At 38.8% G+C, this 57,671-nt stretch carries 57 protein-coding genes; 42 read left to right on the plus strand and 15 right to left on the minus strand.

The window, feature by feature from the left end; translation table 11 throughout:
* Positions 1–385 precede the first annotated feature (385 nt).
* Complete coding sequence (locus BM107_RS23145) at positions 386–1,873, minus strand: alpha-amylase (RefSeq protein WP_090987821.1); 1,488 nt, start codon at positions 1,871–1,873, stop codon at positions 386–388.
* 1,153 nt (positions 1,874–3,026) lie between these two features.
* Here BM107_RS23145 and BM107_RS23150 point away from each other — a divergent pair.
* Together BM107_RS23150 and BM107_RS23155 are read left to right on the plus strand one after the other, a co-directional pair.
* A complete protein-coding gene (locus BM107_RS23150) occupies positions 3,027–3,548 on the plus strand; it encodes an acyl-CoA thioesterase (protein ID WP_090987823.1) in 522 nt (173 codons plus the stop codon).
* Between the two features lie 70 nt (positions 3,549–3,618).
* On the plus strand, positions 3,619–4,809 hold the full coding sequence (locus BM107_RS23155) for a cation:proton antiporter (RefSeq protein ID WP_090987825.1): 1,191 nt from the start codon (positions 3,619–3,621) through the stop codon (positions 4,807–4,809).
* Here the strand turns inward: BM107_RS23155 and BM107_RS23160 are convergent.
* The gene (locus BM107_RS23160; protein WP_090987827.1) at positions 4,799–5,383 is read right to left on the minus strand and encodes a hypothetical protein; all 585 of its coding nucleotides are present in this window, start codon (positions 5,381–5,383) and stop codon (positions 4,799–4,801) included. The genes BM107_RS23155 and BM107_RS23160 overlap by 11 nt on opposite strands.
* Before the next feature lie 217 nt (positions 5,384–5,600).
* Positions 5,601–6,005 carry an EVE domain-containing protein gene (locus BM107_RS23165; protein WP_090987830.1) on the minus strand — a complete coding sequence of 135 codons (405 nt, stop codon included), beginning with the start codon at positions 6,003–6,005 and terminating at the stop codon, positions 5,601–5,603.
* 445 nt (positions 6,006–6,450) lie between these two features.
* Between BM107_RS23165 and BM107_RS23170 the strand changes: the two genes are divergently transcribed.
* The 7 genes from BM107_RS23170 to BM107_RS23205 all read left to right on the plus strand — a co-directional run bounded on the left by BM107_RS23170 (position 6,451) and on the right by BM107_RS23205 (position 11,356).
* Positions 6,451–7,164, plus strand: coding sequence for a hypothetical protein (locus BM107_RS23170; RefSeq protein WP_090987832.1), 714 nt, complete (start codon positions 6,451–6,453; stop codon positions 7,162–7,164).
* A 279-nt stretch (positions 7,165–7,443) separates the two neighbouring features.
* Positions 7,444–7,623 carry a hypothetical protein gene (locus BM107_RS23175; RefSeq protein WP_090987834.1) on the plus strand — a complete coding sequence of 60 codons (180 nt, stop codon included), beginning with the start codon at positions 7,444–7,446 and terminating at the stop codon, positions 7,621–7,623.
* Positions 7,610–8,719, plus strand: coding sequence for an LPO_1073/Vpar_1526 family protein (locus tag BM107_RS23180; protein ID WP_208864450.1), 1,110 nt, complete (start codon positions 7,610–7,612; stop codon positions 8,717–8,719). Before BM107_RS23175 ends, BM107_RS23180 begins: the two co-directional genes overlap by 14 nt.
* A gap of 105 nt (positions 8,720–8,824) precedes the next feature.
* A complete protein-coding gene (locus BM107_RS23185; protein ID WP_090987839.1) occupies positions 8,825–9,322 on the plus strand; it encodes a hypothetical protein in 498 nt (165 codons plus the stop codon).
* Positions 9,323–9,977: 655 nt separating this feature from the next.
* A complete protein-coding gene (locus BM107_RS23195) occupies positions 9,978–10,418 on the plus strand; it encodes a hypothetical protein (protein WP_134203928.1) in 441 nt (146 codons plus the stop codon).
* Between the two features lies 1 nt (position 10,419).
* A complete protein-coding gene (locus tag BM107_RS23200; RefSeq protein ID WP_090987845.1) occupies positions 10,420–10,926 on the plus strand; it encodes a helix-turn-helix domain-containing protein in 507 nt (168 codons plus the stop codon).
* Positions 10,895–11,356: a hypothetical protein gene (locus BM107_RS23205; RefSeq protein ID WP_090987847.1), complete on the plus strand. Its 462-nt coding sequence runs from the start codon at positions 10,895–10,897 to the stop codon at positions 11,354–11,356. Before BM107_RS23200 ends, BM107_RS23205 begins: the two co-directional genes overlap by 32 nt.
* A gap of 447 nt (positions 11,357–11,803) precedes the next feature.
* Here the strand turns inward: BM107_RS23205 and BM107_RS23215 are convergent, their stop codons facing one another.
* Together BM107_RS23215 and BM107_RS23220 are read right to left on the minus strand one after the other, a co-directional pair.
* Positions 11,804–12,178, minus strand: a complete 375-nt coding sequence (locus tag BM107_RS23215) for a VapC50 family PIN domain-containing toxin (RefSeq protein ID WP_208864451.1) — start codon at positions 12,176–12,178, stop codon at positions 11,804–11,806.
* A 177-nt stretch (positions 12,179–12,355) separates the two neighbouring features.
* Entirely contained in the window at positions 12,356–12,763 is a 408-nt protein-coding gene (locus tag BM107_RS23220; RefSeq protein WP_244278895.1) for a helix-turn-helix domain-containing protein, read from the minus strand.
* Between the two features lie 737 nt (positions 12,764–13,500).
* Here BM107_RS23220 and BM107_RS23225 point away from each other — a divergent pair.
* Positions 13,501–14,037 carry a hypothetical protein gene (locus tag BM107_RS23225; protein WP_090987849.1) on the plus strand — a complete coding sequence of 179 codons (537 nt, stop codon included), beginning with the start codon at positions 13,501–13,503 and terminating at the stop codon, positions 14,035–14,037.
* A gap of 1,003 nt (positions 14,038–15,040) precedes the next feature.
* On the opposite strand, the gene BM107_RS23235 is transcribed toward BM107_RS23225, so the two are convergent.
* Positions 15,041–15,493: a hypothetical protein gene (locus BM107_RS23235; RefSeq protein WP_090987853.1), complete on the minus strand. Its 453-nt coding sequence runs from the start codon at positions 15,491–15,493 to the stop codon at positions 15,041–15,043.
* Between the two features lie 216 nt (positions 15,494–15,709).
* On the opposite strand from BM107_RS23235, the gene BM107_RS23240 reads away from it, so the two are divergent.
* The 8 genes from BM107_RS23240 (at position 15,710) to BM107_RS23270 (ending at position 21,774) form a co-directional block, all read left to right on the plus strand.
* Positions 15,710–16,177 carry a hypothetical protein gene (locus BM107_RS23240; RefSeq protein WP_090987855.1) on the plus strand — a complete coding sequence of 156 codons (468 nt, stop codon included), beginning with the start codon at positions 15,710–15,712 and terminating at the stop codon, positions 16,175–16,177.
* A complete protein-coding gene (locus BM107_RS23245; protein WP_090987857.1) occupies positions 16,167–16,718 on the plus strand; it encodes a hypothetical protein in 552 nt (183 codons plus the stop codon). Before BM107_RS23240 ends, BM107_RS23245 begins: the two co-directional genes overlap by 11 nt.
* Positions 16,719–17,140: 422 nt before the next feature.
* On the plus strand, positions 17,141–17,638 hold the full coding sequence (locus BM107_RS23250; RefSeq protein ID WP_090987859.1) for a hypothetical protein: 498 nt from the start codon (positions 17,141–17,143) through the stop codon (positions 17,636–17,638).
* 737 nt (positions 17,639–18,375) lie between these two features.
* Positions 18,376–19,200, plus strand: coding sequence for a helix-turn-helix domain-containing protein (locus tag BM107_RS23255; RefSeq protein WP_090987861.1), 825 nt, complete (start codon positions 18,376–18,378; stop codon positions 19,198–19,200).
* A gap of 229 nt (positions 19,201–19,429) precedes the next feature.
* Entirely contained in the window at positions 19,430–20,050 is a 621-nt protein-coding gene (locus tag BM107_RS23260) for an alpha/beta fold hydrolase (protein ID WP_244278896.1), read from the plus strand.
* A gap of 18 nt (positions 20,051–20,068) precedes the next feature.
* Positions 20,069–20,251 carry an alpha/beta fold hydrolase gene (locus tag BM107_RS25400; RefSeq protein WP_244278897.1) on the plus strand — a complete coding sequence of 61 codons (183 nt, stop codon included), beginning with the start codon at positions 20,069–20,071 and terminating at the stop codon, positions 20,249–20,251.
* Positions 20,252–20,362: 111 nt separating this feature from the next.
* A complete protein-coding gene (locus BM107_RS23265; RefSeq protein WP_090987863.1) occupies positions 20,363–21,271 on the plus strand; it encodes an alpha/beta fold hydrolase in 909 nt (302 codons plus the stop codon).
* A 62-nt stretch (positions 21,272–21,333) separates the two neighbouring features.
* Positions 21,334–21,774: a RidA family protein gene (locus tag BM107_RS23270; RefSeq protein WP_090987865.1), complete on the plus strand. Its 441-nt coding sequence runs from the start codon at positions 21,334–21,336 to the stop codon at positions 21,772–21,774.
* A gap of 770 nt (positions 21,775–22,544) precedes the next feature.
* On the opposite strand, the gene BM107_RS25155 is transcribed toward BM107_RS23270, so the two are convergent.
* The 3 genes from BM107_RS25155 to holA form a co-directional block, all read right to left on the minus strand.
* Positions 22,545–24,578 (minus strand): plastocyanin/azurin family copper-binding protein, encoded by a 2,034-nt coding sequence (locus BM107_RS25155; RefSeq protein WP_090987867.1) that lies wholly within the window; start codon positions 24,576–24,578, stop codon positions 22,545–22,547.
* A gap of 7 nt (positions 24,579–24,585) precedes the next feature.
* A complete protein-coding gene (locus tag BM107_RS23280) occupies positions 24,586–25,320 on the minus strand; it encodes a hypothetical protein (RefSeq protein WP_134203930.1) in 735 nt (244 codons plus the stop codon).
* 327 nt (positions 25,321–25,647) lie between these two features.
* Positions 25,648–26,667, minus strand: a complete 1,020-nt coding sequence (gene holA / locus BM107_RS23285) for a DNA polymerase III subunit delta (protein WP_090987872.1) — start codon at positions 26,665–26,667, stop codon at positions 25,648–25,650.
* 183 nt (positions 26,668–26,850) lie between these two features.
* Here holA and BM107_RS23290 point away from each other — a divergent pair, with 183 nt between their 5' ends.
* The 5 genes from BM107_RS23290 (at position 26,851) to BM107_RS23310 (ending at position 33,072) form a co-directional block, all read left to right on the plus strand.
* Positions 26,851–27,204, plus strand: a complete 354-nt coding sequence (locus tag BM107_RS23290) for a hypothetical protein (protein WP_090987875.1) — start codon at positions 26,851–26,853, stop codon at positions 27,202–27,204.
* A gap of 120 nt (positions 27,205–27,324) precedes the next feature.
* Complete coding sequence (locus BM107_RS23295; protein WP_090987877.1) at positions 27,325–27,783, plus strand: type I restriction enzyme HsdR N-terminal domain-containing protein; 459 nt, start codon at positions 27,325–27,327, stop codon at positions 27,781–27,783.
* Positions 27,784–28,497: 714 nt separating this feature from the next.
* Positions 28,498–30,501, plus strand: a complete 2,004-nt coding sequence (locus tag BM107_RS23300; RefSeq protein WP_090987880.1) for an alpha-L-arabinofuranosidase C-terminal domain-containing protein — start codon at positions 28,498–28,500, stop codon at positions 30,499–30,501.
* Positions 30,502–30,517: 16 nt separating this feature from the next.
* The gene (locus BM107_RS23305; RefSeq protein WP_090987882.1) at positions 30,518–32,056 is read left to right on the plus strand and encodes an alpha-N-arabinofuranosidase; all 1,539 of its coding nucleotides are present in this window, start codon (positions 30,518–30,520) and stop codon (positions 32,054–32,056) included.
* Positions 32,057–32,136: 80 nt separating this feature from the next.
* Positions 32,137–33,072: a glycoside hydrolase family 43 protein gene (locus BM107_RS23310; protein WP_090987935.1), complete on the plus strand. Its 936-nt coding sequence runs from the start codon at positions 32,137–32,139 to the stop codon at positions 33,070–33,072.
* A gap of 818 nt (positions 33,073–33,890) precedes the next feature.
* Here BM107_RS23310 and BM107_RS23315 read toward each other — a convergent pair.
* Positions 33,891–36,236 (minus strand): glycoside hydrolase family 127 protein, encoded by a 2,346-nt coding sequence (locus BM107_RS23315; RefSeq protein WP_090987938.1) that lies wholly within the window; start codon positions 36,234–36,236, stop codon positions 33,891–33,893.
* A 468-nt stretch (positions 36,237–36,704) separates the two neighbouring features.
* Between BM107_RS23315 and BM107_RS23320 the strand changes: the two genes are divergently transcribed.
* The 11 genes from BM107_RS23320 to BM107_RS23365 all read left to right on the plus strand — a co-directional run bounded on the left by BM107_RS23320 (position 36,705) and on the right by BM107_RS23365 (position 45,600).
* Positions 36,705–37,559: an alpha/beta fold hydrolase gene (locus BM107_RS23320; RefSeq protein ID WP_090987884.1), complete on the plus strand. Its 855-nt coding sequence runs from the start codon at positions 36,705–36,707 to the stop codon at positions 37,557–37,559.
* 263 nt (positions 37,560–37,822) lie between these two features.
* Positions 37,823–38,302 carry a methylated-DNA--[protein]-cysteine S-methyltransferase gene (locus BM107_RS23325; RefSeq protein ID WP_090987886.1) on the plus strand — a complete coding sequence of 160 codons (480 nt, stop codon included), beginning with the start codon at positions 37,823–37,825 and terminating at the stop codon, positions 38,300–38,302.
* A 15-nt stretch (positions 38,303–38,317) separates the two neighbouring features.
* Positions 38,318–38,710, plus strand: a complete 393-nt coding sequence (locus BM107_RS23330; protein WP_090987888.1) for a cupin domain-containing protein — start codon at positions 38,318–38,320, stop codon at positions 38,708–38,710.
* A 48-nt stretch (positions 38,711–38,758) separates the two neighbouring features.
* Complete coding sequence (locus tag BM107_RS23335) at positions 38,759–39,136, plus strand: S-adenosylmethionine decarboxylase family protein (RefSeq protein ID WP_244278898.1); 378 nt, start codon at positions 38,759–38,761, stop codon at positions 39,134–39,136.
* A complete protein-coding gene (locus BM107_RS23340; RefSeq protein ID WP_090987892.1) occupies positions 39,133–40,449 on the plus strand; it encodes a DUF4178 domain-containing protein in 1,317 nt (438 codons plus the stop codon). The genes BM107_RS23335 and BM107_RS23340 overlap by 4 nt, the downstream gene beginning before the upstream one ends.
* Complete coding sequence (locus BM107_RS24835) at positions 40,450–40,623, plus strand: hypothetical protein (RefSeq protein WP_159435308.1); 174 nt, start codon at positions 40,450–40,452, stop codon at positions 40,621–40,623.
* 6 nt (positions 40,624–40,629) lie between these two features.
* A complete protein-coding gene (locus BM107_RS23345) occupies positions 40,630–40,854 on the plus strand; it encodes a DUF350 domain-containing protein (RefSeq protein ID WP_090987894.1) in 225 nt (74 codons plus the stop codon).
* A 1-nt stretch (position 40,855) separates the two neighbouring features.
* On the plus strand, positions 40,856–42,367 hold the full coding sequence (locus BM107_RS23350; protein ID WP_090987897.1) for a polyamine aminopropyltransferase: 1,512 nt from the start codon (positions 40,856–40,858) through the stop codon (positions 42,365–42,367).
* Complete coding sequence (locus BM107_RS23355) at positions 42,345–44,000, plus strand: NAD(P)-binding protein (RefSeq protein WP_090987898.1); 1,656 nt, start codon at positions 42,345–42,347, stop codon at positions 43,998–44,000. Before BM107_RS23350 ends, BM107_RS23355 begins: the two co-directional genes overlap by 23 nt.
* Complete coding sequence (locus tag BM107_RS23360) at positions 43,987–45,051, plus strand: hypothetical protein (RefSeq protein WP_090987901.1); 1,065 nt, start codon at positions 43,987–43,989, stop codon at positions 45,049–45,051. The genes BM107_RS23355 and BM107_RS23360 overlap by 14 nt, the downstream gene beginning before the upstream one ends.
* Before the next feature lie 48 nt (positions 45,052–45,099).
* The gene (locus tag BM107_RS23365) at positions 45,100–45,600 is read left to right on the plus strand and encodes a lipocalin family protein (RefSeq protein WP_090987903.1); all 501 of its coding nucleotides are present in this window, start codon (positions 45,100–45,102) and stop codon (positions 45,598–45,600) included.
* Between the two features lie 4 nt (positions 45,601–45,604).
* Here the strand turns inward: BM107_RS23365 and BM107_RS23370 are convergent, their stop codons facing one another.
* The 4 genes from BM107_RS23370 to BM107_RS23385 all read right to left on the minus strand — a co-directional run bounded on the left by BM107_RS23370 (position 45,605) and on the right by BM107_RS23385 (position 48,245).
* Positions 45,605–46,003 (minus strand): hypothetical protein, encoded by a 399-nt coding sequence (locus tag BM107_RS23370; RefSeq protein WP_090987905.1) that lies wholly within the window; start codon positions 46,001–46,003, stop codon positions 45,605–45,607.
* 185 nt (positions 46,004–46,188) lie between these two features.
* Positions 46,189–46,524, minus strand: a complete 336-nt coding sequence (gene gldC / locus BM107_RS23375) for a gliding motility protein GldC (RefSeq protein ID WP_090987907.1) — start codon at positions 46,522–46,524, stop codon at positions 46,189–46,191.
* Between the two features lie 99 nt (positions 46,525–46,623).
* Complete coding sequence (locus BM107_RS23380; RefSeq protein ID WP_090987909.1) at positions 46,624–46,899, minus strand: hypothetical protein; 276 nt, start codon at positions 46,897–46,899, stop codon at positions 46,624–46,626.
* Complete coding sequence (locus BM107_RS23385; protein ID WP_090987911.1) at positions 46,899–48,245, minus strand: DEAD/DEAH box helicase; 1,347 nt, start codon at positions 48,243–48,245, stop codon at positions 46,899–46,901. The genes BM107_RS23380 and BM107_RS23385 overlap by 1 nt, the downstream gene beginning before the upstream one ends.
* A gap of 189 nt (positions 48,246–48,434) precedes the next feature.
* On the opposite strand from BM107_RS23385, the gene BM107_RS23390 reads away from it, so the two are divergent.
* Genes BM107_RS23390 through BM107_RS23405 form a run of 4 tightly spaced genes read left to right on the plus strand, consistent with a single transcriptional unit; the run spans position 48,435 to position 51,390 of the window.
* Entirely contained in the window at positions 48,435–49,769 is a 1,335-nt protein-coding gene (locus BM107_RS23390; RefSeq protein ID WP_090987913.1) for a dihydroorotase, read from the plus strand.
* Positions 49,770–49,802: 33 nt separating this feature from the next.
* A complete protein-coding gene (locus BM107_RS23395) occupies positions 49,803–50,003 on the plus strand; it encodes a DUF2683 family protein (protein ID WP_090987915.1) in 201 nt (66 codons plus the stop codon).
* 31 nt (positions 50,004–50,034) lie between these two features.
* Positions 50,035–50,295, plus strand: a complete 261-nt coding sequence (locus BM107_RS23400) for a Txe/YoeB family addiction module toxin (RefSeq protein ID WP_090987917.1) — start codon at positions 50,035–50,037, stop codon at positions 50,293–50,295.
* 3 nt (positions 50,296–50,298) lie between these two features.
* Entirely contained in the window at positions 50,299–51,390 is a 1,092-nt protein-coding gene (locus BM107_RS23405) for a DUF3810 domain-containing protein (protein WP_090987919.1), read from the plus strand.
* A gap of 148 nt (positions 51,391–51,538) precedes the next feature.
* Here the strand turns inward: BM107_RS23405 and miaE are convergent, their stop codons facing one another.
* A complete protein-coding gene (miaE, locus tag BM107_RS23410) occupies positions 51,539–52,120 on the minus strand; it encodes a MiaE family protein (RefSeq protein ID WP_090987922.1) in 582 nt (193 codons plus the stop codon).
* A gap of 94 nt (positions 52,121–52,214) precedes the next feature.
* On the opposite strand from miaE, the gene BM107_RS23415 reads away from it, so the two are divergent.
* From BM107_RS23415 to BM107_RS23430, 4 genes are all read left to right on the plus strand, one after another.
* Positions 52,215–53,441, plus strand: coding sequence for a glycosyltransferase family 4 protein (locus BM107_RS23415; RefSeq protein ID WP_090987924.1), 1,227 nt, complete (start codon positions 52,215–52,217; stop codon positions 53,439–53,441).
* A gap of 301 nt (positions 53,442–53,742) precedes the next feature.
* Complete coding sequence (hscA, locus tag BM107_RS23420; protein ID WP_090987926.1) at positions 53,743–55,599, plus strand: Fe-S protein assembly chaperone HscA; 1,857 nt, start codon at positions 53,743–53,745, stop codon at positions 55,597–55,599.
* 243 nt (positions 55,600–55,842) lie between these two features.
* The gene (locus BM107_RS23425; RefSeq protein WP_090987928.1) at positions 55,843–56,118 is read left to right on the plus strand and encodes a hypothetical protein; all 276 of its coding nucleotides are present in this window, start codon (positions 55,843–55,845) and stop codon (positions 56,116–56,118) included.
* 237 nt (positions 56,119–56,355) lie between these two features.
* Positions 56,356–57,387 (plus strand): Atu2307/SP_0267 family LLM class monooxygenase, encoded by a 1,032-nt coding sequence (locus BM107_RS23430; RefSeq protein ID WP_090987930.1) that lies wholly within the window; start codon positions 56,356–56,358, stop codon positions 57,385–57,387.
* Positions 57,388–57,671: the final 284 nt, after the last annotated feature.

Here is a 57,671-nt window from a genome sequence, read left to right on the forward strand (position 1 = left end):
TTCGCTGCACTACCATTGACGTTATTTTGTAATTACCTATTAATGAGCAGAATGCGGCATCATGCATTTCCGTATAGCTAGGCCATAGCACCGTATCACCGTTCTACTTAAAACCGGCCTAATAAATTTTTCGGACTGCACTGTTCTAGCCATAACACTGGCTTTAAAAGAAAAATTTTCAGCCGGCATTTTTTGTTACTTTTTGATGCCAAAAAGTAAGAGCCCTTCGGCGGCGGTGAGCCGAGGCAAGAATTGTGCGAAGGAAAAAACGTCAATCATATTGATTTTTATATCATAAATTATCCCTCAGGATGACAACACAAATGTTAATGAATTCCCCAATCTTCGACGCCGTGGTCTGTGTCCCCACAGACCACAATATCTTCTATCCTACCTTCAACACCCACACCGAAACACTCCCCGCATTGCAATGAAACTCTGCGCAGCCATTTTCATCAATAATTACTTCCTGCTGGCGATAGCCCAAAGCATCAACAAAGGTTTTACCGGCAAAGTGTTTACCAATTTCCATTTCTTTAAAGCCTTCTTCTCCCGTACTTAGCAATACAGCCAAGCCGCTATTTTCATGTTCTTCATCACCCGCACGGGTCCAGCCTACACAAACGCCATGGTCAAAATAATCACGTTGCTCGCCGTAGGCTAAGGCTGTACGAATTTTACTCATGGTTTCTACCGCAGGAATGGCCACCAGTTCCACATGCACTTCATCCCCCTCTCTGTCCTTATCATCATAAATGCCCCCATAAAGATCAGGGAAGAACAAACACGGAATGCCCTGCATACGCAAGAGGATCATGGCATAGGCCAAAGGCCTGAACCAAAAATCGACATAAGATTCCAGCGCCTGTAAAGGTTGCGAATCATGATTATCGACAAAGGTTACCGCCAGATCAGGTTTTACCTGCACCAGCGTGCCATCGAAAATGGTCCGCATATCAAATGATTCATCCTTACTGGCCAGGAAAAAATTATGGTGTAACAACGAATCGAATATTTGGGTCCGCCCGCCGGTAATTTCAATATAGTTCAATTGTCCCGCTACATCCACCACATTCCAATCCTCAGCCACAATAAAAAACTCGCGATTATATTTTTGATTCAGATGATCAATCCACTCTACAATAAAATCAGGATTAATGTGTTTAACAGCATCTAGCCTAAAACCATCCACTTTCGTGGTCTCTACGATCCACTCCCCCCAATATTTTAATTCTTCAACTACGGCCCGGTTACGGAAATCGATATCGTTGTACATCAGGTAATCATAATTACCAAATTCAGTAGAGGGAACTTCTTCAAAACCTTCGCCTAAATGGTTTTGGATCGAATAAATGGCCGTTTGTTTAATGTCCTCTGCCCAATCTACCCCGCTAAAACATTCATGATTCCATATAAATTGAGAATATTTGCCCTGCCTGCCAGGAAAAGTAAATTTTGTCCAGGCTTCTATTTCGAAAACATCGCTGGTAAACTCATTTCTATCTTCAGGATTTACCGTTTTCACCGCTATTTTCTCCAGTTCATCGCCACCTGCTTTGTGGTTAAATACCACATCGGCCAGGGCGCCAATCCCATGCTCATGTAAGGTTTCAATCGCTTTGATATATTCGTCTTTCGAGCCATATTTAGTATTTACACTTCCTTTCTGATCAAACTCTCCCAGATCAAAAAGATCGTAAACGGAGTAACCCACATCGTAGGTAGCATTGTTCGATTTATAAGCCGGCGGCAACCACAGCGCAGTTATACCAATTTCTTTTAGGTGACCCGCTTCGGCAGCTACTTTAGTCCACAAATTTTGCTCTTCGTTATAATACCAATGGAAAAATTGGATAAGCGTTTGATTTTGCATTAATTAGATTTTTTGTAAAGGATAACAGGATACAAGATGAATTGTTTTTTAATCAACGTGTTGCAATTCTATCTCCCATTAATTTCGCAAATCACCGCAGAGGCAAAACAGTCAATCTGCGAGCGGTCTTCACCCTGAATTTATTGAGGAAACATCATTTCGTCATTGCGAGCTGAAGAAAGGGCATTGCGTTGGAGTGAAGCAATCTTTTTTGATTATAAATTACAGAGCAGTTTATTTCGAATCGCTAATATCACGCTAATCTCGCAAAATCGCCGCAGAATTCTTATACTCCCGCAGATCAAATAGATTTTCGCAGATTGGATTATTGTGTTTCGTCTCTAAAGTGCGCAATTAGTCTACCTTTTTGATTCATATTTTGCGCATTAGTTTCGGCACTATGCTATGCTTGCCTTGAGAAACCACAGCCTGGAGCGAAGAACGCCGTCAATCCCAAGTGGTGGAAAATCAAAAAACAGAAGCACTAAAGAAAAGCTAGCATTGCCAAGCCTTAAACGCAGTGGTTTTGTGTTCATAAACGACAATTAAGACCTCATGAAAAATTAGAACACAAAACGAAGCGCCGCTGTTTTTTGATGTGAGTGGGGCTGCGCGAAACCACCTTGCTGGATTGACAAAGCGCTTTGGGTACTTTGGCGCGTCAAAGTACCATGCCCCCGCGGCATAGAGCGGGAAAAATATTTTACGCAACTATAGTTTTCGGATTCTCGTGTTTTTAATAGCAGAAAAGATGCTGAAATAAATTCAGCATGACGATCGCCTTAGAAATATGTACTAAAATAAATAATGGTTCATGTAAATGTGTTCACACGATAGGCACAGGCGGGGAATCTTAATGCGATGGAACGGCAACTAAATAAGTCCATACTAAAGCATTAAGATGCCCAGTCAAGCTGAGCATGACGACTTCGTCTAGCCGAGGTATTGCTTTTAAAATATGTGCAAAAATTAATTAGCCACGGAAACACAGAAATCACGGAGCAGTAAAGTTTTCCGTGTTTTTCGTGCTTCCGTGGCAAACATAACGCTTAGGCATGCGCAGATAGAGCAAGAATTCACAGAGAAAAGTTAAAAGCGATTTCCATGCGCTAGAATCTATTTCTAATAACATTTTAACTACTTTTGCCTTTAAATGAGTTTAAAAAAGAAATTTGCCAGAGAAAGTTTTACCATCATGAACGAATTGGTATTACCCAATGATACCAATACCTTAAATAACCTGATGGGTGGGCGTTTGCTCCACTGGATGGATATTGCAGCGGCAATTTCGGCTCAAAAACACTGCAACCGCATCGTAGTTACCGCTTCGGTTGATAACGTTTCTTTTAAACAGCCCATTAAACTAGGAGATGTCATTACCATCGAAGCCAAAGTAACCCGGGCTTTTAATACCTCGGTTGAGGTGCGTTTAGATGTATGGGCAGAGAATATTCCGAGCGGTGCACGCCAGAAAAGTAACGAAGCTTATTATACCTTTGTTGCGGTTGATCAGAGCGCCCGTACCATCCCAGTACCCGAACTGATACCGGAAACACCCGAAGAAATCGATTTATTTGATGGTGCCCTGCGCCGCCGGCAGTTACGCCTGGTTTTAGGCGGAAAAATGAGTCCTGATGAGGCCAGCGAACTCAAGGCACTTTTCTTTAAAGCGTAATTTTTTTCAACAATTTCCTTTCAGCTTGGTTTGATTATTTTACATTAGTGTTTACCTTACGCTAAAAAATATGACAACTTACACCATACTTATTATTTTAAGCGGATTAGTTATTTTCTCTTATCTGTTTGATCTAGTGGCCAGTAAAACCAAGGTACCATCGGTTTTACTGCTGTTGTTACTGGGCATTGGCCTGCGTTTCCTGGTCGATTACCTTAAAATACAAACCTTTAATTTCCTCTCTATTTTACCCACGCTCGGTACCGTAGGTTTAATCCTCATTGTTTTTGAGGGTTCGCTGGAACTGAAATACGACCGCGAAAAAAATAAAATCATCAAAAGTGCTTTCTTCTCGGCACTGACCATTCTACTCGCCACAACATCCATCATCACGCTGATTATTTATCAGATTACGCATAAAGATTTATATACCTGTATTTCCAATGCCATTCCTTTTAGCGTCATAAGTTCGGCCATTGCCATACCCTCTGCTGCTGCACTGGGCAAGCAAGACCGCGAATTTGTCATTTATGAATCTTCCTTTTCCGATATCCTCGGCATTATCATTTTCAACTTCGCCATTACCAACCACTCCATTACCACATCGGCCTTTATAGGCTTAGGCTTGAGCACTTTTTTAATTATTTTATTATCGGCCATTGCCTGCGTGGTGCTGCTTTATGTAATGGGGAAACTGGTGCACCACATTAAATTCTTCCTCATTATTTCGATACTCATCCTGGTTTATGCCATCGGGCAATCGTACCATTTATCGTCACTGGTGTTGATTTTGAGTACTGGCTTATTTCTGAACAATGCCGATACCATCCGGAATGCCTGGTTCAGGGGTGTATTTTTGTATAAAAACCTTTCTGCAGATTTATCGCAGCTTTATCAGCTCTCTGCCGAAAGTGCTTTTATTTTGAGAACGTTTTTCTTTGTTATTTTTGGCTTTACCATGAACATTAGCGAGCTGAACGATAAGCCTGTACTCGCCAATGGTTTTTTCATTCTGCTAACCATCTTCGCCGTTCGGTTTTTCTTTTTAAAGGTATTTAAAAATGGCGCCCTTAGCCCGATCGGTTATATTGCGCCACGCGGTTTAATTAGTATTTTACTTTATTTTAACCTGCCTAAATCGCTCAAAATTGCAGAGGTTGGTCCTTCTTTCCTGTTTTTGGTGGTGTTGGGTACCAGCCTGGTGATGACTTTGGGTATTACCTTAAGTAAAAACAAGTCCGAAGAAACTGCTACGGTTTAAATGAAGCCGAAATTGCTTTTATTTTCTGTAGTTCGGTAGTGAGGTTGGTATTTTGCTGATAGTAAACCGAGAAATAATCAAGATCAGTTTTGTGCTGTGCATAATTGGCCGCATCGCCATTGATTTTAAAATTTGCAATACTTGGGTTAATGGCTTGTATAGGTGCAGCGATGATGTTACCGGTAATATTGACTACGGTTGCAACAACATGTCCGCCTACCTCTTCGCCTAATGTCGGGTCTTTTTCGCCCCACTTCCGAACGATAGCGCCATCTGCCCGTTTTTCATAATTATCGGCATTCCAGGGATCATATTTCAAAAACTGAATAATACTGGCTTCCTTTTTCGGAGTTCTGATTTTAATCGTCTTAATCTCGTCCACCGGTAAAGTAACGGGACTACCGTCAACAATCATTACTACACTGGCAGAATCTACTTTATACAGCACCCCCTTTACAACATCAGCTTTCGTTTTTACAATGGCAATGTAGGGCTTAATTCCCTGCGACCTGCTTTCGCTTACGACTAAACAAGCGGCCAGCGTGACGAGCATTGCAACAATTCTAAATTTCATATGGAAGATGTTAATTGTAGATAAAGCTATTCATAAAAACTGAAAATTGCTAACTGTAAACTGCCAATCGAAAACTGTAAACTGCCAACTGGAAACTTTAGAACGTACCATTGGGCGCTTAGCATGAAAACTCTCAACTCCAACCTCCCAACTCCAAACTTTATTGCCCTTTCTTTCAATAGACTCAAGACTTCCGACTAAGGACTGAGGACTAATCCTAAGCGCTCATTTCCAATATCTTATCAAATTCATTAGCTTTAAGCGGCATTACCGATAAACGCCCCTGTCTGATTAACGAAATATCAGCCAAACTGGGTTCAGCTTTAATCTGCTCCAATGAAACCGGGTTCTTCAACGTTTCTACCGGAGCTAAATCTACCACTACCCAATTCGTATCATCAGTGGTGGGGTCCTGGTAAAACTCTTTTACTACTTTAGCAATACCCACTACGTTTTTACCCTCGTTGCTATGGTAAAAAAGCACCAGATCGCCCTCTTTCATGGCTTTTAGGTTATTACGGGCCTGGTAATTACGCACACCATCCCAAAAGGTACGACCATCTTCATTGAATTTTTCCCAACTGTATTTAAAAGGCTCTGATTTGACTAACCAATGGTTCATGCTGCTTTGTATTTATTTCGATTATTTTATCCTCAAAACTAAGAAAAGGGAATGGATTAGGAAATAGGTTGGAGAGATAAGCTAACCATTAACAAGTTCATACTTAATTATGTGTAATTATGGTTTCCCGTATTGCAAGAAGATTTTATTAAAATACCTTTATGTTAATTTTTAAGATATCAATGCTAAATTAAATCTATAGTGACACATACTGAATACATAATTGAATATGCCTTTGCGAAGCAATTAAAACCATTAGTAGGGAATCACAAATAGGAAGAAGTCAACTTGATGATATATAGAATTTTACATACTTTTAAACCTAATTGATAAATACGCTACTCTTATTCGCCAATCTGCCTAATTCTGGGTAACTAAGCGCTACAGCATAGCATTTATATCCTAGTTTCAAGAAAATAAACAAACCAATCATTGAATAACGATTATGAAAAAAACAATTACGTTTTTTATTGTACTAATGTCAGGCGTCAATATTTATGCCCAGGAAAATATTGATTTATTGACATACGAAAACACCCAAGACATTAATTTCTTTAGTTCGATTAAAAATGGGGCGCAAGTAAAAGAGTATGTAACAGTTAGTAAGAATAGTGTAAAGATAGGTGACACTTTAATATTAGGAACGCCTACTTCTCAAGAAGTGAACACCAGGACTTATTCCGGCAGTTATGGGACCAAAGCAAGAGGTGGTGTGGCTCAATCGAGAAGTACGGCTAAAAAAACTTACGAATTCTTACAAATGGGCAGACCTGCTGGGTTTGGGAGTATTATGGCTGCTATGAATGGGGATGCGCAGAGTATGGCAGACAATAGTTTAAAAAATACTTCTGTAGTGGTCAATGAAATAAAAACATATCACAGGGGTAGTAAAAATAAACCTTTGTATGTTGTTATGGTTTTAGGTGAAATAAATGGTAGAGCTTTTGGCATAAATAAGTATTTGAGTGTAATGGATACAGAGTTAGCTATTGAATCTGGTGAAGTTTTATTAAAAAATAGAAAGATGACTAGAGATGAGGCTATTGCGAAACTAAAAGAGGCAAAAGAATTAATGGAAATTGATATGATGAGCAAGGAGGATTTTGAAAAACTAAAAAAAGAACTTGCTCCTATTATTACTGCTAAACCCCAAAACTAACACTTACTATAATGGGATTTTTCAAGAGTTCATTTACTAGCACAAGTTTTACTGTCTAGGCTATCGGACTGGATGACTCGTGCTTAGCAGAGATTTAAATGACGGATTTATTAAGCGCAATTCAGGCCAATGCTTAAGGCAACGGGCGCTAAGACTTAGGCCACAATAATGTTAAATCATCTCTGTTAAATGAAATCACGTTTTTAATTACAAATGTATATTAAAAAATTCGGACAAGGTTGAAGCTAATAACAAAACTTAAATATTAAAAAAATAATTATGGAATGGTTTTTTGACGGAATAGGAACATCAATAATAACATTAATCATTGGGCTTTTAACTGGTGGAACGGTAGGTTACCGTATTGGTATAAAAAAGTCTTATAAAGTGAATCAAAAACAAACGGCAGGAAATAATGCATCGCAAATCCAAGTTGGGAGAGATTATGATGTTAAATAACAAAAATCAAAAAGCTGGAGACAATTCAAATCAATTACAGGCAGAAAGCATAATAGTTAACGTCGGCATTGATGAGAAACGTGCGCGAGAAATTTATCAAGAAATGAATTTGCAGTTGAGAAAGGATTATTCCCAAGAAGCCTTAACAATAGCAAACTCCAGAGTTAAAGAATTTGAAAACAGATTACTTCCTAAGATGGAAGCTGTTGATGGAGCTTTAGAAACGTTTGCAGACCCAAGTTTTCAGTTGTTACTTGTCGAAGCACAAAAGACAGCTGCTTCCACAGAAAGACCTGCTGATTATGATCTTTTAGCAGAACTACTTATACATAGGTTTCAAAAAGGTGAAAATAGGGTGGTAAGAGCTGGAATAAGTCGAGCCGTTGAGATAGTTGACGAAATTTCAGATGAAGCTTTACTAGGTTTAACCGTTTTTCATTCCATATCTAACTTTTTTCCTGCAAGCGGAGATATTCACAAAGGACTAAATGTACTAAATGATTTATATGGTAAAATTTTTTACAACAGTCTCCCGACAGGAAATGAATGGCTTGACCATTTGGATATATTGGATGCTATTCGAGTAAATTCTTTCGGCAATTTAAAAAAAATCAATCAGTATTATCCAGAAATGTTATCGGGCTATATAGATGTTGGCATTGAAAAAAATTCTGATAATTATATAAAAGCTATTGAATTATTAAAGAATGCTCATTTACCTCAAAATATATTGGTAGAGCATTCTTTAAACGGCAATTTTGCTAGAATAAATGTTTCTGAAAAAAACCAAATAGATTCACTCACCTTACAACAACAGATAGTAGTTGATCAAAATACTTTTTTTGTTCCGATAGCATTAACAGAAGAGCAAAAAAATGTAATAAAATCTATTTACAAACTTTACAAAAAAGACGAAACAATTAAGCAGAATAATATAAAGATATTTATGGCGGAATGGGATAAGTGGGAAAACTTGAAAACTTTGAGGGAATGGTGGGACAATATTAATGGCCTTATTCAAATTACTTCAGTTGGAAAAGTGTTAGCACATTCGAATGCTCAAAGATGTGATAAAAATTTACCACCATTAACCTAGTCCATATTTACTATTGGCAAAATAGATAAAATTGACTATATCATATATTAATTAAAAGCCAGTTATTAATGAAAAGCGTTATTAGTTCATTAATTAACAAGAAGTATGAACTTCAACGATATAGACGATCTAAAAAAAGAAGGTTTTATAGGTTTTAAGAGAATTAGTGAACTTTTAGTAAATAATTCATTTATTCCGAAAACCAAAGGTGTGTATCTCGTTTTAAATCCAAACTTCAAAAAAGCTGAATATTTACATATTGGAACAGGAGGACATTTCAAAGGAAAAAACCCGAATATTCTTCTTGATGTACTAACAGCAAATTGGGTTGAAAATTCACTTGTTATATATATTGGAAAGGCAGGAAGTGAAAATAGTAGAGCTACATTATATTCAAGATTAAAGCAATATTTTGGCTTTGGTCAGGGTAAAAATATTGGCCATTATGGAGGAAGGTTTATTTGGCAATTAAAAAATTCATCGAACTTAATTATTTGTTGGAAACCTTTAGTTAACGATGACCCAAGAACTATTGAAAAACAATTAATTAAAGATTTTGAAACAATGTTTTCTGCGCGACCATTCGCAAATCTTACCTATTAACTTTAAGTGTAATAGCCACAACTTAATCTGACAGTTGGTAGTTTTTACTAATTGTCAGATTGAATTTCAGAATATGTTTTTTTCTCTTCTGAGATCGTTAATTATCTATTACTTTCTCTTGTTTATAGCTCTCAAATATATCCTCTTCCTTTAGTAAGCCAATCTTTAATCTTGAAGAATCATTATATTTGCAATTATGTCCTTAAATATCTGCCCTAAATGCGGCATAAAAAGTTTTACATGGGCTATTGAAGATGAACCGTATATTAAAACTAATTGGGGTTGCTACACCTGTAATTATTTGGCTTTGGAAGATGAAAGGCTAATGCGTGATTGTAACGTTTGCAAGCAAAAATCAGAATCACTATTAAAACATATGGATAGAGCATACTGGTGATGCTTTATTTGTAATAAAGAGAACGGACACTAATATCCTGCAACGCTTGAACTGCCGACTGCAACGTTGGAATTGTCGACTGCAACCACACTGTGGATAAGTAGGTTATGCCTATCTTAGAAAAATCAAAAACAAAAAAATATTTTTGAAATATGCACAATGTAAAAATATTATTCTTAATTTGTACTTAACTTAAAAGTGAATACCTTTGTAATTGAAGATTTTTTTGTTTCGGATGAGAACGCATGTAATTTTTACATGGTTCGCTTTGACGAACAAGATACTTCTGAAGTAGATAAGTTTTACGATAATTACAACACCCCAGATAGTGCTCATTATGAAGATATGCAGAATATTCATGCTCTGATTGAGGTTATATCAGAAGATGGAACCGCGCAGATCAGGCGTTCCCGTGATGAGGGACGTGCATTCGCACTTCCTCCGGAAGTGCTTGCTAATGCTGCACGCATACAGGTAACAGGAAATACGCTAAGACTTTACTATCTGGATGTCACACCAGAGATTATTATACTTTTAGGTGGAGGTATTGCCCATAACGAACCGAACGGTCATCCACCGATTCAGTTAAGAGATGCCCAGTTGTTCATCAAAAAAATATGGAGTGCCATTGGCACTGAATTTGAGATAAGTAATAAACGGCTGATTCCATTGAATGGGCCGGAAATAATAATACACTAATATGCAAAGCAACCGATTTCAGCGTGCCTGCCTCACGGCAGATCCTGAATATAAAATCAATGTCAGGAAGAACTTAGCAGTAATCGAACAGATTTATGCGATTCTGGATGAAAAGTGCTGGAGCCAAAAACAACTGGCGACAGCACTTGGAAAAAGCGAATCCGAAATCAGCAAGTGGTTGTCTGGTACGCATAACCTTACCCTACTTACCATTAGCCGGATCGAAGCTATTCTCGGAACGGATATACTTATAACGCCTAAACAGGCACAACAAAGAGTAATACCTGTGAAAACTGATTATATTCGGTCAGGAGTAGATATTGGAAAATATATAAATGCTATCCGCGCACAACATGAACATGTTGCACAGGTTAGCATTGGAAGCAATCAGTTTTTGACAAGTTCCAAACCAACAGACTTCCATGCTAAGTGGGAACAGATAAAAGAACAATTGAACAATAAGTTAGAAATAAAAGATGACCAAGAAGATCAGCCAGCAGCAGCCTAAAACAGCAAAAGTTCTTCCCGATAAAATCCATCTAACTAAGGTTACCATCACTAATGCACAAGTTAATGGCCCAACTAATTCCCAAGAGACTTGGGAAGATGTCGCTATGACCTTAAAATCAAGCACAGCTTTTAATGAAACCACAGGGTGCCGGATTATACTCATCATTGATTTGAACAAAGATCATGCGGATCCTACACAGCAGATCAGAGCAAACTTTACGATCGAATTTCTAATGGAGATCGAAAACTTGGAAGAATTCAAAATTGCCCAGGTTGAAGATGAAATTAAATTGGATTCCAGGCTTGGAGCAACTTTGATGGGAATCGTTTATTCGACGGCAAGAGGAATTATTCTGACCAGAACAGCAGGTACAGTATTACAAGGAATTATTCTTCCCGTACTAGATCCAGCCACACTTTTACCTTAAGCCTTAAAAAACAGCATATATTTACATATTTACATTCAAGTTTCGACATTTTTACGATTACTCCCTAATCGCGAGATTCTTAATTCGTAGGACAGCATGCTTGATGACTTGTGCTTTCAAGATTGATCTCGCATTGCAGGATTCTTCCGGTTCAGCACCATCTCGCGGAAAGCCTCAATTGCCTGCTCCTGATTCAGATCGATAATATCGGTAAGAAAATCATCGGCACTTTTGGCCTTCCCCCCGCTGGCGCACGCGTGCCGCGTGTGAGTTAAGTATTGAGATGATGCACCCGTAGTATCAAATGGGATTATTATTAATAGTTTAAATTTAATTATTCAATAAATTTAAGCTTCTAATCTAACCCAATTTCTAGCGCAAGTCTCAGTGTCCTGGCAAGCAGGCTGAATGACTTGTGCTTTAATTAATAAGGATGGTACGGAGATTTTACAATAGCGCATGCAAATAATTTGCAGTATCGATAAGCCCGTTCTTACGCAGGCTTTCCAGGACTTGATATTCATCCATTGCGGGATTCTTCCGGTTCAGCACCATCTCGCGGAAAGCCTTAATCGCCTGCTCCTGATTTAGATCGATGATATCAGTGAGAAAATCATCCGCACTTTTGGCTTTTAAGCCGAAGGTGTCCAGATATTCCTCTGGAAAATCCTTCAGGTTATTGGTAACGATCACATTTGCGTTCGTTTTAATTGCAGCCGCAAGAACATGACGGTCATCCTCATCCGGTAGCTGAAGCTGCGAAATAAGGCCTTCATAATTACCCACCAAAGCATCCGGGAAAGCCTGGTTTGCCTTTTGCACCCGCTTTCAGCTTCCCTTTCTTCCACGCCATGCCTGAGCATCATTTCTTTCCACTCACAGAAAATATTAGTACCCCACTTGGGCGTATAAAGATCATAATGCGCAAACCAGAAAAGCAAGTCTCTGATCACAACCGGATAGATGACATTGGTATCCAGCACTGCCTTAAACCTTACACTATGAATCATACATTCCAAGTTCCTCATCAGCGCCCATAATGTCGATAATATTATTCTTCTGCTGCACCTTCATTTTTTCCCTGTAAGCCAAAACATCCTCGAATTTAATCCTACGGTGCTTTCCTACCTTGATGAACTCAATAGCCCCCTCTTCCAGTAATTTTACTAAATATGGTCTTGAACACCCCAATATCTCGGCTGCCTTTTGGGTAGTTACCTCTGTTGCCATTGGAACTATAGAAACAGGCTTACCTTCACCCATAGCCTTTAAAATATCGCCAAGAAATACCAAAGCCCTGGCAGGTATCTTAATGCGTTCGCCCGTCTCTTCAATCTCAATCTCCGTCTGTTCAGAATGGATGTTGGAGAGTATGGATGATAAAGCTGGTAAAGACTCTATGGCCATCTTCTGCTCTGTTTTGGAAGGACGGCGTATTTGATCATTTGAAATCATGCTGCAATTTTCTACGAAGTTAAACAAAAAACACAAACGAAATAAACGAAATAAATAAAATAAACAAAAAGCTAACAAACCAAACGGAGCAATAGTTTGATAAAAGAAATACATCATAACAGTACGACCCAAAAAACTGTAAAAGTTAAGGATACAAAAACAGGGAGAAATGAAATTTATCAATATCAAGGAATAAGCTCATGGTAGTACAATGACTAACTGACGATCGACTACAACCTCTGAACTGTCGACTGCAAAGTCTGAACTATCGACCGTAACCTCTGAACTATTGACCGCAACGTTTGAACTGTCGACTGCAACGTTGGAACTATCGACTGCAACGTTGGAACTATCGACCGCAACGTTTGAACTGTCGACTGCAACGTTGGAACTGTCGACTGCAACGTTGGAACTGTCGACTGCAAAGTCTGAACTGTCAACTGCAAGTATAAAACCGCCCCTATTTATACCTTATCTGAGCAAAAAGATTTTGTAGATTGATATATTGTAGCTATCTTGCCTATGCAGAACAGTAATTAACAATATCTTTTAACTTAATCGGAGAAACATAAAATAAATTAAAAATTTCACAATATTCCTGAGTGAGCGGTTTAGACCCGCATCTTTCAATATCTCTGAAAAGAGTTAATTGTTGTTCTGCAGCACTCAGGAACTTTTTATCAAATGTTATGCAGAACAACAATTGTAAAAACCCAGACACACAGCTCCCAAATGAGGTAGCAGCTGTAACCGAATTCCGGAAACTGATTGAAGCCTATTTCGATATGATTAGTTTATCGGATGTAAATCAACTCCTTACCGAAATGCTCAGCGCCTGTACCGGCCCCGATCCACGTTCAGGTAAACACAAACCCATTACCATTGCCAACACCCTTTACGATGTAAACAACATCATCAAACTATTAACCAAAGCAAAACCTTTGGCCAATGAAAGCACCTTTAAGCAATATGCCCAAAACCAGGCTGAGCAATTGTTAGCCGTTGGCCATTTCGATGTAGAACACCTTTCAGAACTGTTATACTATGGCTTAAATGCTTACATTTTTCAGGAAGAAGATTTTGAGGGTGCAAGCCTAAACTTCTCTGCCGAAATTACCGCAGCCTATAAAATGATTTTTGATTGGTTGGCTGCTTGCGATGCCTGGAGAAATGCTTTTGAACATGATGAACATAATGAAACGATCCATTTAGCAGCCACAGCATAAACGTTCAAATTTTAAATGGCCATTTACCTTATACAGCTTTGAGGGCAACTCCCCTCCTTTTTAAGGAGGGGTGCCCAAAGGGCGGGGTGGTTAATAGTGGTCATATCACTTAATTTCGGTCGGTGAGACACCAAATGATAGATAAAACATGGATTCGTCATCCTGAACTTGTTTCAGGATCTTTGAGATATATTCAGAACCATTATTAACGCAAGTATTAGCTTGAAATTTTAATTGGCCATTTATCTTATGCAACTATGAGGGGAAACTCCCCTCCTTTTTAAGGAGGGGTGCCCGAAGGGCGGGGTGGTTAATAGTAGTTATGTCGCTTAATTTCGGTCGGTGAGACACCAACCGATAGATAAAACATGAATTCGTCATCCTGAACTTGTTTCAGGATCTTAGAGATATGTTCAGAACCATTACTAGCGCGAGTCTTAGTGTGTAGACTAGAGCGCTGGCTGACTTGTGCTTTTGATAATATTTTCTACCGCTCTATGCCACGGTGGCATGATAGTTTTTCGCAGTTGTTTGCTTTTTTAATTGTGCTCAAGAATGCTGCGCATTTTGTCGCGCCAAAGTACCCAAAGCGCTTCGTCAATCCAGCAATGAGCCTTTTGCGCAGCCACATACGCATCAAAAAAACAGCGGCACTTCGTTTTGTGTTCAATATTTTTTCTAAAAGAAAATCCGTATTTATGAACACAAAACCACTGCGTTTCAGGTTTGTTAGTGCCATTTTACCTGAACAGCAACTGTTTTTTTGATTTCCCTGGCTCTTGGGATTGACAGCGTGCTTAGGCAAAACCCATGCTTTATTAAAGTTGCTTAGCAAAATGCCTAAAATATCTTAAAAAATAAATATTATTCAACCGCTACTAGCGCGAGTCTTAGTATAAAGGCTAGCGGACTGGCCGACTTGTGCTTTTGATGAATAATCCTTTAAGATACTGACCTAGCCCAAATCAGGCAAGGCTTAAACAGATGAGCGCTAAGACTCGCGCTAGAATGTGGATCCGGGCGGTGGCTGCAAAATGACCTCAATCCTACTTTCAGGATTGGGAAGTGGAAGTTTAGCAAGCAACGTAATTCCAAACGATTGATAATTGCCCTCCCCTTGAATCATCATACCTACCAGCGTGCATTTTTCATCTTCAAGACGTTGGATATATGCTGATGGCTCATGTTTTTCAAATATGGTTTCGAAGTTTAAAGCTTCCTTTGCGTATTTAATACAGGTGTGATATGCTGCTTCCCTCATTTTGTATTTCACATTGGTTACAACACCACCTTCTTCAGTTAAAGTAAAAGCCTCACCATGCGACTGATAAAGCGTTAAGTTTTCTAATCGTTTAAGAAAACGGAAGCCGTGCGCGATAAGCAGTTCACGCGCACTATTTGTAGAAATCTGATATAAATCCCAAAGCAGCTGTGGCTTAATCTCATTTTCATCCATGGCTAAAGTTAAACATTATACCGAGATCGGTATTAACAATATTGTAACAGCTAGCAGGATTCAGTGACCTTTGCTATCATTGGTAATCATGATAATTCTGCCAAAGCACAAGTCAGGCCAATGCGTAGGCAACGAGCGCTAAGACTTGCGCTAGAACGAATAATCACATCAAAAAGTTTACATTTTAAGTAAACTTTTTATATATTTGAAATAACGATGTATGTAATCAATGAAAGCACAGGTAAAAAACATACTGTAATGGTCAGTCGAATTGATGCAGCCGAGATTGCGCAGATCAATAAAACAAAACGGTTTGCTTTCAACCGGAACAAAGAGAAGAACTTTAGTGTTTACAAACTAACGTTAGAAGATTCCGCAGAACCAATAGGCATGTTATCAATAGCACAAAGACCGGGCGATTACGCATTAGAAATCAGACTTCTCGCCTCGTCGTATGAAAATGTAGGTCCTGACAAAATTTATAGTAGGATTGCAGGTTGCCTGATTTCCTATGCCTGTAGAGAATCTTTTAAATTGGGTTATGACGGCTTTGTATGCCTTAAACCTAAAACTAAACTAGAAACCCATTATATTAAAAGATATGGATTACAGTCAACTAAACTATATCTGGTAACAGAAGGAACAAATTCGATAAAATTGATAAAGGAATATTATGAAAACTAACAAGAACAGAAAAGAAATCCAGGAGTTAGCGTTTTCAAAATTTACCGATCAGGAACTTGCAGATGCCTATATATTCCCTTCAGAAGAACTACAAAATGCTCAGGAAAAAGATGCGGAAAAGGACTTTTGGATAAATAGGAGAAAACAGTTTGAGAACAAAAGTGAGAATGAAAAAATGTACAATAGACTGCTACAGCTTAAGTTCCAGCTTGAAGACTATATCAGTAGCAACCAATATCATAAAGCATTTAACTTCGGTTATTTTCTAAATGAATACGTTAACAGACAAGATAAAAAAGACAAACAATTCGCTATCGAGGTCGATGTTACCCCTGCTGTACTCAGCCAGTATATTAATAATCACCGAAAGCCCAAAGATGAATTTGTGATCAGACTCGAATTACATTCAGGAGGCATGATTCCTGCAATCAGCTGGTTTAAAGTTTTACAAAAAGATAAGGAACATGATATCATCACCAATCAAAAATTAAGGCAGGAAGAAAGTAAACATGTAAAAAACAGACTCGAATTCGCCTATTGATTTTTAAGATAAAGGAATCAAATCTGATTTGGATCTTACTCCCTTATTAGTCATTACTAGCAGAAGTATTATTTTCTAAGCTAGCGGGAATACTAAAAAATTGCCATAATAGTTTGTAATGCTAAACTTTGATTAGAATCTATTCAAAAAAAGTAAAATTATTCCTAACCTTTCCAAATGACAATCGACGAACTAACCAGGTTAGCAGGCAGGCTGACTTATGATATGATTAAAATCTTTTTTTTAGATTTGTTACACTGATTATTGGAACCTGCTAATTAACCGCAATTCATTAATGAGGAGATAAGTGGTTTAACACCTAACGCTGAAGTTAGGGAGAAGGCAATAAATGATATTGTTTACATCAATTTGATTTACGTTCTAGAAAACAATAAAAGGTAAGATTAGCAACCATTATTATCATGCGACAATACCTCTATATCCTATTTTTTCTCCTTTCAAGCTGCTCATCAAGCGATCCAAAAGCGATTTTTGAAGACAGAACTGGTTTATCAATTAGTGATTCTATTAGTAATGTCAAGGCTACCGATAATTACGAATTGCTGGAAGGAGAGTTCAGCATCGTGTTTAAAACAACTCAATCTCAAATTAACTCCTGGCTAAAAGGTAGTCCACCGTGGAATAATCTAAAATGGCACAAAGGGAAAATCCCACCTGAAATAGGCGTTGCTGCTCAATTTAATTTTCCAGAAAGAGTTGGTTTAGAAGCTAGTGACGATGGCGAAGCCACTTATTTCGGTGATGAGAATCTAATAAAACTACTTAATGACACTACAAACTACTATAGTTATGTGGAAGATTGTTGTGCTGCTGAAAAAGATTTGAGATTTCATGATGGAAGACTTTTGATACTTCAACCACATACCAAAATGATTTATTACGCTGTATGGAATTTCTAAGATAAAGGTCGCTAACATCCATTTAACTATAGGTCACTGTCTCACCAAACGAAATGATAACAAAACAAATTAGGGCCTTACTTGAAACTTAGGCGCTAAGATCTGTACCAGAATTAATATTTTGTTTAACAGATACCAGGTTTAACCTTTCAGCTTACCTGGCGTTACCCCAAACTTCTTTCTATAGGCGTATAGATCTTTGGACTATGTTAATGGAATCTAATTTAAAAGATTTCTCCCCGCCTTTACGGTCAGGCACTGCGGTCGAAATGACGCATCTTGTATATCCGTGTCTGTCCGTAGCTTTTTAATTGAGTTTTTAAACTCAATTTTATTCTTGTATCCGTAGAGATGTTATGCTTAACACTACGGACAGAACGGGAGTAAAAGTGAAGCCTCCGGGCTTGCTATTTATATTGTTAAGAAAGGTAAGCCACTACCTGTATTTAAGGAATAAGCATCCTTGCTTAGAACCTACCAGGTGTAATTTTAGAAATTGGCAAATTAATGGGATGGGTAATCTTAACAATTTAAGTTAAGGTTACCCATTGTTTTGTTATAGAATTTGCAACATCCGGCCAGGCAAACCAGAGCAGCAGTTTTAGCCGGCAGCTTTTGTATTCAAACCAAAATCTGAATTAGCCTAAAGCTGAAGCCACAAAAAATAAATTCTGTGCTGCATTTTATATCTTAATTTTATAACGGAATAAAAACAAAAATTTTCTTCAACTTCTAAAATGATAAAAGAATTTTCATACAAACAATTTGGCAATATAGCGTTCAGTAAAGCATCAATGCAAAGCGATTCCCTAAACCTGATACATGAACACATCAAAATCTTGTTTATTCCTCAAAAAGCAATTATCCAGGTTGATTTTCAGGAAATAGAAATGAAAACAGATGCCTTATTATTCATTAACCCCCATGTTATTTTAAAACCTTGTGAAACTATCGGTGGTCAGCTGCTGCATTTTAACAAAGATTTTTACTGTATAGAAATTCACGACCAGGAAGTTGCCTGTGATGGTATTTTATATAATAATGTATTTGAAATACCCTTTATTAATTTAAATGCAGAGCAGTCGAATGATATTCAAAAACTGATTAAAGACATCCAGTCTGAAATGGAAAATGAAGATTCCAGCACTGAAGAAATGTTAAGAATACTCTTAAAGATGATTATTCTGAAATCAACACGAATTTGGAAACAGCAGCACCAGTTAACGGAAAAAGAACAACATGCTGACGTACAATTTTTGAGAAAATTCAGCAAACTTGTAGAGCTGCATTATAAAACGCTACATACCGTTGCAGATTATGCAGACCTGCTTTGCATTACGCCAAAGAATTTAAGTAAAAAAATAGGCCTGTTAAGTAAAGAAACCCCAAACGAAATTATTAAAAACCGAATTATCCTGGAGAGTAAGCGCCTCTTAGCCCATACTACAATGTCAGTGAAAGAGATTGCTTACACCCTGAACTACGAAGACGACGCTTATTTTATTCGTTTTTTCACTAAAAATACCGGCCTCTCGCCTATCACTTTCAGAAAACAGTTCTAAAAGATTCGGTTACTCCACGATTAAAAAAGCGCAATCTGCAGATTGTGCTTTTTTTATTTAAAACACATTCAGCGACTGGTAAAACAACCAAACAGATCCAAAAAATAACATCTACCCTCTCAAAGGAGAAAAAAGTGCAATTCAAAGCGGAAACCATCCATTGTGGGGGGCGTAAAATTGGGGCAACTTTGTACTGTCAAAACAACGATAACAATTAAATAATAAAGACATGAACAAATTCACAGTAAAAGACGGAACAGAAATTTATTTCAAAGATTTAGGAACAGGACAGCCAATTTTCTTTCACCATGGATGGCCACTATCTTCAGACGATTGGGATGCACAAATGATGTTTTTCCTGGAAAAAGGATTTAGGGTAATTGCCCACGACAGAAGAGGACACGGAAGATCTACCCAGACATACAAAGGCAACGACATGGACACTTACGCAGCTGACGTAGCAGAATTGGTTGAATTCCTGGACCTTAAAGATGCCATTCACATCGGCCACTCTACCGGTGGTGGTGAAGCAATAAGATACGCTGCAAAACATGGTAAAGACCGGGTTGCCAAAGTGGTTTTGATCAGTGCCATTACACCTTACATGATTGCTGATGAAAATAACCCCGAAGGCGTTCCTCTGGCAGTTTTCGACGATATCAGACACAATACACTTCACAACAGACAGCAATTCTATCAGGATTTAACCATACCATTTTACGGCTACAACAGAGAAAATGCTATCGTAAAAAAAGGAATACAAGACAATTGGTGGAGACAGGGAATGATGGGAGGCATAAAAGCACAGTACGATTGTATAAAAGTATTTTCGGAGACAGATTTTACATAGGATCTAAAAAGCGTGGAAATGCCAGTATTGGTACTACATGGAGACGACGACCAAATTGTTCCTTACCGCACAACCGCCGTTAAAGCAGCAGAACTTTTGAAAAATGGCAAGCTGATCATTTATCCGGGTTTCTCGCACGGCATGCCAACTGTTAATGCAGAAGTCATCAATGAAGACATTTTATCTTTCATTAACGCATAAAAATACCGGGGTAAAAAATGCAGTTCAAAGCGAAAGCCATCCATTGTAGTGCTTTCCGGATTACCCCAACTTTGTAATACAAAAAATAACAACAATATAATATTAGCAATCATGAAAAATTTAATTTTAGCATTCACATTCTTTACCACAATAATTTCTGGCGCAGCATTTTCACAAACCAAAAGAACTCCGGCATCATTAGGCCGGGAAGAATATATAGAAGTAGAGAAAAATGTTCGGCTCCATGTAACCGACCTTGGCGAGGGACAGCCCATCGTTCTAATCCACGGCTGGCCTTTAAGTGATGCCATGTACGAATACCAATATGCCGATTTTATACAAAAAGGATTCCGTGTAATTGGTATCACCTTGAGAGGGTTTGGACTTTCGGATAAACCTGCAGGAAAATATAATTATGATGTTTTTGCAGATGACATCAAAGTAGTTCTGGATAAACTGAACATCGAAAATGCAACTATAGGGGGCTTCTCCATGGGTGGTGCAACAGTTATCCACTATGTGGCCAAATACAATGCAGCCCACGTTTCTAAAATGGCACTGTTCGGAGCTGCTGCACCTATCTGGACAAAACGTGCAGACTTTAACTATGGTTTTTGGACAAAAAAGGATGTTGACGGACTAATTAACCTTAATAACACCAACCGCCCAGCACTATTTGATACCTTTGGTAAAATTTTTCCGGCCAATGAAAACAGCGTATCTCCAGGACTTGGTGCCTGGTTAGGCACTATTCAAGCTCAGGCTTCCCCTTACGCAATGGCTGAAGGACTTAAAACTTTGCGTGATACTGATCTGCGCGGTGATTTGAAAAAAATCACACTACCTACACTTATCCTCCATGGTAAACTAGACAAAATCTGTTCTTATGATCTTGCTGAACAAATGAAAGCGATGCTTAAAAATGCAACCTTGGTACCATTCGAAAAAAGTGGCCATGCACTCTTCATTGAGGAACTGGAAAAATTTAATACCGAACTGCTGAACTTCATTAAAAAATAAGAAAAAAACTATAGGAAGGTTGCTTTAAAAAGGCAACCTTCTTTATTTTAAAATAAACCAAAATGAATAAAATTGCTTTCTTTCTGCTTTGTGTAACACTGGTTTCGTGTGGTATAAAAAAAGAAATCGTTACTGTAAACCATTCTAATTTACCGAAACCGATAGGACCTTATAATCATTCAACACGTTATGGGAATTTGATATTTGTATCAGGTCAATTAGGTCTGGATCCGAAAACAAACAGTTTAAAGTCTGCGATTGAAGAACAAATGGTACAAATTTTCGAAAACTTAAAAGCTATTCTTGAGAACAATCACTCAGATTTTAATCATATAACGAAGACAACCATTTTCATTACAGATATGAAACAGTTTGAGATCGTTAATAAAATATACGGACGTTATTTTGATAAGCATTTTCCGGCCCGGAGTACAATTGAAGTGACCTCTTTACCCAGAAATGCAGCGGTAGAAATAGAATGTATTGCGGTGAAGAGAAATTGAGATATGTTTAGCTTAAATTGGCCCGAAAATAAAATCGCATTATTTTAATAACCAAAATTGCTAGTTTGGAAGAATGAAATATCTATTCTTATTCTGTTTCTTAGGTTTTTATGTAACCCCTATGGCTCAAAACAAGCCAAATGCCATTATCAATTGGAACAAAGTTAACCCTTGATTACAGGTTAGTTTTGCCTCCTCAAATGTCCGTTTTGCAAAAGAAGCGCTTTTGATAATGCAATTAATTGAGCGTCTTCTTTAAAACTAATCAGTTCTTAACTTTTGGCTTGGGCGCTAAGATTTGAATCAGATTAAGAAGTGAAAACTTGACCCCTAAAAATCTGGTTTGAAATTTACTCTCGTATTAGCGCAGATCTTAGCGTCCAGGCTAGCGGGCTGGATGACTTGTGCTTTGAATGAAGTAATTAATCAAGAATCTTTTTTTAACACAAGTCAGGCCAATGCTCAACGCTATGGGCGCTAAGATTTGCAATAGGATGCGGACGATTTCACTCGAAGAATCGTCATCCTGAACTTGTTTCAGGATCTTCTTGTGATAAATTTAGAATAACATTCCTCACAATAATTCACAATAAAAAAAACGGCTTACCTAAGAAATGAGTAAGCCGTTTCTAAAAAATCCAAGGTTGGTGGCTCACCAACCTATTTGAACATTATGTTATTCTTGAATCCTTCCGAAAAAGATCCTTCACTGCGTTCAGGATGACAAACAGGGAAACCTAAACAACTAAAAATAAACATATAAGCCTTAGCTATTTAACCACCTTCATCTGCCCTTTCATCACCATATAATGACCCGGATAAGTACAAATAAAAGGATATACACCAGGTTTGTTAGGCACGGTAAAATAGATGGTATCCGATTTTCCGGGCTGTAACAACGAAGTATAAGCCAATACCTTCGGTGTTGCCGGAACAAAATCATATTTTTCACCATCAAGGCCCATTTTCAAGGCCATTTCTCCTACTGCATTACCCGATGCTGGCATGGTAAGCACAAAATTGTGCAACATATCATCCACATTTTTAAAGGTTAGTTTTACTTTAGCGCCGGCTTTTAGCGTAATATTGGTCAGGTCAAATTTCAAACCTGGTTTGGTACCCAATACAATCGTTTTATCTGGTCCTTTAGCCCAGGTTTCGGGCTGTTGGGTAACGTGTTTAGTAACATCAGTATTGCCTTTAACTGCGCCACCCGCTGCAGGCATATTGCCCATTTGGTGATGCTCCATGCCTTCCATATGGTGTGCTGCCTGTGCATTGCCGGTAGGTTTATTTTCATCAGTTAGCGCCAGCTTTTCTCCATCCGGAATTTTGTTCATGGTATAATATCCATAATCGTGCAATAAAGGGATTTTTCCATTCTCACTTCGCAATCCTTCCATTTTGATTTCGTGGATATAACCTTCTTTTAAACTATCCAACACCAGACGTACCTTTTTATGATCAGGAGAAACCACAATGGCTTTTATGCTGCGTGCCGATTGATTAATTACCGGACTGCCGTAAATGTGGTGGTATTTATAGGTAAAAGTAGAAAGTTTATAAGTGCCTGCATTGCGGGCAGTTTTTTCGTCAACCGGCATGGTAAACTCCAGTTCGAAACCATCGGGCTGCGCCTTTACTGTTTGCACCTCGAATGGCATAATACCCGACCAGGTTAAACGCTGCAGTCCATATTCTGCTTTGCCTGTTGATGACCATCCTCTCGAAGTCATCCCCACCAGCATACTGCCATCCGATCCCCAGTTCATCCTAAGGATACCCGAAGAAAATCCCCTGCGGAATGGAAATACCACACCCTGATACACCCCTTTAACTTTTTCCAAAAATACCCTGTTGATATTACTCTGCGATTGGTCGCCCACAAAAAGCTGCCCTTTAAAAGGCCCCATATTGCCGTTATTCGTATAATTTAGGATACCTGAAGTAGAGTTGCCCATAATGGAATGCGGAATCCACACCGCAGGAGTTTTTAATCCAGGCACTCTTTTGGCAACTTCAAATTCCGGTTCACCCGTATCAGGAATATCCTTTTTATGAAGTTTAACTGGTGAGCCAGGCTCATCTGACCATATTAAGCCGGCAGGATTGCCTACAAAATCGCCCTCTTCTACGTGGGTAATACTGCCCGAGCCTACCCAGTCGCCCTGGTTTTCGGCGTAAAATATTTCGCCATCATTATTCAGCGCCATTGCTGCAGGCGAGCGGAAACCGGTTGCAAAAGGTTTTAGCTTAAAATCGGGTGTAAATTTGAGCATCCAGCCATGCCATTTAGATAAACTGGCGCCGTAACCAATCCAGCCCAGGTTCAAGGTAACCACCATGTTGCCATCTTTATCCAACATCGGTCCATAAGCATACTCATGGTAATTGCCCGATAATGGCCAGGAGTACATCGTGCGGTATTCATCGGCTTCGCCATCACCATCCAGGTCGCGCAGGCGTGTAATTTCAGCGCGTTGGGTAAGGTAAATATCTCCTTTGATGTAATTTAAGCCTAAAACTTCGTGCATGCCATGCGCAAACAAGCGGTATTTGGGCTGTTGGCCGTCTTTCATATACGGATTGGTAATGATCCAGACTTCACCTTTACGGGTGGCCACTGCCAGCTCATCGTTAGGTAAGAAAGTCATTCCACCCACTTCAAGTGAAATTTCTTTTGGGATGGGAACGGTTACGATGGGATAAATCTGTTTTTCTGTTTGTGGTTGTGTTTGTGCTTTTACCGTTACCAGACCAGTGCCCAGCAACAAAAGAGACAATAAGTATGTTGATTTTTTCATGTCTTGATTACCAGGTGATGGAATAGGTTAACGAATCGGTAGCATTGGCCAGTTGTACCAGCAATTCTTTACCATTTTGGGTTTTCCTGATGAAAGCTTTTGCACTATCAGCTACTTTTATAGTATAGGCTTTGTCACCAACAACATAACTGTTATTTTTATGTGCTTCGATGTTTGCCGCTACCGCAATTCGGCAATAAAGCGGCTGCTTGCTAGTTTTGATACTAATGGTACGGCTGAGTCCTGCACCGCCATCTAAAACCGCTATTTTATCGCTTACATCGGCACCGTTAGCCGTATATAAAAATGCAGGCATTTTGCTTTTATCTAAAACATAACCCTGGGTTTGCAGATCGTCAAATGCGACGGAATCTGGCCAGGCCGCGTCTTTATCTGCCAATATCGCAAGAGTCGGTGCCGCAGAAAGTGGTAAAACGGTACCCAGAGGTTTAGCCAGTTGAGGTTCTCCCCTATCTTCCCACATTTCTCTGGCATCTATAAAATCTCCACGCCATATTTCCAGCAAAGCACCCTGTTTTAAATCGTAAGCGTAGTTTACCTTTTCGGGCGTACCTACAGAAATTACATGGGTACGTTTTTTGCCTTCAAACATCAGGAAACTTCGCAATAAATATGGTTTAGTTGTTGCATTGATGATATAAGGGTTGGCGTTTTGGGCCATAGAATAAGCTGCGCAGCTGGTTAAGAGTGCCAGGCAGCACATCATTCGTTTGTAGATCATAATTTTGATTTGGTTAAAGTACAACAAAACAATCGGTTGCATAACAAATATATCATTAGCAGATCAGTTTACAAAAACAATCGCCCACAAAGCATACAATTAGTTAATTTACAACCAGATAAAGTTAAATTTTAATCAGACAAACGATAGCATAATCAGATCGTAGACCAATAAAACCTTTTTACTAAATGTATAGATTTAACCTACTGATCCGTTAGTTTTGCTTTTATGTGAGGACAAGCTCATCATTTCGCATTTAGCCGAAAAAGCAAGGTCAATTACCAGGATTGAGTGCAGAAAGATGCGCTGCAATTTTTTAAAGTTTAATTAATGAACAATTTTAAACACCAGTTCTTTTAAGAGTTCTCCATCATCAACATTCCCGGTACTATCTAATCCTTTGCTTTTTAAATCGTATTCGCGAAGTAAGCTGATTACCTGGAAAACTTTCCCTGTATTGTAATTTCTTGCTGCTACCTCATAATCTTTGATAAAAAACGGAGGCACGCCCAACGCGGATGCCGCATTGGCTTTATTGGGGATATAATGATATTTGAGGAGTTTTGTGAAATAACCACCTAAATTGGCCAAAACCATTACGGTTGGATTGGCTTTTGGGTTGCTGGCAAAGTAATTGATGATTTTATTACATTTTAATACATCGCGGATGGCCAGTGCTTTCTGCAATTCGAAAACGTTATATTCTTTACTAATGCCTATGTTTTTCTGAACCAGATCAGTATTGATGGTTACTTCTTTCGAAACATTCAGCATCAGCTTTTCGATTTCGTTGGCAATTTTGGAAAGATCTGTACCTAAATACTCAGCCATTAGCGCCGATGCCTGCTGATCGATCTTATACCCTTTCTCTTTAACAAATTCTTCAATCCAGGGTACCAGCTTATAATCGCGAACCGGATCTGACTGAAAAATCAGTCCGCTTTTATTGATGGCTTTATATATTTTTTTACGCTTATCGAAATTGGCATATTTATAAGCCAGCACTAAAATGGTACTCGGTAGTGGTTTTTCAAAATAATTGAGTACAAATTCACCCTCTTTAGAGCTGTCTTCCTTACCCCATTTTAAATCCTGCGCTTCTTTAACAATCACCACCTGGTAATCAGACATCATGGGATAACGCTTTGCAGCCCCCAAAACCGTTGCCATATCGGTATCTTTACCGTACAAAACCGTTTGATTGAAGCCTTTTTCAGCATCGTTCAGCAGCTTATCTTCAATATAATCCGTTATTTGATCGATATAGTAAGATTCTTCACCATGCAATAAATAGACAGGTTTGAACTTTCGGGCTTTGAGATCTTTAATAATTTCGGCAGCAGTCATTGCGTGTAAAATTACAATTTAGGTTTAAGGATTTGGGCAAATGTTTATAAATTAAGAGATGTGAGAGGATAGATGTGAGATTTGAGACTGGATTTGAAAAAATAGATATGAGATTTGAGACACGAGATTTGAGACTTCATTGCATAGCACAAAATTAATTAACTTTGGAGTCACTGAGTTATAATGGATCAGGATACTGCAAAATATATTGTGAATTATTTTTCTAATCTTCTCTCTAAAGAAGAGAGGTTAGCAATTCGGCATACCCATTCTGTAATTAAGCTGGGATTAGATTCAGGCCAAGTAAATAACCGGAAGGTCATTAATGTATATAAAAAAGCTGGCTGGCTAAGCGAAGATGAGAATATCTTAGTGTTGTTGCAAGATGGATACGATTCATTCGAACTCACTGTTGCGAAAAGAATTTTACTACAACATCAAGAGGTAGTATCCTTAAATAAATGTCCCAATTGCGGTAAACTTGCAAGGACACCATTAGCTAAACAATGTAGATTTTGTTCACATAACTGGCATTAAACATCAAAAAGTGCTAATAGATTAATAATGAAATATACGCACTAAAATAGCCCAAAAATTGTTCTTTTATTACCTGAAAACTGCCAACTGAAAACTGTCAACTGAAAACTGCCAACTGAAATGTTCACTCCTACTCCGCTTAACCTGCCACCTTATCCATTTAAAATCACCAAAAAAGATGGTGTGGTATTTATTTTCGATGAGTTGAGGAAGAAACACCTGGTGCTTACACCCGAGGAATGGGTGCGTCAGCATTTTATTCAAAGTTTGATCCTGGTAAAGAAATTTCCGCGTACGTTAATTCAGATTGAAGGTGGTTTGGTCTTAAATCAACTGCAAAAACGAAGTGATATTTTGGTTTACAATACTGCCGGCGAAAAACTGATGCTGATTGAATGTAAGGCACCAAAAGTAAAAATTACCCAATCGGTTTTTGAGCAGGCTTCGAGGTACAATTCGATCCATCAGGCCAAATGGATTGTATTAACCAATGGTCTGCAGCATGTTTATGCCAAAATGGATCTGGAGAAAGGCAGCTTTAACTTTGTAGAAGAAATGCCGGATTATTTGAAGTTGTAGTTCAAATTGTTAAAAACTGGAGAATAAAATCCGTCATTCCCAGCCTGACTGGGAATCGTAATGCTGTAGCTAAATCTGCAAATAAGATTCTTCCTGATCACGTGCTCCATGTTTTCACAGATCACTTTAAATATTCATTTTCGTGCTTCGCGAATACAATTGAGTATGGTAAAAGTATTTTTATTATAGGGAGCGCAGGGTTAATGCAAAACACTAAATTTCTTCCCGTTTTCCGCTATACGCTTCGCCGCCTCGTACCTCGTTGCTGCAGGGTATCGCTGCAACCGGGGCTATATGGCAAAAATAGTATTCATTTTTTAAGCTGGAATATGCAAAAAACCTTCGTTCCTAAACCCGTATTGCAATGGAAAGCCCGGAGCGTAGCGAGGACTTGTAATGGAAAAGCGGGGCTGCAGACCGCCAAGAACTAGTGTATGCTCATTTCCAAATACCAAACAAGAAACAAACCAGGAATACTCCACATGATGGGCTCAGCTGATTGGCAGAATTTAACTTTTCGCGTTCCCATACCTGATAAAAAAATTAAATGCTTTTACCACAGCAGTTTTTGCTGTTCAAATTATATTCTTCAATACGCCGATTGTAGAATTAATAAATAAAACACCAACAGAAGAAAAAAATAAATGTACGTATAACGTTTATTATGTTAAATATTTTACTTTTACTTTTAGAATCTTCCAGATATTAAACCGTATGAAATTAAATTACCAAATAAAGAGTATCTTCTCTGCATGTATAGCTTACGCTGCCATCGGAGCTGGATACACTACAACAGTGCAGGCACAAACTGCAAAAGTAATTAAAGTTAAAACAGACCAGCCTATTGCTAAAGTGCAACCTAATATGTGGGGTGTGTTTTTTGAGGATATTAACTTTGGTGCCGATGGTGGTATTTATGCCGAACTGATTAAAAACCGCTCTTTCGAATTTACAAAACCGCTGATGGGCTGGAGCATCCAGCGTAAAAATCCAAAGGAAGGAGAAATATTGGTGGTAAACCGCAAAGAGGTAAATACCGCCAACCCCAGATATTTACAGGTAAAAAAACAAACTGACGATTTTGAACTTATAAACGAAGGATTTAAAGGTATCGGCGTTAAAAAAGGATTGCGCTATGATTTTTCATTGATGTACCGCCAGTTAACTCCAGGGGTTAAACTGGTACTGATGTTAAAAGATGCGAACAATAAAATCATCGGACAAGGCACTTTGACTCCTGATCAAACAGGAAACGACTGGAAAAAACAATCAGCAAGTTTTATCGCTACTGAAACCGATCCTAAAGCTAAATTTTCCATTCTGTTTCAGGGAAATGGAAATATTGACGTGGATATGATCAGTCTTTTCCCAGGCGATACCTGGAAAAACCGTCCGCAGGGATTAAGGGCAGATATGGTGCAGTTATTGGCCGATATGAAACCTGGTTTTATCCGTTTTCCTGGCGGCTGTATTGTAGAAGGCACCGACCTGGCAAACCGTTACCAGTGGAAAAAAACCATTGGCCCGATTGAAAACAGACAACTGATTATTAACCGCTGGAATACCGAGTTTCCTTACCGTGCCGCACCAGATTATTTTCAAAGTTTTGGCCTAGGCTTTTTTGAGTATTTCCAACTGGCTGAAGATATCGGCTCAGACGCCCTGCCGATATTAAATTGCGGTATGGCCTGCCAGTTCAACTCGGCTGAAGTTGCTTCGCTTGATGAACTGGATCCTTATGTACAGGATGCTTTAGACCTGATTGAATTTGCCAATGGCGATGTAACAACCAAATGGGGCAAAATGCGTGCTGATTTAGGTCATCCAAAACCGTTTAACCTAAAAATGATGGGTGTAGGAAATGAAAACTGGGGTCCGCAGTATTTAGAAAGACTTGCCATTTTCACCAAAGCCATCAAAGCAAAATACCCTGATTTTAAAATCATTAACAGCTCCGGAACGGATCCGGAAGGCGACCGTTTTAACCTGCTTAATACCACATTAAGAAATAATCATGCTGATTTTATAGATGAACATTATTACCGTCCGGCTGATTGGTTCTTAAAAAATGCAGGCCGGTATGACAATTACCCGCGCAACGGCTCGAAAGTTTTTGTGGGTGAATATGCGGTGCACGCCGATAGTAAAATTGAAGGCAGCAATAGAAATAATTGGGAAAGTGCATTGGCTTCGGCTTCGTTAATGACCGGCCTGGAACGTAATGCCGATGTGGTTCAGATGGCTTCATACGCACCACTTTTTGCGAATATCGACGCCTGGCAATGGGCGCCGGATATGATCTGGGTAGATAATTTAAAATCGTATGGCACACCAGATTATTATGTTCAGAAACAGTTTTCTACCAACAAGGGAACGGATGTGGTTTCGATTACACTTGATAATAAAAACATTATCGGACAGGATGGACTTTACGCTTCTGCCGTAACCGATCAGGTAAAAAAAGAACTCATCATTAAAATTGCCAATAACGCTAATCAACCGCAGCAGATCGATTTCGACCTTGAAGGAAAATTGAAATTAAAAAGCAAGGGTACCAATGAGGAAATAGCAAACAGCAACCTTAAACAGGTTAACTCATTCGAAAATCCTGAAGCGGTAAGTCCGAAAAAAAGCACGATTAACCTTAAAGGCAAGAAATTAAATATTTCGTTAAAACCTTATTCTTTTAACGTCATCAAAATTCCATTTACCACATAGATTTAACGAGATCAACATGAAAAAATTTTTATTATCTGCGGCTTTATTCTGTAGTTCTATTTTAGCACAAGCCCAAAACGAAACCCAGCTCACCATTAAGCCTGCAGGCGACCAAGTGGTAAGCAAACACATTTATGGCCATTTTTCAGAACATCTGGGCCGTTGTATTTACGAGGGATTTTGGGTAGATGAAAATTCGACCATTCCAAATAAAGGTAGAATAAGATTAGACATTGTAGAGGCATTAAAAAAGATAAAAGTTCCGAACCTGCGCTGGCCCGGTGGTTGTTTTGCTGATGAATACCACTGGAGAGATGGCATTGGCCCCAGAAACCAGCGCCCAAAAATGGTCAACACTAACTGGGGCGGCGTAACTGAAGACAATAGCTTTGGCACACACGAGTTTTTAGACCTTTGCCAGATGCTTGATTGTGAACCATATATTGCCGGAAATGTAGGCAGCGGAACCGTTGAAGAAATGGCTAAATGGGTTGAATACCTAAATTTTGACGGCGTAAGCCCCATGACAGCCATCCGCAGCCAAAATGGAAGAGAAAAACCATGGAAAGTTTCGTTTTGGGGGGTTGGTAACGAAAGCTGGGGATGTGGAGGCAACATGACACCGGCCTATTATTCTGATTTGTACCGTAGATATGCCACCTATGCCCGCAATTATCCGGGCGCTCCGTTAAAAAGAATTGCCAGTGGCGCTAATGCGGGAGATTATAACTGGACTGAAACCTGTATGAAAAATATTGGCGACCAAATGTGGGGATTAACCTTGCATTATTATACGCTTCCAACCGGAAATTGGAACGCAAAAGGGTCTGCCACTAAGTTTGATGAAGCTCAATACTTTTCGACCATGAAAAATTGCCTGCACATGGAAGAACTGGTAAGCAAACACGCTGCAATAATGGATAAATACGATCCTAAAAAGAAAGTTGCTTTGGTGGTTGATGAATGGGGAATATGGACTGATGTGGAGCCTGGAACCAACCCTGGTTTCCTGTATCAACAAAATAGTTTACGCGATGCTTTAATTGCAGGCACAACCTTAAATATCTTCAATAACCATTCTGATCGTGTTAAAATGGCTAATCTGGCCCAAACTGTGAATGTTCTACAGGCTTTAATCTTAACCGAGAAAGATAAAATGATCCTCACCCCTACTTATCATGTTTTTGATCTTTACAAGGTACACCAGGATGCCAAATATTTACCAATTGCTTTTACCAGCCCCGATTATGTAGTAGGAGACCAAAAAATACCAGCGCTGAATGTTTCTGCTTCGCAGGATGCCAGCGGTGCGATCCATATTTCATTGGTTAATTTAGATCCAAATAAAAAAATTGCAATCAGTACGGTTTTAGATGGTTTGAAATGGAACTCGGTTACCGGGCAGATTTTAACCTCTGCTAAACTTACCGACGTAAACACTTTTAACGATTTGAACAAAGTACACAATGCTAAATTTACAGGCGCCAAAAAATCGGGTAATTCATTAAAAGTAGAGTTACCGGCGCAATCTGTTGTGGTTCTGGAATTGAAATAATTTCATAAGAAAGATCAAATTTTCTGCCTGAAATGAAGTTTTTGAACGGCTTGCGATCGTTGTTAAATAAATTAAAAATCATGAAAAAACTAGGATGCCTTTTTGTATGGTTGTTATCAGCATGTTTAAATGCTGAGGCGCAATCTGCAAAAGGGCCATACCTTTTTGCCTATTTTAAAGATAATGGCCAGGATGGCTTGCACCTTGCTTATAGTAACGATGCCTACAAATGGACGGCACTTAAAAATGATCAATCATTCTTAACCCCAACAGTAAGCCAAGATAAGCTGATGAGAGATCCTTGTATTATACGAGGCGCCGATGGCCTATTCCATATGGTGTGGACGGTGAGCTGGAACGACAAAGGCATTGGTTATGCCAGTTCGAAAGACCTCATTAGCTGGAGCGAACAACAGTTTATACCTGTGATGCGTAAAGAAGATGGGGCCAGAAATACCTGGGCTCCTGAAATCACCTACGATAGCCCGACCAAAACCTATATGATTTATTGGGCTACAACCATTAAAAATAAGTTTAATGAAACGGCCTCTACGGAGGAAAACGGATATAACCACAGAATTTATTACGTTACGACAAAAGATTTCAAAACTTATTCGGAAACGAGGTTGCTTTACGATCCGGGATTTAACGTAATTGATGCCACTATTGTAAAAGACGGTAAAAGGTTTATCATGTTTTTAAAAGACGAAACCCGTCAACCTGTCCAAAAAAACATTAAAATAGCGTATGCTGATCAGTTGACCGGTCCGTATAGCCAAGCAGGAAATCCAATTACCGGAAATTACTGGGCTGAAGGCCCAACCACCCTAAAAATCGGCAATAAATGGTTGGTGTATTTCGATAAGTACGTCGACCATAAATATGGGGCGATAGAATCTGCAGATTTAAAAAACTGGACTGATGTTTCAGACCAGATCTCCCTGCCAAAAGGCTTAAGGCATGGCACCATATTAACCATTAAAGAAAAAGAACTGGAAGTCTTGTTAAGGCAATAAAATAAGGCTAAAGCAGTATAAAATTTCTCCAACAAGATCCTGAACCATGTTCAGGAGGACGATTGCATTTAAATAGCGCTAGTGGTCTGTGAGGACACAAACCACGGAATAGTACATTCAATTTAAATCAACATTCCATGGTCTGTGTCCTCACAGACCATTAAGATAAATCTCCACCACGCAACATGCTGAACTTGTTTTACGGTGCAGCTTTCTGATTATTTACGACAGAAGATTTTATCGTCGTTGCAATTCGCTTCAAAAACCTTCCTCATAGATCCTGAAAAAGTTAAAGAAAAACCATTATTGCAATGACGATCATTGGAGGTAATTCATTCCTTTAAATCCTGTCACTCATATTTATTTTATATAACAAATTAGTGCTCAGGATGAACAATCGCATTTGAAAATGCCAGTGGTATGTGAGGATACAGAACATAGAACAAGAATGTCGTACTCTCGACCGGAGCAATGTGAAGTGGAGAGATCTTTAGATCTGATTATAAGAATTAGATCTGATCCATGGTCTGTGAGGACACAGACCATGGAACAAGTTAAAGAAAAACCATTATTGCAATGACGATCATTGGAGGTAATTTATTCCTTTAAATCCCGTTACTCATATTTATTTTATATAACAAATTAGTGCTCAGGATGAACAATCGCATTTGAAAATGCCAGTGGTCTGTGAGGATACAGAACATGGAACAAGAATATCGTCCGGCCGGAGCAATGCGAAGTGGAGAGATCTTTGGATCAGATTATAAGAATTAGATTTAATCCGTGGTCTGTGATGACCAGACCACGGGAGTGAAAATTTACTTCACCAACCTTACTTCATAAATATTGGCAATCGCTGATCCCTGATCGGCAACAAATTTCACTTCTAAGTCTGCTTTCAATAGCGCTTTTGGAATCTGATATTGCTGGGTGTAAAAAACAGTTCCCTTGCTTCCATCTAACTTCACATTTTCAATTTTAACTCCATTGATCAGGATAGCGAAGCGTTTATCCTTTTCTTTTCCAAAATAAGTTAAACTCAGCTTATTTCCAGATAAATCTTTGTTTTTAAGCATATAACTAAACCATGCTTTCCCATTTCTAAAATGCCTTTCCTGGTAGGTTCCGTTATCGGTTTGTTCACCTTTAAAATTATGATCAGATTCTGGTTGTTGTTCACCAGGATTAACCAGATCGACTGTTTGCTGTTCAATCTTCATCTTTTCTTCTTCAGCCAGTTTAATCGCCTTTGCACGTTCCGGCAAAGCCTGTTCACTGCTGTAAGGAAAGTAAACTACATACCGCTTTTCGGCAAGGGTGTAAAAAGGAACCAATTTTAAGGATTTGTATCTGGGCTGATAGACCGCATTACGGGCACTAAAGGTTAAAGTTTTTTTATCGGTCAGCGTAATTTCATTGGCAAGCGTATTTTTCGGCCCGGTAACCAGGGGCGCATCACTAATCGGCAATAAAGCACCAGAGGCGATATGTCCCATCCGGCTGCCATCAGCGGTTAAATTAGGTTGATTCAAAGTATCCATCTCTGCAGCAAGTACAATTGGTCCACGCAGAAAGGCAACCCAATCAGAACCATCAGGCATAAATTCTGTTGAGGTATGCATCGGCAAGGCCAGATCAACTACATCACCCGTACTCCAGGTGCGATCGATACTGGCATAACCATTTGCTTCACTTTTAGCCATTACCTTTTTTCCGTTTACCATTACAACCAATTTCCCTTGTCCTACCCAGGAAGGCTGACGGAAATGTAAGGCAAAACGCTGGTTTTGCTTTAGCTGGAGTTTGATCGTTGTTTTTTCTGCATCTGGAAAAAGCGTTTGCTGTGTAAGCTGAATACCTTTTTCTTTCCAGTTTAGGGTTGAAGGGATAAAAAGATTCACAAATACATCATTCGCACGGTGTGCATAAATCAGTTCCCCATATTTGCCATGGTTTTCCAATCCCGAACCTACACAGCACCAGAAACTTTCCTGCGGATTCGAATAGGTACGGTAATGCCCCGGACGCATCGGCGTAAAATATACAAAACCACCTTCTGCCCTTTGCGAAGAAAGGATATGATTATAAAGCGTACGTTCGTAATAATCAAGATAAGTATTTGAAGGATCGGCCAAAAACAACTGTTTGGTCAGCTTCAACATGTTGTAAGAATTGCAGGTTTCGGGTCCTTCACGCGATTCTGTCATTGAAGAAAAGTCATTTGCAGGATGAAAATGCTCTCGAACGCTATTTCCTCCGATGGCTACTGTTCTGTGATCGACTACTGTTTTCCAAAAGAAAGCAGCGGCATCAGCCCAGGCCGGATTTTTATCCAACAGCGCAATCTGCTCAAAACCAATCACTTTCGGAATCTGTGTATTAGCATGTAAGCCATTTAAAGCATCCGTATTTTTTAATAGTGGATTGAGAAGAGATTGATCTGAAAACCTTTTGGCCAATTGAAGATACTTTTTATCGCCTGTTATTGCATAAACATGGGCAAAAACTTCATTTAATCCACCATGTTCGCTCTTTAATAATTCCTGTACCTGTTGATCGGACAAATTGGAAACCAGATCTACGCACCAATCTGTTAATTTGATGAGCATTTGCTTCGCTTTTGCATTGCCGGCAACTGCATAGGCATCGTACAGGCCTGCATAAATTTTATGAATATTGTACAACGGTACCCATTTTCCATTGAGCGAAAAACTGGATGATCTGATGTTACCGGCTTTAATCTCTTTCCAGATTTCCTTACCTCCGGGGATTCCGGCAAGATAACCATCACCATTTTGATGCTGGCATTTGTCCAACTCGGTAATCATATAATCTATCCGCTCCTTCACCTTTGCATCGCCGGTAGCAGCATACATCAACGAAAGGGCCGATAGGTAATGTCCGCCGATATGCCCGTCTAAACCTGTGTTTTCCCAGTTACCATAGGATTCAGCTTTAGGTTTTAACCCTGCTTCTCTTAAATAGGGCGCCAAAAGCCGATCTGCATCCAGCGATAGCATATACTTTTTATCAGTTTCCTGTGCCTGTTTAAAAGGCCCATCAAGCAGGCGGACTTCCGTTAAACTAAATGGCTGCAAGACAGTTTGCCCAAAAACAGTTCCGCATAAAGCGGATAACAAAACGGCGGTAATTATTTTTTTCATTTTTAAAAACTTCTTCATAACAAAGATGATTGATCGTAGTGGGTAAAGTTTTGGTAGACCGTTAATAACCTTTGGCGATAAAATAATCTGTTTTACGTGCCTTCTATTGATGATTAAACCCAGGATAAAAAACGGCCTGGTATAATTTGATTGCTCATAAAATTAAAGGTTTAGTAAACCATTGGCTAGCGGATTATACCGTCCAAAAGCAGTATTTATAAAATTTGGTTAAAATAAACGTCTTAAAGACATTTATAAAACGAAGATATAAAAAAGAATTGCCAATTAGGTCATGATTGAAACAAATCATTTAGCGCCCGGGAATTTTTTATCAATTTCAGGAACATTAAAAAGAACGTTTGAATGCCTGCCAACAGCTTACCCCAGTGCATTTTGTTCATTTTTTATTTTTCCATAAAAAAACCGTTACATTCCATAACTTAATGAGGAATTTTAAAATCAAACACTTTGCATCCAATACTCATCAGAAATAATGTAAAAATACTTGGCGAAGGCAGCCAGGTACTTCTGTTTGCTCATGGCTTCGGCTGTGCGCAAAATTCATGGAAATATATTACAGATGCTTTCCTGGGAAATTACAAAGTGATCTTATTTGATTACGTAGGCGCTGGTGATTCGGACCTTAGCCAATACAACCAAAAGAAATATGCTACATTAGAAGGATATGCCTGTGATATAATTGACATCATACAGGTACTTGACCTCAAGAATATTATATTTATTGGACATTCGGTTAGCAGCATGATTGGCATGATTGCCGCCCTGCAGCTTCCGGATGTATTTAAAAAACTGGTTTTTATCGGTCCATCACCAAGATATTTAAACGATGGTGATTATATCGGCGGATTTAACACCGGAGATATAGAAACCATCTTTACCCACATCGCCCAGGATTATGTAGCCTGGAGTAAACAATTGGTGCCACGAGTGATGGACAGCCTTTGTAAACCTGAACTATGTGATTTTTTACAGGAATGTTTTGAAGCCACTGAGCCAAGTGTGGCCCTTGCTTTTGCAATGGCGACCTTTAAAGCCGATTACAGAGACCAATTGAAAAACCTCGAAGTACCAAGCCTAACGCTGCAATGTACAGATGATGAAATAACCCCAAAATCAGTTGGAGAATACATTCACAAAAATACGCCTGACAATTTCCTGGTTGTAATGAAAGCTACCGGGCATTTCCCACACATCAGTGCGCCCGACGAAACCATCAGGGAAATCAAAGACTTTATCGAAAATGCCGGTACGAAATCAGCATCAGATCACCTCTATACTTCAGGAGATTTTGCACACCAATAACCTATTTTTAGCTTAAAATGTAAACATTGAGCACAAAAATGCTTTTTCAACCGCCAATCGGCATGAAACAGCGCTGACCGCGCAACAATATTTTATTTCATGAAAAGTAAAGGAAAGTTAAATGTTAAGTTGATAACCATTAAAAACGCGCCATGTCATTTATGACTAACAAGCCATAAAATAACCCAAAAGGCAGATAATTTTGAAAAAAACTTATTTATGATATATATTAAGCGGTACAACCTGTGAAAGAAAGCTAAGACATGAAAAACGCATCCGTTATTGCATCACCTATTGGCCAGATTACCATCCTTGCCGATGATGAGTTTGTACACGCCGTAACTTTTGCTGAAACAGATATTACAGGACTTACTGAAAATCCGCTCACACTAACAGTTGCTCAACAATTAGGTGATTATTTTAATGGCAGGTTACAGCAATTCAATTTTCCAATTAAACAAAATGGCACCGAATTTCAGCAGGAGGTTTGGCGGAATTTATTAGCCATACCTTTTGGCGAAACCATTTCGTATGCTAAATTTTCTGCCCACCATCCATTAGCGATACGGGCTATTGCTGCCGCAAACGGAAAAAACAATATCGCCATTGTTGTGCCTTGCCATAGGGTTATTGGCAGTAATGGCAAGCTGGTGGGTTATGCCGGCGGTTTATGGCGTAAACAATGGTTACTGCAGCACGAACGCGAAATTGCCTGGAGAGGACAGACTGAATTAAAATTTTAATCCATATTTTTGAAGATGAATAGAGATCAAGCCGTAACACCAAAAAATTACCTTAAAGCGATCCGTTTAATTAATATTGAAGGCGACAAATGTGCTTTCGAAATTGGCAAAGTCCCTATCCGCCAGCACATCAATGCCAATTACTTTTTCGCCCAAACAGATGTATCTAGTTTAGAGCGCATCCCACACCCCGCACCGCGCCGTCAATATGTAATTACTCTAAAAGGGAAACTCCGTTTCACCGTGAGCAATGGTGAAACCTTTATCATTGAGCCGGGGATTATACTCATTGCCAATGATATCGCCGGAGAAGGCCATACCTGGGAAGTTGTGGATGGCGATGAATGGGAAAGAATTTATATTCCTCTGGAAGATAGTGTTGAGGATTATTTTATAGCTGACTACTAGTATTTAAATTTGATTTCTAATACGTACTTTGAAAATACTTTTTTAATTTTGAAAGATACCAAACGCTCAATGACCTATACCCCTGGATTACACATTTTAGCTGAATTTTCTTCCAAAAAAGCTGAACAACTTTGTTCTTATCAGGCTTGTAAAGCTATTTTTAACCAGCTAATTAACCAAAAAAACCTTGAAAAAGTTGGCGAAGTTTACCATAACTTTCCCAATGGAGGTTTTACAGCCGTTATCTGCCTAACAGAATCTCATTTATCCATCCATACCTGGCCAGAATTTAAACTGGCTAATTTCGACATTTTTTTATCTAATTACAAGAAAGACAATACCCAAAAAGTTAGGGAGATCTATGAAGCCGTACTTCACTTTTTTGAAGGCGAAGAGATACAGAAGACTGAAATTGTACGTGAATGAAAAAACCGGCTCAATCATTTTTCAAATTATCAGAAACAATTCCCTGCTCAGTATGCAAACAAAATATTGTTCTTTACGATTCAGCTAAGAGTGAGTACATCGCTTGTCCTTCATGTTATTCCTATTTACATATTGTTAACCAGGTAGAATGCAGGTTAAATAAAAAATTAAATCAGCCAGAAAAGGTTGTTGTATTGAAACTGGGTTCAACGGCAAACATACATGGTACTGACTTTCAGGTTATCGCCTATTTAGAAAAAAAGGAATCGAATACGATTTATGCCTGGCGGGAGTATATTTTAAACAGCCTTGAAAAGGGCTACGTTACTTTATCCGAATTTAACGGCCATTGGAATTTTATTGCAGGTAAGGAGTTTCTGACTGATTACAAACAGCCTACCAACTGCGGTCAAAATGTCAATTATAAAGATATTGAATACAAACTTTTTAACAAATACAGCCCCATAGTAACGGCTATGCTTGGCGAAGTGGATTGGGATGTTGTTAATGAGCGGGTCAAAGCTACCGAATATATTGCGCCACCATTTATGATTGTAAAGGAGGTGATGAATAAACCTAAACACTATACCGATTACTACATTGGCGAATACCTTAGCAGCGATGAAATTGCTACCGCATTCAATCTTGATAAAAGTAGTCTTCCGGAACAGATTGGTATAGGCGCCAACCAGCCATCTCAAGCTTATTACCGATGGATATCCTCTTTAAAAGCAACTTGTATTGCCACAATTGTAGTCTTACTTTTGCATGTGCTCTTTAGCGTAGTAAAACCAGAAAAGGAATTAATAAATGATAATTTTTTAATTACATACGATGCCAAGGCGGGTGCCGATGCTTTCAAACCCTTCATCACACCTTCATTTGTTATGGAAGATGAATCATCAAATATTGAATTTGACATTGCTTCTGGTGTTGACAACAACTGGCTGGAAACGACCATTGTATTGGTCAATGAGGCTAATAACCAAACCTGGGAAGTAAGCAAGGGAATAGAATATTACCATGGCATAGAAGATGGCGAAAGCTGGCAGGAAGGCTCAACCGAAGAATCGATTCTTCTATCCGATATACCCAAAGGCAAGTACCACTTAAATGTATATCCGTCATCCGGGTATACATACCGAAATAACTTGTTTATTAGGGCAACCGCAAACGTAAGCATGCTGCGCAATACATTGATTACAATAATGATACTTTGCCTATTCCCGGCAATTTGCTGGTATCTGATGCGGAATTATGAAAAAAGAAGATGGGATAACAGTGATTTTTCACCTTTTGTAAAAGCAGATTAAATGGATTTAAAACCAATTAAATATTACCTCATTCTGCTACTCATTATTTTGGGTTATTATGGCTATAGCGGCCTCCACGGGCATGCCTATTACCAAGACAAAGTAGAAAAAAACACCGACTTCAATGGAAACAAAAGCCATGGCGGCCATGTAAACAGATTTTACCATAAATAAAAAATTATGAGCTTAAACGAATTAATCAACATCAAGTACATTATTGCATCTTTGGTTTACTCTATATTGGGTATTGTTGTTCTTTTTATCGCCTTTTGGGTTATCGAGAAAATTACGCCCGAAAACCTCTGGAAAGAAATTCTGGAAAAACAAAATTTAGCCTTAGCCATTGTTTTTGCAGCCTTTGTTATTGCTATCGCGATTATTATAAGTTCAGCCATTCATAGCTAGCATGAACAAAAAGTTACCAGCACTTTTATTGATTTCAGTTTTTGTTGTAGCAACTTGTGGCTTAATTTACGAGTTAATAGCAGGCACACTGGCCAGCTACCTGCTTGGAGATTCGGTAACACAGTTTTCTACCATAATTGGAGTTTACCTATTTTCGATGGGTATAGGATCCTGGGTTTCTAAATATTTTAACAAAAATATCCTTTCCTGGTTTATACAGATTGAAATTCTGGTTGGATTGGTCGGCGGTTTTAGTTCAACTGTTTTATTCCTGGTTTTCGAGAGCATTGCCTCCTTCAGGATTGTGCTGTATGGCTTTGTAAGCTTAACCGGTATTCTTGTAGGTTTAGAAATCCCTTTACTGATGCGCATCCTCAAAGATCGGTATGAATTTAAAGACCTGGTCTCTAAAGTTTTTACTTTTGACTATATTGGTGCATTACTGGCTTCTTTAATTTTCCCATTGCTGCTCATTCCACATCTGGGCTTAGTAAAAACTGCCTATTTGTTTGGAATGCTCAATGTTGCTGTAGCATTGATTGTTTGCCTGAGCTTTAAAAGAGAGATTAAGGGTGCAAAATACCTGCAAGGCGGTTCTTTTATCAGTATGATCGCTTTACTTTCAGGTTTTATCTATGCCGACAAAATAACGAGTTTCTCAGAAAGTCAAACCTATAGTGATACCATTATTTACTCGAAAAGTACACCTTACCAGCGCATTATCCTGACCAAAAAAAATAAGGTTATTAGGCTTTTCCTAAACGGAAACCTTCAGTTTAGCTCTGACGATGAATACCGCTATCATGAAGCTTTGGTACATCCCGGATTACAGGCATTACCTTTTGCAAAACAAGTTTTGGTAATGGGCGGTGGGGATGGACTGGCCGTTAGAGAGATTTTAAGATATCCAAATGTGGATTCTGTAACCCTTGTTGATTTGGATAAGGGAATGACACGCCTCTTTCAGTCGAACAAAATTTTGCTGGGACTCAATAAAAATGCACTTCTATCGCCAAAGGTTAAAGTGATTAATGCTGATGCATTTAGTTGGGTGAAAGCGCAACGCAAGAAGTTTGATTTTATCGTGATTGATTTTCCCGACCCATCTAATTATGCTGTTGGGAAACTCTACACCAATGCATTTTATAAACTGGTTAAAGGCATCCTTGCTCCAAAAGGCTTAATCGTAGTCCAGTCTACCTCGCCCTTCGTTGCGCCAAAGTCTTTTTGGACGGTAAACAAAACTTTGGAAAGTGTGGGTTTGAAAACTATCCCTTATCATAATTATGTGCCTTCATTTGGCGAATGGGGCTATATTATGGCTACAGAGCCCGATAATTTATATAAAAAGCCGCTACAATACTTGCCAGACCTAAGATTTATTTCCAAAGAAAGCTTAGATTTAATGCTCTATTTTCCGAAAGATATGGGCAAGGTAGAAACTGAAGTAAATAAGCTTAATAACCAGATTCTGGTTAAGTATTTTGAAGATGAGTGGGCAAATGTTTTATAAGGATGAGTTCTCGGCCTATCTGAAGCGTCGCTCTTTTTTATTGAGGATCGGATTAATTACGGGCGGCATTTTTCTAAATAGCTGTTACAAAAAAATCAGGTCGGCTAAATATAACATCCAGGGTGCTTTGCAGGGCCCTGACGCCAACGCAGGTCATCTGTTACGTGATAAGCTTAAACTACCTTCGGCAAAGAATACAAGAAAAGTAAAAACGCTGATTGTTGGCAGCGGTATTTCAGGACTATCGGCCGGAAGATGGCTAAAAAAGAATGGCGAAACTGATTTCGAAATTCTGGAGCTCGAAAAACACATCGGCGGCAACTCCTATTTCGGAAGCAACAAAATAGCTTCATATCCCTTAGGTGCACATTATATCACCATAGCCAATAACGACGATGCTTTATTGATTGATTTTTTAAAGGAAATTGATGTGATCACGCATTTTGAGGGGCAGTTACCCTACTACAACGATTACTATTTAACTTTTGATCCTGAAGAAAGATTATTAATAAACGGCGCATGGCAGGAAGGTTTAATTCCGGATTTTGGTGTACCCATTGCCGATAAAAAGGAAGTCAGGCGTTTTTTAGCAGAGGTAGATCAGCTAAAAAACACCAGGGGTAACGATGGTAAATTTCTATTCAATATACCTTTAAATTCTTCTTCTACTGATGAAAACTACAGAAAACTGGATAAAATAACTTTTGAGGCTTATCTGAAAGAAAAGGGGTACCGTTCCAAATATCTGCTGTGGTATTTAAATTATGCCTGTAAAGATGATTATGGTCAAAAAATCAGTCATGTATCGGCTTGGGCCGGCCTACATTATTTTGCATCACGCAGAGGCATGGCAGCAAATGCAGCGCAAAATGCGATTTTAACATGGCCAGAAGGCAATGGCTGGATCATGAAAAAGCTTGCTGAACAGCTCAAAGCGCATATAAAAACCTCAAACCTGTGTTACGAATTAAAACCGATAAGCAATGGCAATACTTTAGTAACCGTATGGAATACGAAAACGCAGCTTACCGAAAATATTGAGGTTGAAAAAATTATTTTATGTGCTCCGCAGTTTGTAAACAACCGCTTGCTGGAAAATTTTAACCGCAATATTGATTATAAAGCTTTTAATTATTCTCCATGGCTCATTGCAAATATTACTACCAACGAATTACCGGAATCGAAAGGAGTAAGCCTTTGCTGGGATAATGTGGCCTACAATACCTCATCTGTTGGCTACGTAAATGCTGCGCAACAACATTTAAATCTTTCAGAAGATAAAAAGGTAATTACCTATTATCTCCCACTCTGCGATTTTGAACCTGCAATTGCCCGTTTAGCCGCATATTCCAGAAATTACGAACAGTGGCTTGATATCGTTATTCCAGAACTGGAAGTGATACATCCGGGAATTACCAAAGCCATTGAGACTATCGATTTTTGGGTATGGGGGCATGGTATGATCACTCCTGCTAAAGATTTTATCTGGAGTAAAAATCTGGAAAAAGCAAAGTTGCCCATCGATAATAAAATTTTCTTTGCCCATAGTGATTTAAGTGGAGTTTCAATTTTTGAAGAAGCTTTTCATCAAGGCATCAATGCCGCAAAACAAGTAATAAATGCCACATCATAATCAAAATCAGCCATGGTTAAATTCGCGGGTTAGCGATACTGTTTTCATCCTGTCACCTTCGTTTGTTTCTTTGCTGCTGGTGTTCCTTTTTCCATCACAATTTCAAAATACCGAAGGAATCCCTATAACCTATTGGGTATTTTTAATTGTTTTTATTGATGTTGCCCATGTCTACAGCACTTTGTACCGCACCTATTTTAACCCTGTTAATTTTAAAAAACAATATGCTTTACTCACTGCCATACCCCTATCCTGTTATATCGTAGGCATAATAATTTACCGCTTTGATGGCCTATGGTTTTGGAGAATTCTGGCCTATCTGGCCGTTTATCATTTCATCAGGCAACAATACGGATTTATGCGTTTATATTCCCGCAATGAGAAGGTTTCCCCTGCTGAGCGACTCGTCGATAAAGTAGCCATTTATACCGCAACATTGTACCCACTACTATTCTGGCATCTTAGCACGGCAAGACATTTCAATTGGTTTATAGAAGGCGACTTTTTTTCATTTAAAAATGATGCATTGCTAAAAGGTTCGGAGATTGTATATATGGCCATCATTGCAATCTACCTTGTTAAAGAGCTACTGACTACGATCAAGCGAAAATGGATGAATATCCCGCGAAATTTAATTGTAATCGGCACATTCCTGTCTTGGTATTTTGGTATTGTTTATTTTAATGGCGACATGGCCTTCACCACACTTAATGTAATTTCGCACGGTATTCCATACATGGCCTTGATCTGGTTTTTTGAAAAGATAAAAATAAACAAAACCACTATTAAATCTAAGATTATGACGCTCAGCTTTACGAAATGGGGAATATGTTACTTTCTGATCATTCTGATATCTTTGGCTTATTTAGAAGAAGGGTTGTGGGATGGATTAGTTTGGAGAGAACACCTGTCTGTATTTAAACCATTTTCTACTTTACCGCAAATTGGCAGTAGCGAACTGCTTTCCCTTATAGTTCCATTATTGGCATTACCACAGGCTACGCATTATGTGTTGGATGGTTTTATCTGGAAAGCGAAAAATAAATTCTGACAATCTGTTTTCCGGGTGCTTTCGTAAATCAAAACAAACCCTGCTGAGATGAAAACAATCTGCTCCATACTCTTTATTCTTTTCGCCCTTTTACCTATAGAAAAAAATGTCCCTATAGCCAAATTAGACTTAAAAAAATATGCAGGAACATGGTATTCATTATATTCTATCCCTACAATTTTTGATAAAGGCAGCAGGGAGACTACTACAAATTATACCTTAAATCAAAATGGCTATTATAACGTTGTAACCACTTACAAAAAGCCCGGGGATGAAAAGGTTTATTCCAGAACATCGAAGATGTTCCCATCAGAAAACGGTAGTAAAGGAGCATTACAGGTGCAATTTATCTGGCCGATCAAGGTAGACTATTGGATTATCGAGCTTGCAGCTGATTATTCCTATGTGGTAGTAGGTCATCCCGATCATCGATTTTTATTCATCATGAGCCGTAATCCGGAAATGCCGAAGAAAACCCATGATGAAATTGTGGCCAGGTGCAAAGCTAAAGGATACGATGTAGCTAAATTAACATCGCAATTGCATTAAAAACCTAAGCTGTTATTTTTTCTCCACGTTTAACACTAAAAAGCATCAATATAACGCCTACCAATAATACAATCCATCCCCACTGGAAATGGACCACTTTGCCGATCAGTTTATTCGCAAAACCATATTTAGTATAGTTATGAGCGGTAAAATAAACAGCAATAACAGCTAAAATATACCAGATAGCCATGATGAAACTCAAAAACCGGAATGCCCCAACTTTTCTGATAAAAAGGAATAACACCGAAATAGCGATGATGGCATATGTGATCAAAAATAAACGTGCATCAGATTGATATAAGTTCCAATTACCCTTGATTGGCACTTTCAACATTGGGCAGAAACCGGCAATAACGCATAACAAAATGCCTAACCAAGCCATGAATTTATTTAATACTAACATAGTTTTAAGATGCTTAATTTAATTTTAATAATTGAAAGGTTTACGAAATAAGGCAATGATTGATCACTAACTTGCATGGCAATTTTTTAATGACCAATGACCAATGACCAATGACCAATGACCAATGACCAATAAACCAATGCCCAATAAACCAATGCCCAATAAACCAATGACCAATAACCAGCCTACTGTCCTTCAATAATACCCATCTTATCAGCAAAGTGGGCGCAATAGTCGCGCAAGTCTTCTACAATCAGCGTTTCGCCTGTTGCCTTCAAAAAACTATCGCCCATGGTTTGCAGGGTTTCATAAAAAAAACGCTTCATTTCATCTACAGGCATGTCTTTTGTCCAAAGATCTATTTTTAATGTATTTTTATAATTATGATCCCAAACGGATAAAAACAAAGCCTTTGCAGGCACTTTATCAGCATTTCCTGAATCTGTACTTTCCCAAAGTATGTTCTCCGGATTGTTACCTTCATCTAACTCAACGGTTAGTTTTATTTCTGCTTTTTTCATATTTTCAAAATGGGTTTCACCGATAAACGGAATACACCAATTTACCGGTATTTTATTCGGGGCAAAGATGATGATTTTACCAAATACTTTGCTTTGATATTATAATAGTTTTTGTAATATTAACATCAATATTGCCGCAATAACGATGAATAACAGTTCTACCATCCAGATCCGCTTAATATCTTTTAAAGTAAAGCGAAAGATAAGATCTGTTACGAAAGTAACCAAAACCAGGCAACCCAGAATAAGCAAATAAAAGCCACTGAAGTTAATCTGCCCTGGTGCCGTACTTTTTTTAGAAAAAAGACCAGTAACCATTAAACCTAAGCCAATTGCACCAACAATGTTTAATGGCGTAACGCGAAGTTTAATCATTACTTTTTCTTATCAAAACGTTTACCCTTTTTAAAACTTTTAACTGCCTTACCCGCCTTTGCCTTAGCTTTATCCCTGGCCTTCTGTTCTATGGCTTTTGCGTTTTTCTTTTCATGGAAGGCTCCCTTAAAGTCAGGATCTTCCTTGCGTTTCTGCAGATCAATCTCTTTTGCGATCTGCTGGCGCTCTTCATAGGAGGTTTCCTCTATAAAAACCCCCTGCGGGATGGCTGCAACCGGGATGGACTGACGGATGAGCTTTTCAATTTTACGTACGTAGTATTTTTCGCCTTCAGTAGCAAAAGTTATGGCGTCGCCCTTGGCAAAAGCCCTGCCGGTACGGCCAATACGGTGTACATAATCCTCAATGATAATGGGTACATCAAAATTGATCACATGACTTACATCACTTACATCAATACCCCTACTGGCTACATCTGTGGCGACCAGAAACCTTACATTTCCTTCTTTAAAGCTATTAATGGAATTGATTCTGGTATTTTGACCTTTATTGGCGTGGATTACACGAACATGATCAGCACCATATTTACGTTCAATAAAACTAAAAATATTATCCGCAACTGTTTTGGTTTTACAGAAAATGATTAAACGTGTAAATGCCTCATCATTCTTCAGTAAATGTTGCAATAAATTCAATTTCGTTTTAAAATTCGGAACATCATACAGGGTTTGGCTTACATTAGCTGCAGGAGTTGCCTGTTGTGCCGTTTCGACAACAGTTGGATTTTTCAGGAAATCGCCGGCAATTTTTTGAACCAAATCGCTCATGGTTGCCGAAAACAGTAAATTTTGGCGCTTTCGCGGTACAACTTCCAAAATGCGATGTATAGAGCCAATAAAACCCATGTCCATCATTTTATCGGCCTCATCCAGCACCAGAAACTTTAAGCTTTGCGTATTGATATCGCCGGCCAGGTATAACTCAAGGAAACGGCCGGGTGTAGCGATCAGAATATCGACACCTTTTGCCAATTGTTCTTTTTGTGTTTTAGGGCCAATGCCACCAAAAATTACTAATGAACGCAGATCGGTATAAGTAGAGAACAGTTTTACCTGTTCTTCAATCTGCATAGCCAGTTCGCGTGTTGGCGATAGGATCAAAGCACGTATATTGTCGCCCTGCGCATATTTAAGCTGCATTAAAATCGGCAGTACGAACGCAGCAGTTTTTCCGGTTCCGGTTTCGGCAATACCAAAAATATCCTGACCGGACAATATGGGTGCAATTGCTTTTTCCTGTATCGGCGTTGCAACGGTGTAACCCGCATCGGCCACAGCATTTAAAATTTGCCTGTTTAACTTAAATTCTTCGAACGGTTTCGCCATAGCGTACAAAGATAGTGATTAAGGTTGAGGGTTTGAAGGTGTAAGGCAGAAGGTTTAAATCAAACCTGACTGAAAGCGCATATCTAAAGGATACGGAGGTTAGTTTATTAACCGTGTTGACATATAAACCCGTCCTAATTTCTCAAATCTCCTATCTAACTTCTCAAATCTATTTTTACCTTTGAAACCATGAATACTTACCTGATAAAAGCTGCCACCATTGTAAATGAAGGACAAAAAATTGTAGCCGATGTTTTAATTAAAGATGGATTGATCGATAAAATCGGACAGAATCTTGCTGCGCCCGGTGCACAGGAAATTAATGCCGAAGGTCAGTATCTTTTACCAGGTATGATTGATGACCAGGTGCACTTCCGCGAGCCTGGACTTACGCACAAAGCCGATATTTTTACCGAAAGCATGGCTGCTGTTGCCGGAGGGATTACTTCTTTTATGGAGATGCCCAACACCGTACCCAATACCTTAACGCAGGAATTGCTTGCAGATAAATATGACATTGCCGCGCAAACTTCTCTGGCCAATTATTCTTTTTACATGGGGGCCAGTAACGATAATATTGAGGAGGTTTTAAAAACCGATCCGAAAAATGTTTGCGGAATTAAGGTTTTCATGGGTTCATCTACCGGGAATATGCTGGTTGATAATGAAAAAACATTAGAAAACATCTTTAGCAAAGCACCGATATTGGTGGCAACACACTGTGAGGATGAGGCAACTATCCGTCATAACCTAGCGGAGTATAAGGCTAAGTACGGTGATGACTTAACCATTGAGATGCACCCATTGATCCGGAGTGCAGAAGCCTGCTATAAATCGTCTTCGCTGGCCGTAGAGCTGGCTAAACGCTACCAAACACGTTTACACATCCTTCATATTTCGACCGCTAAAGAAATTTCGTTATTCGACAATACCATTCCATTAAAAGATAAAAAAATTACCGCCGAAGCCTGCATACACCACCTTTGGTTTAATGATAAAGATTATGCTTCAAAAGGAAATTTCATCAAATGGAATCCTGCAGTAAAAACCGAAGATGATCAGAAAGGAGTTTTAGCTGGTGTTTTGAATGATCACATCGATGTTATTGCTACAGATCATGCTCCGCACACCTTAGCTGAAAAGCAACAGGCTTATGCGCAGGCCCCTTCGGGTGGCCCGTTGGTACAACATGCTTTACCGGCTTTATTGGAAATGCATTTACAGGGTAAGATCTCTTTAGAAAAAATTGTCGAAAAAACGGCGCACAGCCTGGCCATTTGCTTTGATATCGAAAAGCGGGGCTTTATCCGTGAAAGTTACTGGGCTGATTTGGTGCTGGTTGACCTGAATGATCCCTGGAAAGTAACCAAACTGAATAATTTCTACAAATGCGGCTGGAGCCCTTTTGATGGCGATACTTTTAAAGCCAGTATTACGCACACTTTTGTATCTGGTAACCTCGCTTATGTTAAAGGCAAATTCACTACCGACCAGATTGGCAAGCGTTTAACATTTACCAGATAGATTTGTTATATTTGTATTTCACAATGAACCAACATGGAAACATTAATAGTACATCCAAAAAATAAAGAACAACTATCCGCTCTAAAGGCATTTATAAAAGCCTTGAAGATTGATTTCACTACCGAGAAAAGCACTTATAATCCAGAATTTGTTGAGAAAGTTCTAAGAGGAGTAAATGCCAGAAAAGCTGGAAAACATGGACATAAAATTGATGTTGACACGATGTGGAAATAATATAAGCCATTTTATTTAACCTGGTAATTGTATGCAAATAGAATTACATGAGCAAGCAATTACTGATTTAGAATTTTGGAAGAAATCAGGTAATAAGGCCGTTCAGAAAAAAATACAGAAATTAATCCTATCAATTCAAGAAAATCCCTTCATGGGTATTGGTAAGCCAGAACAATTAAAACACGATTTATCTGGGCAATGGTCTAGAAGCATAAATTCAGAGCACAGAATTATTTACGATGTAATAGACGATATTTTAAACATCTATTCTTTAAGAGGTCACTACAAATAATTAATGGCAACCCGTTCATTATCATTAAAATCCCCTATTATTTTTGGAATAGCCATTACTATCTACTTATTCGGCTTCTTTCCTTCCCTTGTCCAAAAATATTATTCAACAGGTTTTTATCCTTACATTTCTTCAGCTTTAAGGTTTATATCAGGTATTTTCCCTTTTGCTATCGGCGACCTAATTTATATTTTACTTATTGGCTTTATACTGTATAAAATTATTAGATTTTACAAAAGGCGTCAATCCTTAAAAAAACGCGATATAATTATTATTTCCTTACAGATTTCAAACTTTTGTTTAATACTTTATATCGTTTTCAAAATAGTTTGGGGTTTAAACTATAGCCGGCCAAGCATAAGAGAAGAATTGGGAATTGGCAACGAAAAGTATAGTGCTAAAGAACTGGTAGTTCTGGGCAATTATTTTGTTGATAAAACCAACAGCTTAAAATTGATGCAAGTTAAATTGCCTGCTTACACAATTAATGAGCTCGAATCTAAATCTGCAGCAGCGTATTCAATTATGACGAAAAGAAACAAGGTATTCAGGTATAATAATCCTTGTTTAAAGGCCGTTTTAAATTCTTGGATAATCAGTAAAATTGGCATTGAGGGTTATTATGCCCCCCTTTCAGGTGAAGCCAATATGAACATGAATTTGCCTGATTTTGTTAAACCTTACGTTTCCTGCCATGAAATTGCCCACCAGCTTGGTATTGCTTACGAAGATGAAGCCAATCTTTTAGGCTACCTAACGGCAAGCAATAGCCCTGATTTGAATTACCAGTATTCAGCCAATTATGAAATGCTCAGGTATATTCTTTTCGAAATCAGAATGAAATCGCCAGATGACTACAAAATATTACACGATAGGCTCTTGCCGCAGGTTTTAGCCGATTTTAAGACAGAAAAAGAATTCTGGCGCAAATACAACGGTGATATGTTCGGTTATATGGACGCCGCTTTCGATCGTTTCTTAAAATTGAATAACCAGCAGAAAGGCATTGATAGCTATCAGGATATTGTGATCTGGCTGTGGAATATTTATAAGTCAGAAAGTCTGAGGTCCGAAAGTCGGAAGACTGAGCGATAAAAGGCATTCCATTTTTATTTATAAAACTCAGTTAGCGGTTATAAATAACAGTTGTCTTTTTAATATAGTCCACTCTAAAACTGAAAATGAGTAGTTAACATTAAGCATAGCCAATTGGAAATTGTTTAACTACCAACTGAAAACTGATCTAGCCGTGTATCGCCTCCTTTGTACCAAAACTCTGAATCAGTTCTCCTTCAAAATCAAGCCACTCTTTCCAGCGTTTATCCACATCCACATCAGTACTATATTTACGGGCAAAGTTTAAGAATGTGGTGTAATGGCCTGCTTCCGAAACCATCAATTCATGGTAAAATTTAGCCAGTTCTTTATCCTGAATGTTTAAAGAAAGCACCCGGAAACGTTCGCAACTTCGGGCTTCAATCATGGCCGCAAACAAAAGCCTGTCGATAAAAGCCTGGTTACGGCTGCCGTCTTTTTTACTGAATTTCACCAGTCTGCCTACATAATCATCTTTACGTTCGCGGCTTAACGTATAGCCACGTTCTTTAATGATATTGATCACCATTTGAAAGTGCTGCATTTCTTCAATGGCAATAGCCGTTAACTCATCAACCAGTTCCTGATGCTCTGAATTTTGTGTAATTAATGTAATGGCATTACTCGCGGCTTTTTGTTCGCACCAGGCATGGTCAGATAAAATCTCTTCTAAATTCGATTCCGCAATATTTGCCCAACGCGGGTCTGTCAATAATTTTAATCCTAACATCCGATGCTTTGTAATTGAGCTGCAAAATTAGAAATAATCGGCACGGTTTTAAAATTGTGAGCTAAAAACCATTTATTTTGCAGAAAATTAAATCATGACCACAAAGAAATTATTAATTATTGGAATGGTTTGGCCCGAACCCGGATCGTCGGCAGCAGGCACAAGAATAGTCCAATTGATTGATTTATTTCTGGCTAATGGCTATCAGGTCACTTTTGCTTCGGCAGCATCAAAAAGCGAATTCAGTTATGATTTTAGCTATACAACAGTTACTGAACAGGAAATTAAGTTAAACGACGAAAGCTTCAATACTATTTTAAAAGCGCTTAACCCTGATATTGTGCTGTTCGATCGTTTTATGATTGAAGAACAATACGGCTGGCGCGTACAGCAGGAATGCCCGGGTGCCTTGCGCATTTTAGATACCGAAGACCTTCATTTTTTACGGCAGGCCCGACAACAAAGCACCAAAAAGCAGGAAGCAATAAACCTGTTTTCAGATATTGCCAAACGCGAAATTGCAGCCATCCTCCGCTGTGATCTGTCTTTGATTATTTCGGAAGCAGAGATAAAGCTGCTCCAGGAAAAGTTTAAAATTGATCCGGGCTTACTGTATTATCTGCCTTTTTTGGAGCAGCAAATTACTGCAGACATGACCCGAAAATGGATTCCATTTGCAGACAGGGCCGATTTTGTTTTCATTGGAAATTTTCTACATGAGCCCAACTGGCACACCTTGCAAACCTTAAAAACCAAAGTATGGCCTTTGCTTCGGAAAAAACTGCCCGAAGCCAGCTTGAACATTTACGGAGCCTATCCTACACAAAAGGTATGGCAGCTTGAAAATAAAGCAGAGCGATTTTTCATTAGAGGTAGGGCCGCAAACGCAAAGGAAACTATTGCAAAACACAAAATTTTGCTTGCACCGATCCAGTTTGGTGCTGGGGTTAAAGGCAAATTTATTGATGCCATGCTAACCGGCACACCATCGGTAACCACAACTATTGGCGCCGAAGCCATGAAAGGCAGCCTGGCCTGGAATGGCTTTATTGAAGATGATTTGACTCGATTTGTCGAGAAAGCGGCTCAACTTTACCAGCACCAATCCGAATGGCAGGCGGCACAACAACAGGGCATCAAAATTATCAATGAACGTTATGCTATTGCTGTTTTTGCTGATCCTTTTATCCAGAAAGTAAACGAATTGCTCTCAGGCTTAATTAAACACCGCCAAAACAACTTCATTGGCCAGATTTTAAACCACCATACCCTTCAAAGTACAAAGTACATGAGCCTTTGGATTGAAGAGAAAAATAAATAAGTTGGAAGTCTGGAAGTCGGAGGTCCGATGATATAGGAGCTGAAAATATTGACATTTTAAATCCTTTTATGTTCTTAAACGCCTTAAATGGTAAACAAAGCTAGGTCCGGAAGTTGAAGATCAGAGGTGCATAGATATAACGGTATAAACCTTCAATTCACAACTTAAAAAACTCCGAACTCCCAACCAATAACACGCCTAGCCTTCCGACTTTGTCTCCAAACTCCCGACTAAAAAACTATTGACTTTTAAAAAACATTCAGGTTCTGAAACCTAGGAACAATATTGTAAATTTGCGGCTATGGCAAAAATATCGATTAACCTTGCTACAGGTTCGTTTCAAAAGGAAGAAATTATCGTCGGAATAGATTTAGGTACCACCAACAGTTTGGTTGCGTTTATTAACCCTGATAAAAATCCTAAGGTGATTAACGATTCGGGCAAGGGCGTATTGGTGCCATCAGTAGTTTATTTCAATAATCAGAACGAAGCCGTTGTAGGTAACGAGGCAAAGGAATTTTTAACTACTGACCCCTCTAACACCATATTTTCTGTTAAAAGACTACTAGGACGTTCGTATAAAGATGTAGCCGATCACGCCGCTACTTTTTCGTACAAAATTATTGATGATGATACCGATGCATTGGTAAAAATTCAGGCCGGAAACCGTTTCTATACCCCGATTGAATTATCTGCCGAAATATTAAAAGAGCTAAAAGCCAGGGCCGAACATGCGCTAAAAACACCAGTGAACAGGGCTGTAATCACTGTTCCGGCTTATTTTAACGATAGCCAGCGCCAGGCCACCCGCGATGCCGGAAAACTGGCAGGTTTAGATGTGATGCGCATTGTTAACGAACCCACTGCGGCCAGCTTGGCTTATGGGATTGGTTTAGACCCTACACAGCAGAAAACCATTGCCGTTTACGATTTAGGAGGAGGTACTTTTGACGTTTCCATCCTACAGATTCAAAACGGTATTTTTGAAGTGTTGGCTACCAACGGAAATACCTATTTGGGCGGCGATGATTTTGACCGGGCCATTTTAGATTACTGGCTCGCCCAGAATAAACTTGATGTAACGGCGCTGGCTCAGAATAACATTTTGATGCAAACACTAAGGCTACAGGCCGAGGCAGCAAAAAAAGCATTATCGAACCAAAATTTATATAATGAACAGGTAGGCGAAATCTGGTGTACACTTGATAAGCAAACTTTTGAGCAATTGATTGCTGCGAAAGTAGAGGAAACGATTACAGCCTGTAAAAATGCATTAAAAGATGCAGATTTAACATCTGCTGATATAGATGAGGTCATTTTAGTCGGCGGTTCTACCCGTACACCTTATGTAAAGCAGGCAGTCGAAAATTTCTTCGGCAAAAAACCTCAGGATGATATTAACCCTGATGAAGTAGTAGCCTTAGGTGCGGCCATCCAGGCTGATGTATTGGCCGGAAACCGATCAGATATCTTACTGCTTGATGTAACCCCGCTTTCTTTAGGTATCGAAACCATGGGTGGGTTAATGGATGTCATTATTGCACGCAATAGCAAAGTGCCAACCAAAGCTGGCAGGCAGTATACCACTTCAGTTGATGGCCAGGTAAACATGAAAATTTCCGTTTACCAGGGCGAACGCGATCTGGTTAAAGAAAACCGTAAGCTTGCTGAGTTCGATTTAAAGGGAATTCCGGCTATGCCCGCAGGTTTACCTAAAGTAGATATCAATTTCCTGCTTAACGCAGATGGTATATTAACCGTACAGGCAATTGAATTACGTTCTGGGGTAAAACAAGAGATCGAAATAACGCCAAGCTACGGCTTAAGTGACGACACCGTTGAGAAAATGCTTTTAGACAGCATTGAGCACGCACAAAGCGATGTACAACAAAGGATGTTGATTGAAGCCAGAAGTGAGGGTGAGCAATTGCAGTATACAGCTGAGCGCTTCATAGAAAAACATGCGGAGCATTTAACCGAAGCAGAAATAGCTGAAACGAAAACACATATCGAAGCGCTTAAAACGGCTTTGACCACTCAGGATAAGGATACAATCCTTAAAAAAGCAGATGAACTGAATGAATTTACCCGCCCTTTTGCCGAGCGTGTAATGGATGCTGCTATTTCCACTGCGATGAAAGGCAAGAAGATAGAGTAGTTTTCAGCTCGCGGTAGGCAGTTTTCGGTTTTTAATTAGCAGTTGGCAATTTCGATACGTCATTCTGAACTCGTTTCAGAATCTTTTTGGGTATAGGTTGATATTGATCTTATGTTCCTTAATGGCTTAAACCTGCGAAGATTCTCACACGATGGAATCCTGGATTTCCTGAAAACAAGCAAAGTAATTGATGAAGTTTATAGTGGATTGAGTTCTTTGAAGTTGCAATAAATATTGTTGGATATGGTTAAATCGATCAAAGTTAAAGATAATGGAAACATATTTATGATGATTTATATCTTCAGCATTTTTCCATTGTTCTTTGTTGCACCAATATTTATGTTTGATCTGAGTTATGTTCAATCAGCTATAATTTCAATGTCCATATTAACTATATTCTTTATTTTCTACTTTAAAAACCTAATCGCCAGGCAGGATGAATACGCCATTATTGCGGATGAGAATGAAATCACCTTACTAAACCAGGAACCTTTAAATGGAGTGAAGTTAAGCTTATAAAAGCATTTGAAGAGTCGTTTGGACGCAGAAGCTATTCTTACCTCAATATCGTTTTGGAAAATGGCAAAAAATTTAAGATAGAATCCACAAATTTTGATTATCCCAATCAAGAGCTCGAAACCATTTTAAATACTTTGGGCAAATTGACCGTTTAATATTCAATTCAACTTTTTTCTTACCATACATCAAAAAGCGACAAACACAAACACCTTACTTTTGTTAAAATTATTTAACAATATGGAATTAGGTATCGGAATGTTTGGCGATTTGCAGATCAATGCAAAAGGAGAAATTCAACCCGCACAGCAAAGGCTTCAGGAAATTATAGCAGAAATAAAACTAATGGACGAAGTTGGTTTGGATTTCTACGGCATTGGCGAACATCATCGCCCTGATTATGCCGTATCCAGTCCCGAAATTATACTCGCCGCTGCAGCTACGGTAACCAAAAATATCAAATTAAGCAGTGCCGTTTCCGTTTTAAGTTCATCTGATCCGGTTAAATTATACCAAAACTTTGCAACCATCGATTTAATTTCAAACGGAAGAGCCGAATTAATGGCTGGCCGTGGAAGTTTTATTGAATCTTTTCCGCTATTCGGCTATAACCTGCAAGATTATGATGAACTTTATGAAGAAAAGCTCGAATTGCTTCTTAAAATAAACAAGGAACCTAAAATCAGCTGGAAAGGTAAATTCAGGCCAGAATTGAATAACCAGGAAGTTTTACCAAGGCCTGTAAATAACAATTTAAAGATTTGGGTAGCCGTTGGTGGAACGCCAGAATCAGTAGAACGTGCCGGCAGATTGGGACTACCCGTAATGTTTGCCATTATCGGAGGCCAGCCTATACAGTTTAAACCACTTTTTGATTATTACAAAAAAGTTTACCAGGCCTATGGACATGATATGAACAAGTTTGAAGTGGGCGTGCATATGCATTCTTTATTTGGCGAAAACAGTAATGAAATTGCAGATTATTATTACCCGCTTTATTCAGCACAGATGAACCGCATTGGCCGGTCGCGTGGTTGGGCGCCTTACCAACGCAATCAGTTTAATGGCGGCCGAGGCAGTAGCGGAGCGCTAATTATTGGCGATGCAAATGAATCGGTAGATAAAATTCTCGCCATGAAAGAAACCTTTGGTTTAACCCGTTTCTCTGCACATATGGATGTTGGCGGACCATCTCATAACGCAATGATGAAGTCAATAGAAATATTTGGGACAAAAATTGCCCCGGAAGTGAGAAAAGCACTGAAGAAATAAATAGCCGGTGTAGTTTTACACCGAACTGATTTTGCCTCAAAGGAATTAGGGTAGTCAGATTTAATAATCTTGATGTTTTTGAATCTGAAGAGCTGGTTTGAGAAGTGATTAGAAGCCATTTTAAAAACAAATAACCACCCCCAACCCCTCCTTGGTAAGGAGGGGAGCTACCACATCAAGTAAATTGTATGCATTTTCTGCATACAAATTGAACTTTATATCCATTTGATCAAGAGTAGAAATACTTCATCTTATAAGAATATCTAATACCTCCTAAATACAAA

The organism is Pedobacter suwonensis (genome assembly GCF_900111825.1).
GTDB lineage: Bacteria > Bacteroidota > Bacteroidia > Sphingobacteriales > Sphingobacteriaceae > Pedobacter > Pedobacter suwonensis.

Excerpts from the sequence above, each read along its gene's own strand:
- BM107_RS23200 (WP_090987845.1), top strand. The coding sequence starts at position 10,420 with ATGCAAAGCAACCGATTTCAGCGTGCCTGCCTCACGGCAGATCCTGAA.
- BM107_RS23325 (WP_090987886.1), top strand. The coding sequence starts at position 37,823 with ATGAAAAACGCATCCGTTATTGCATCACCTATTGGCCAGATTACCATC.
- BM107_RS23145 (WP_090987821.1), bottom strand. The coding sequence starts at position 1,873 with ATGCAAAATCAAACGCTTATCCAATTTTTCCATTGGTATTATAACGAA.
- BM107_RS23220 (WP_244278895.1), bottom strand. The coding sequence starts at position 12,763 with ATGGCCATAGAGTCTTTACCAGCTTTATCATCCATACTCTCCAACATC.
- BM107_RS25400 (WP_244278897.1), top strand. The coding sequence starts at position 20,069 with ATGCCAGTATTGGTACTACATGGAGACGACGACCAAATTGTTCCTTAC.
- BM107_RS23245 (WP_090987857.1), top strand. The coding sequence starts at position 16,167 with ATGAAAACTAACAAGAACAGAAAAGAAATCCAGGAGTTAGCGTTTTCA.
- BM107_RS23150 (WP_090987823.1), top strand. The coding sequence starts at position 3,027 with ATGAGTTTAAAAAAGAAATTTGCCAGAGAAAGTTTTACCATCATGAAC.
- BM107_RS23270 (WP_090987865.1), top strand. The coding sequence starts at position 21,334 with ATGAATAAAATTGCTTTCTTTCTGCTTTGTGTAACACTGGTTTCGTGT.
- BM107_RS24835 (WP_159435308.1), top strand. The coding sequence starts at position 40,450 with ATGGATTTAAAACCAATTAAATATTACCTCATTCTGCTACTCATTATT.
- BM107_RS23175 (WP_090987834.1), top strand. The coding sequence starts at position 7,444 with ATGGAATGGTTTTTTGACGGAATAGGAACATCAATAATAACATTAATC.
- BM107_RS23265 (WP_090987863.1), top strand. The coding sequence starts at position 20,363 with ATGAAAAATTTAATTTTAGCATTCACATTCTTTACCACAATAATTTCT.
- BM107_RS23240 (WP_090987855.1), top strand. The coding sequence starts at position 15,710 with ATGTATGTAATCAATGAAAGCACAGGTAAAAAACATACTGTAATGGTC.
- BM107_RS23430 (WP_090987930.1), top strand. The coding sequence starts at position 56,356 with ATGGAATTAGGTATCGGAATGTTTGGCGATTTGCAGATCAATGCAAAA.
- BM107_RS23400 (WP_090987917.1), top strand. The coding sequence starts at position 50,035 with ATGCAAATAGAATTACATGAGCAAGCAATTACTGATTTAGAATTTTGG.
- BM107_RS23310 (WP_090987935.1), top strand. The coding sequence starts at position 32,137 with ATGAAAAAACTAGGATGCCTTTTTGTATGGTTGTTATCAGCATGTTTA.
- BM107_RS23235 (WP_090987853.1), bottom strand. The coding sequence starts at position 15,493 with ATGGATGAAAATGAGATTAAGCCACAGCTGCTTTGGGATTTATATCAG.
- BM107_RS23405 (WP_090987919.1), top strand. The coding sequence starts at position 50,299 with ATGGCAACCCGTTCATTATCATTAAAATCCCCTATTATTTTTGGAATA.
- BM107_RS23315 (WP_090987938.1), bottom strand. The coding sequence starts at position 36,236 with ATGAAAAAAATAATTACCGCCGTTTTGTTATCCGCTTTATGCGGAACT.
- BM107_RS23195 (WP_134203928.1), top strand. The coding sequence starts at position 9,978 with ATGGTTCGCTTTGACGAACAAGATACTTCTGAAGTAGATAAGTTTTAC.
- BM107_RS23290 (WP_090987875.1), top strand. The coding sequence starts at position 26,851 with ATGGATCAGGATACTGCAAAATATATTGTGAATTATTTTTCTAATCTT.
- BM107_RS23390 (WP_090987913.1), top strand. The coding sequence starts at position 48,435 with ATGAATACTTACCTGATAAAAGCTGCCACCATTGTAAATGAAGGACAA.
- BM107_RS23155 (WP_090987825.1), top strand. The coding sequence starts at position 3,619 with ATGACAACTTACACCATACTTATTATTTTAAGCGGATTAGTTATTTTC.
- BM107_RS23330 (WP_090987888.1), top strand. The coding sequence starts at position 38,318 with ATGAATAGAGATCAAGCCGTAACACCAAAAAATTACCTTAAAGCGATC.
- BM107_RS23180 (WP_208864450.1), top strand. The coding sequence starts at position 7,610 with ATGATGTTAAATAACAAAAATCAAAAAGCTGGAGACAATTCAAATCAA.
- BM107_RS23395 (WP_090987915.1), top strand. The coding sequence starts at position 49,803 with ATGGAAACATTAATAGTACATCCAAAAAATAAAGAACAACTATCCGCT.
- BM107_RS23380 (WP_090987909.1), bottom strand. The coding sequence starts at position 46,899 with ATGATTAAACTTCGCGTTACGCCATTAAACATTGTTGGTGCAATTGGC.
- BM107_RS23225 (WP_090987849.1), top strand. The coding sequence starts at position 13,501 with ATGCAGAACAACAATTGTAAAAACCCAGACACACAGCTCCCAAATGAG.
- BM107_RS23165 (WP_090987830.1), bottom strand. The coding sequence starts at position 6,005 with ATGAACCATTGGTTAGTCAAATCAGAGCCTTTTAAATACAGTTGGGAA.
- BM107_RS23365 (WP_090987903.1), top strand. The coding sequence starts at position 45,100 with ATGAAAACAATCTGCTCCATACTCTTTATTCTTTTCGCCCTTTTACCT.
- hscA (WP_090987926.1), top strand. The coding sequence starts at position 53,743 with ATGGCAAAAATATCGATTAACCTTGCTACAGGTTCGTTTCAAAAGGAA.
- BM107_RS23295 (WP_090987877.1), top strand. The coding sequence starts at position 27,325 with ATGTTCACTCCTACTCCGCTTAACCTGCCACCTTATCCATTTAAAATC.
- BM107_RS23360 (WP_090987901.1), top strand. The coding sequence starts at position 43,987 with ATGCCACATCATAATCAAAATCAGCCATGGTTAAATTCGCGGGTTAGC.
- BM107_RS23170 (WP_090987832.1), top strand. The coding sequence starts at position 6,451 with ATGAAAAAAACAATTACGTTTTTTATTGTACTAATGTCAGGCGTCAAT.
- BM107_RS23385 (WP_090987911.1), bottom strand. The coding sequence starts at position 48,245 with ATGGCGAAACCGTTCGAAGAATTTAAGTTAAACAGGCAAATTTTAAAT.
- miaE (WP_090987922.1), bottom strand. The coding sequence starts at position 52,120 with ATGTTAGGATTAAAATTATTGACAGACCCGCGTTGGGCAAATATTGCG.
- BM107_RS23370 (WP_090987905.1), bottom strand. The coding sequence starts at position 46,003 with ATGTTAGTATTAAATAAATTCATGGCTTGGTTAGGCATTTTGTTATGC.
- holA (WP_090987872.1), bottom strand. The coding sequence starts at position 26,667 with ATGACTGCTGCCGAAATTATTAAAGATCTCAAAGCCCGAAAGTTCAAA.
- BM107_RS23300 (WP_090987880.1), top strand. The coding sequence starts at position 28,498 with ATGAAATTAAATTACCAAATAAAGAGTATCTTCTCTGCATGTATAGCT.
- BM107_RS23350 (WP_090987897.1), top strand. The coding sequence starts at position 40,856 with ATGAACAAAAAGTTACCAGCACTTTTATTGATTTCAGTTTTTGTTGTA.
- BM107_RS25155 (WP_090987867.1), bottom strand. The coding sequence starts at position 24,578 with ATGAAAAAATCAACATACTTATTGTCTCTTTTGTTGCTGGGCACTGGT.
- BM107_RS23255 (WP_090987861.1), top strand. The coding sequence starts at position 18,376 with ATGATAAAAGAATTTTCATACAAACAATTTGGCAATATAGCGTTCAGT.
- BM107_RS23280 (WP_134203930.1), bottom strand. The coding sequence starts at position 25,320 with ATGATCTACAAACGAATGATGTGCTGCCTGGCACTCTTAACCAGCTGC.
- BM107_RS23250 (WP_090987859.1), top strand. The coding sequence starts at position 17,141 with ATGCGACAATACCTCTATATCCTATTTTTTCTCCTTTCAAGCTGCTCA.
- BM107_RS23205 (WP_090987847.1), top strand. The coding sequence starts at position 10,895 with ATGACCAAGAAGATCAGCCAGCAGCAGCCTAAAACAGCAAAAGTTCTT.
- BM107_RS23355 (WP_090987898.1), top strand. The coding sequence starts at position 42,345 with ATGAGTGGGCAAATGTTTTATAAGGATGAGTTCTCGGCCTATCTGAAG.
- BM107_RS23260 (WP_244278896.1), top strand. The coding sequence starts at position 19,430 with ATGAACAAATTCACAGTAAAAGACGGAACAGAAATTTATTTCAAAGAT.
- BM107_RS23160 (WP_090987827.1), bottom strand. The coding sequence starts at position 5,383 with ATGAAATTTAGAATTGTTGCAATGCTCGTCACGCTGGCCGCTTGTTTA.
- BM107_RS23185 (WP_090987839.1), top strand. The coding sequence starts at position 8,825 with ATGAACTTCAACGATATAGACGATCTAAAAAAAGAAGGTTTTATAGGT.
- BM107_RS23345 (WP_090987894.1), top strand. The coding sequence starts at position 40,630 with ATGAGCTTAAACGAATTAATCAACATCAAGTACATTATTGCATCTTTG.
- BM107_RS23415 (WP_090987924.1), top strand. The coding sequence starts at position 52,215 with ATGACCACAAAGAAATTATTAATTATTGGAATGGTTTGGCCCGAACCC.
- BM107_RS23305 (WP_090987882.1), top strand. The coding sequence starts at position 30,518 with ATGAAAAAATTTTTATTATCTGCGGCTTTATTCTGTAGTTCTATTTTA.
- BM107_RS23425 (WP_090987928.1), top strand. The coding sequence starts at position 55,843 with ATGGTTAAATCGATCAAAGTTAAAGATAATGGAAACATATTTATGATG.
- BM107_RS23340 (WP_090987892.1), top strand. The coding sequence starts at position 39,133 with ATGAAAAAACCGGCTCAATCATTTTTCAAATTATCAGAAACAATTCCC.
- gldC (WP_090987907.1), bottom strand. The coding sequence starts at position 46,524 with ATGAAAAAAGCAGAAATAAAACTAACCGTTGAGTTAGATGAAGGTAAC.